This is a genomic window from Bacillus sp. HY001 (genome assembly GCF_007558965.1).
Taxonomy (GTDB): Bacteria; Bacillota; Bacilli; order Bacillales; family Bacillaceae_G; genus Bacillus_A; species Bacillus_A mobilis.
Window position 1 is genome coordinate 1 of record NZ_VLTE01000006.1, and the last position, 57,671, is coordinate 57,671.

The window sequence follows — 57,671 nt, forward strand, 5'->3', positions numbered from 1 at the left end:
AGTTACTTGAATCATAACAATATAGCTACTGTAAAAGAAGTGGACACTGCTATGCAAGCCGATATGAACTACTGGGGCATGCAATCAAACTCTGTGCAGGCTATTCGAAGAGCCTTATTTACAGAAGTAAAAAGCTTTTTTAAGGCATTGGAACAATGGAAGAAAAAACCTGAAACCTTCACAGGTCGTCCTAAGTTTCCGAATTATTCTCGTTCGACTGACAAACGAATTATTGAAATCTATCAAGTTCCAAAAGTGGATGAGAACGGGTATTGGGTGATTCCAATGAGTGTTGCATTCAGAAAAAAATTCGGTTCCATTCAAATACGTATGCCAAAAAACTTAAGAAATAAAAAAATCTCCTACATTGAGATTGTACCGAAGCAAAAAGGTCGGTTCTTTGAGGTGCATTACACATATGAAATGCACGTATCTCAAATGAAGAAACAATCTACGACCACGAGTAATGCTTTGAGTTGCGATTTAGGTGTAGATAGATTAGTAAGTTGCGTAACGAATACAGGGGATGCATTTTTAATGGATGGGAAGAAATTAAAATCTATTAACCAGTACTTCAACAAAAAGATACGTAATTTACAGCAAAAAAATATAGAAAATGGAATTTCAAAACGCGTTGTAACGAACAAAATGGCTGTACTTTGGCATAAACGAGAACGACAAATAAATGGTTACATTTCACAAACTGTAGGCCTGTTGTTCAAAAAGATGAAAGCATTTAACATTGATACGGTTGTCGTAGGGTATAACGCTGGTTGGAAACAAAAATCTGGTATGGGGAAAAAGAATAATCAACAATTTGTTCAAATCCCATTTCATAAACTGATTGTGGCAATTGAGAATAAATGTGTAAAAGAAGGCATCCGATTTTTAAAACAAGAAGAAAGCTATACTTCAAAAGCTAGTTTTCTGGATAAAGATCCGGTTCCAGTTTGGTCTAAGGATGATAGGACCCATTATTACTTTAGTGGCAAACGAATGACGCGTGGTCTGTACCAAAGTAAAGCAGGAACATGTATCCATGCTGATATTAATGGTGCGCTGAATACGTTGGAAAAATCAAGAGTGGTACAATTGGATGAAAATCTTAAAGTAAAAACGCCGATTCTATTAGAAGTGCAAAAACGTAAGGCTGTTGCTTCGCGCATAGCTTAGTGGGTGCGTCAACCATCCATATGTACTCGACTTGTCGGGGCTTGTAGCATACGCCGGATTCATCTGAGTGGCGGCTTCTTCCACAAGGAAGAACTGCTCTTTTTCGAAAGGGTGGTGCAAGTGGGAAAACAATCGTTCGTTGCCAGTACCAACCAAAAACATACTTGAGGTGTTACCATAGGGTGGCATGAATGCTAGAGCGTCAATTGTCTAGCAATAGACGAAAAGACCTAGCATTCGAACTCAAGCCCCCACTGAAACGATTCATCTCAGTGGGGGTAGTTGACGTAAACTAAAATTATGTTTTATTAATAGCACATTTAAAATGGACATGCATATACTATAATGTTTTTTAAGTTATGAAAATTAAAGAGGTGCTAATATATATGAAAAGAAGAACATTTGATATTCCAGTTACATTGCGAAGAGAGTGGTTTTTAATAGAATTAGCCCATTTAACGAAAAAATATGGAATTGAAATTGCAACTAACAAAATGGAAGCTGCACCGTTTTTAAGAGATCAAGTTACGGAATCAAAAATAGGGTCAGGGCTCCAATTCGATAAATATGATGATGAGTATATCGTTGATTTATAAGAAAGAAGCTGCGTATAAAAGGTTATGGTATAAACCTTTTATACGCAGCTTTTTTTGTTAGAAATATGTTGAGAAATTTTTAATGAGTCCAATAGGAAAAGGAATGAATACATGTTGAGAGAATAACGTTTCATAAGAAAGGACAGTTACTATTTTTTACCTATAAAATAAGTAAGAAATAACTAGAGTAAAATAGTGCTTCCTTTCAAAAAAGGGGGAATGTTAATGAGGATTTTGAAAAGGTGTATGTTATTACTTCTCGCATTTTTTATTATGGCTCCGATGGCTGTTAGTACGAAGGTAGCGGCGGCGGAAGTAAAAGAAATTAAAACGGGCTTTCCAGATAAAGATGTATTTACACCTGGAGAATGGTTTTTAGGTCAAAAACCTGCAAATTATGATGAGAATAAACCTCCAATTCTTTTTGTACAAGGAAGGAATGGGAATGCTGATAGTTGGTATGGAAAGACAGTGTATCACGATATAAATGATATGTATGATTATGCTTTGAAAGCAGGCTATCAAACAGTATTTATACAATTATATGATGCTGCTGGAAAAGGCTCAGCTAGTCAGTGGGACAACGGAAAATTGTTAGCACAAAAATTAGAAGAAATATATAATCATTTCGGTAAAAAAGTTAATATTGTAGCACATAGTAAAGGCGGTATCGATACACAGGCTGCGTTAGTAGGATATGGTGCAAATCGATTTGTCGGAAATGTTATTACGCTTGCGACGCCACATCATGGATCAAACTTAGCGGATTTATCCTATAGTTGGTGGGCAGGATGGCTTGCTTCTATTTTAGGTCAAAAAGATGATGGTACGTATTCATTACAAATGGGGGAAATGGCAAAATTTCGTTCAACGATTGATAATAATCCAGCAGCTAAATTAAACCGTTACTATACGGCTACCGGGACTAGCTGGGGACCAGTATTTTCTGCTTTATCTATGGGCGGGTTCTATTTGTCATCATACGGTTCAAATGATGGATTAGTAAATGAATGGAGTGCTAAGTTACCGTATGGAACGCATTTATTTACAGATTCCAGATTTGATCATGATAATATACGAAAAGGATCAGCTGTTTTCGCGCGAATTGAACCATATTTACGTACAGCAAATGTAGCCGTACCAGCTTTAGTAGCATCCAGCACTAGTTCAAATGAAAATATAGAACAATTAAATACAACTTCAAATCAAAATATTTTAGGCGGAGAATTGCCACAAAATCAGTGGATAGAGCAAACCGTTACAGTTGATAAAAAGGCAGAAGGAATCGTTTCTATATTAACGGCTTCTTCTGATGTAGAAGTACAAATGATATCACCAAAAGGAAAAATGTATACAAATAAAGATAGCGTTATAACTACTGGTGAAGGTGAATCTTTCTTTGGTGGTGCGACAATTAGAACATTTAAATTTGATAAAATGGATGTAGGAGAATGGAAAGTTAAAATGATGGCGAAGCAGTCGAAAGATGCATATTTAGTTGTAAGCGATTACAAGAGTGACGCACCATTTGTTCTCCAAATGCCTACAAAAGTTAAAGTGAATAAATCTGAGTATAAACTGAAAAAATCACCTGTAGCACCTGAAATGAAGGGCAATCTTTCCATAACAGTAAGAGTAATTAATAAAGAAGGAAAACTAGTCTCTGAATATAATGAATTACAAAATGTTAATAATACTACATTTACTGGTGCTTTAAAGGACATAAAGCAACCAGGAGTATACAACGTTACGATGGATATAAAAGGGATGAATAAAGAAGGACAACCATACAATCGTACAATTGTTAAGTCGGTTTATGTGGAGAAGTAAGAAGTTTTAATATAAAAAGAATCGAACTTTTGCAGTAGAAGAGTTCGGTTCTTTTTCATGTTTAATAGATTAGCAGAAAAGCATTATTCAATAAAAAAAGATGCTGAAATAGCATCTGAATGTGAAGATGATTATTAACTTAGTTTAATAACTGTTAATTCAACTGCATTGATACCATTATCACAAGTTGCAATACTTTGACGATTAAAACCACTATTATTTTTCAGTTGAAGAGTTGAATTAGCGGTAACTGTAACGATCGTTTCGCCTGCTAGTTGAAGGCATTCGTTATTTGATGAAGTATTCATTTGAAAAGCAAAGTCACCTTGACTATTAGCAAGTGGATTATTATTTAAAAATATAGTCATGACTGGAATATGTGGAAACACAGGATTTACAGTAGTGTTAATCGTTGAAATGAAAGAAACTCTATAATCACCCGCTTGACTAAATTGTATCGTAGTAGGATTTAGTAAGGAAACGCCTCCTGCTATAGGGCCAACGTGATTAAACGGAAAAGGATCTCCAAAAGGAACAGTTATAAACTCTGTTTGCCAAAAAGTGCCGTATGCCGGACAGCTTTTTTTACAGGAACTAGAAGAGGAATTGCAGGAGCATTTTTTATATGAGCTAGAAGAAGATTTACATGAACATTTTTTATTGGAGTTTGAAGAATGATAGTAAGAACCCAATATATTACCTCCTATTATGAATGAAGTGTATACTCATAGTATTTTATGCCTGTCTTATATAAAAGGTGATAGATTTGGAGTATAAAGTGCTAATACGATGAAATATAGTAATAGAATAGTAGCTGTAACAATTTTTGAAGAAAAAAGGTTAATGATTTGATAAAAATACAAGTGGAGCGGGAACACATATTTTACTTTCACATGTAAAAATAAAACCAGTAGTCTCAGTTTCAATGATGTGATCGTTAAAGCGAATGTCTGTTTTTTTAAAATGTTTGCATATTAGAGTTTATGGTTGTTTCCCTTTATTTACGTAGTAGAGCAGGAAGAAGACGAAAAGTATCGAATGAATGTACATATGTAGCATTGTTTGCTTTTGGTGTGAATAGTAGTAAAAGATACGTTGAAATATTTTAAACGGTAACAAAAGAGCGATTAAATAATAGAGGGAGCAACTTACATGGAAAATATATTAAAGGTATCTTCAAAATCAAAACCAAATTCAGTGGCAGGTGCAATTGCAGGTGTACTAAGAACAAGTGGAAATGTAGAAATTCAAGCGATTGGGGCTGGCTCTTTAAATCAGGCAATTAAAGCAATTGCGATCGCAAGAGGGTTTGTTGCTCCAAGTGGCATTGACTTAGCCTTTGTTCCAGCGTTTCAAGAGGTTACTATTAATGATCAAGAAAGAACGGCGATTAAATTAATTATTGGTCCTAGAAAGAAAAGGTAACTGTAGTAACTCACTATTGAAATAACATTTAACATAACAAACAAAAAGTGTCACAAATGCTTATAACCTACGCATTTGTGACACTTTTTTTGTTTTATTTAAATTGAAATGGATAACCTTAAAACTGCTCATTCTTCTCCCAGGATTCCACAATATAATGTGCAATCGTCGGGTTGAATCCTTTCCCAACTAAAAACATAATCGCCGCAACTTCTGTTAAAGCGTGTTTGTGTGATGTATGTTTTGCTTCATTTAAACCGTAATCTACCCAAGGTTTTACGAAATCTAGTACAGGTTTCTTTAAAGGTAAAAACTGTGTACCGACAACTTGTTGAATTTGTTGTTGTGTTGGTTCTGTAATTGGTCCAGGCGGTAAGATTTGTGGCTGTGTGATATCAAATGTTGGTCCTGGTGGTAAGATTTGCGGTTGTGTAATATCGAGTGTTGGTCCTGGTGGTAAAATTTGTGGTTGTGTCGGATCAATTGTTTGTGGTGCCGGTGGTGAAACACGTGCGCCATAGTTTGGTTGATACATTTGCGGCTGATATTGTGGTTGTTGCGGCGGAGTTGCGTATGGATTTTGTTGAAATTGTTGTTCTTGATTTTGTGGTGTTACATATGGATTTTGCTGAAATTGTTGTTCTTGATTTTGTGGTGCTGCATATGGATTTTGTTGATATTGTTGCTCTTGATTTTGTGGTGCTACATATGGATTTTGCTGAAATTGTTGTTCTTGATTTTGTGGTGCTGCGTATGGATTTTGAGGGTAATCATAATTTGGACGTGTGTCGTATGCGTTTTGCTGAAATTGTTGCTCTTGATTTTGCGGTGTTTCGTATGGATTTTGTTCATATTGTTGTTCTTGTTCCCCATATTCCTCATATTGTTCTTCATACCGTTGTTCCTGTTGCTGAGGGTAAAATGGTTGTTGTGGATAAGGCGGTTGATTATTATAGAACATAGTTATTCCTCCTTCATGATGATGCTTACCACTCAGTGTATGGGCGGACAAGAAAATATGTGATGAAAAAATGCGGGCGTGTTACAATAAGTAACTGGGTGAAGATAAAATGACAAAACAAGAAAAGATTCAAAAAACAATTACTTTTGTAAAACATATTTTAGAAAAAGATGCGAGTGGGCATGATTGGTATCATATTGAACGCGTACATAAACTGGCGATTTCTTTATCCGAGCAAGAAGGAGGAAATCGTTTTATAATTGAAATGGCAGCATTACTTCACGATGTGGCAGATGAGAAGTTAAATGAAAGTGAAGAAGCAGGAATGAAAAAAGTTTCTGATTGGTTAGAAGAATTACATGTGGAAGAAGAGGAAAGTAAACATGTTCTTCATATCATTGCCAATATGTCTTATAAAGGTGGTCATGGCGGTAAAGTGGATTCACTTGAAGGAAAGCTTGTTCAAGATGCAGATCGCTTAGACGCTCTTGGAGCAATTGGAATAGCTCGCACATTTGCGTATGGTGGGGCGAAAGGGAGATTAATGTATGATCCAACTATTCCTCCGCGTGAAGTGATGACGAAAGATGAATATAGAAAAAATAACGATCCATCTTTAAATCATTTTTATGAAAAACTTTTGAAACTAAAAGACTTAATGAACACTGACGCAGCAAAACAAGAGGCTGAAGTTCGACATCGTTATATGGAACAGTTTATTGAACAATTTATGAAAGAGTGGAATGCACAAATATGAAAATGTTAACTGTGGAAAACTTATCGAAATCATACGGAGAAAAACCGTTATTTGATGGATTATCATGTAGTATTACAGAAGGACAACGTGTCGGGATTATTGGTGTAAACGGTACTGGTAAATCGACATTATTAAAAATTATTGCAGGGTTAGAAACTCCTGATACAGGGGATATGACGCATTCACGTGGGTATACAATTAGTTATTTATCACAGCAACCAGAGTTTGATGAAAAACTAACAGTATTAGAGCAAGTGTTCCATGGTGATACACCTTTAATTCGTCTTCTTCGTGATTATGAACAATCGTTATTAAATATCGAAAAAGATCCAAGTAATGAAAAAGTACAGGAACAATTATTTGCAGTGCAGCAACGTATGGATGCGATGAGTGCATGGGAAGCAAATGCGAATGCAAAATCGTTATTAACGAAATTAGGAATTACTGATTTTACAGCAACTGTTGGGAATTTATCTGGTGGACAGAAAAAACGTATTGCGATGGCGCAATGTTTTATTGAAACACCGGATCTATTAATTTTAGATGAGCCTACGAACCATCTTGACCATGAGACAGTGGAATGGTTAGAGGAATATTTAGCACGATATAATGGTGCCGTATTACTTGTAACCCATGATCGTTATTTCTTAGATCGTGTGACGAATCGTATTTTTGAATTAGACAATGGTAAACTATATAGTTACGAAGGAAACTATAGTACATTTTTAGAAGCGAAAGCACTTCGTGAAGAACAAGAAATTGCACAAGAATCAAAACGTCAAAACTTATACCGCCGCGAACTAGCATGGATTCGACGTGGTGCAAAAGCTCGTTCGACAAAGCAAAAAGCACGTATTCAACGATTTGATGAGTTAAAAGGTCAAGAAGGACCAGCTGCAAAGCAGTCAGTTGATATTGCGCTTAGCGGGAGTCGCCTTGGCAAAAAAGTACTTGAGTTAAAAGATGTAACGAAAAAATTCGGTGATAAAACGGTATTACACAACTTTAATCATATAGTGAAGCCGGGCGATCGCATCGGGATTATCGGAGCGAATGGAAGCGGGAAATCTTCTCTTTTAAATATGCTTGCAGGTAAGCTATCTCCTGATAGTGGTGAAGTTGAAGTAGGACAAACTGTAAAAGTTGCTTATTATACGCAAGAAAATGAAGAGATGAATTTAAATCAGCGTATGATTGAATACATTAAAGAGATTGCAGAAGTTATTCATACGACAGATGGAAAAGTAATTGGTGCATCTCAAATGCTAGAACGTTTCTTATTCCCGACGCATTCACATGGTACACCGCTTGGTAAACTATCTGGTGGTGAAAGAAGACGTTTATTTTTATTACGTATTTTAATGGGAGAACCAAACGTACTATTACTTGATGAACCTACGAATGATCTAGATACACAAACATTAACAGTACTGGAAGATTATTTAGAAGATTTCCCAGGTGTCGTTTTAACTGTATCGCATGACCGTTACTTCTTAGATAAAGTAGTAGATGAATTATTCATCTTTAGTGGCGGAGGCGAAGTGCGTGAATTCCTAGGTAGTTATACGGACTTTTTAGAAATGGAAAAGATGAAAGAACTTATTGAGAAGGCGGAAGTTCAAAAAGAGAAAAAAGTGGTAGAAGAAGCGCCGAAACAACAACGTAAACGTAAACTTTCATACAATGAGCAGCGTGAATGGGAAACAATTGAAGATACAATTGCCGAACTAGAAGAGAAAATTGAGTCAATTGGAGAAGAACTTGCGAAAGTTGGATCTGATTTCACAAAGGCACAAGAATTATCTGAAGCACAGCAGAAAACAGAAGAAGAGCTAGAAAAAACGATGGAAAGATGGAGCGAACTATCAGACATCGTTGAAGGATTAAAATAAAAACAAGCTGCATATATTGAAAAGTAAAGAGAAAAACTTTACACTATTGGTAGAACCTATTTTAGGAGGGAAAAAATGAGAACATCTAATCCAATGTTGAAAAAAGAGGCATTCCGTAAAGAGGGAGCAAGCGCTTCTGCGATGACAATTGGCGGAACAGTAGGCAAAACGTTTATTATGCTTATCTTGCTACTTGCAACGTCTGTCTATTCATACATACAGATGATAGAGGGTACGATGAAAATGCCAGTTTTAATTGGCTCTTTAATCGTTGCGGCAATCATCGCATTTGCGTCTATGTTCTTCCCGCGTATTTCACCTTTTGGTGCACCAATCTATGCGGCGGTAGAAGGGGTTGTATTAGGTAGTATTTCAGCTGTTTATACAATGAAGTTTGGCGACTCTATCGTTTTAAATGCTGTATTACTAACAATCTCAATTCTATTTGCAATGTTAGTGTTATATGCAACGCGCGTAGTAAAGGTAACGGATAAATTCCGTACAGGCGTGATGGCAGCGACACTTGGAATTATGGTTATGTACTTAGTCGTATTTCTACTAAACATGTTTGGTGTAACGGTTCCGTACATTCACCAAGGTGGTACAATCGGCATTATTATTAGTGCAGTTGTTATCGTAGTTGCTGCATTAAACTTATTACTAGATTTCGATTTAATCGAAAATGGTGTACGTAGTCAAGCTCCAAAATATATGGAGTGGTACACTGCAATGGGACTAATGCTTACATTAGTTTGGTTATACTTAGAAATTCTTCGTTTTGTTTCTTACTTTACGAAAAATGACTAATAAAAAAATCCTGCATGAAAAATGCAGGATTTTTTTATTTTCAAAGATAAATTGAGAATATAGTATCATTGGATGCTGTTAATTTGAAATGAAGGGGATGGAATATGATGAAAGAGAAGAAAGGAATTATGAAAAAACTATTTTCTAAAAGTTTTTTCATAGAACTAGATGATGCTTTAACGTATCCATCAGCAGAAGTTATTACTTCAACAATAGAAAGATATGTGGCTGAATGTAATGAAAAGTTAAAATTCGAGAGTAAAGTTAAACCGATTACTTTTTGCTTAGAAAATGTAATGTACCGCGTTGAGATAAAGATGGCTCGCGGTGGATATTACATTTCATGCAGTGAAGTATAAAGTGAAACTTTAATCAGTGGAGGGGTCTTCATCCCCACTGATTATTAGTTGAACCAATCGGACTTTAATGGGCAGTTGATCCCCCACCTAAATTCTTTGCTTTCGCTGAATTTTGAGGTGGGGGTCTTACTGCCCATTAAAGCGGGATAAATTTTGAAACCTTACATGTTTTAAATATGTAAGGTTTCTTTTTTGTTTATATAAGATATAAAAATAATATTTTTTACTATAAAATATATTATTTTACGCTTTTTACCCTTCACACATTTTTCTTTACAATGAAGAAAAATATGTGAGGTGGTATAACCTATGATGAATCGAGTTGTATTAATCGGTAGATTGACGAAGGAGCCAGAATTATACTACACAAAGCAAGACGTCGCGTATGCACGAGTATGTGTTGCGGTGAATAGAGGTTTTCGAAATAGTTTAGGTGAGCAACAAGTGGACTTTATTAATTGTGTCGTTTGGAGAAAATCGGCTGAGAATGTAACTGAGTATTGTACGAAAGGCTCTCTTGTTGGAATTACTGGACGTATTCATACGAGGAATTACGAAGATGATCAAGGAAAGAGAATATATATAACGGAAGTTATGATTGAGAGCATTACATTTTTGGAGAGAAGGCGGGAGGGGGCATCACAATAAGATGGGACTTTAAACAATTGGTTTGGGAGAATTAGGTGGAAAGGGAAAGTATGATGATGGAAAGAAATCAGCAAAATAAAGCATCGGAGTAGGTTTAGAGAGGTGGAACATGTTACAATACAGCTAAGAACACGCAATAAAGGAGAGTTTTTTACGTGAAGATTAAAGCAATTGAACCGACGCCAAGTCCAAATACAATGAAAGTTATTTTGAACGAAGTATTACCATCAGGAGCGCGTAATAATTATACAAATGAAAATAAAGAACAAGCACCAATGCAAGTGCAAGAAATTTTGAAAATTGAAGGCATTAAAGGTGTATATCATGTAGCCGACTTTTTAGCAGTGGAGCGAAATGCGAAGTTTGACTGGAAAGTTTTATTACAACAAGTTCGTGCTGTTTTCGGCGAAGAAGTAGTGGAAGAAAGTGAAGAACAACAACTTGCTCATTTTGGGGAAGTGAAAGTGTTTGTTCAAATGTTCTTTACAATTCCAATGCAAGTCAAGTTAACTGATGGAACAACAGAAGAACGCGTTGGTTTACCAGATCGTTTTAAAGAATCAATTATGAAAGTACAAATGTCTGCGCCAAACGTTGTAAAAGAACGTAAATGGGTGGAACAAAGTACACGTTACGGTAATTTTGAAGAAATAGGGAAAGAAGTAGTAGAAGAGATTGTTGCTGCTTATTCAGAAGAACGTGTAAATGAAACGGTTAAAGAATTATTAAACCAGGCAGGTGCTGTTGAAGTAACGATTCAAAAGCGTGAGCCATATAAAGTAACAGAAGAGATGATGAAAGATGCTGACTGGAAAAACCGTTTTGCAGCATTAGAACAAATGGATCCTACTGAAGAAGATATGCCAGTGTTGAAGATGGCGTTAGATGATGAAAAAGTTTCGATCCGCCGTTTAGCAACAGCATATTTAGGTATGGTAAAAGGTGATGGAGTATTGCCGTTATTATATAAAGCGCTATTAGATCGTTCAGTAAGTGTTCGCCGTACAGCGGGTGATTGCTTATCAGACGTAGGTGATCCAGCAGCGATGTTCGTTATGATTAAATCTCTGAAAGATTCAAGTAAATTAGTACGCTGGCGTGCAGCGATGTTCTTATTTGAACTTGGAGATGAAAGTGCGATTCCGGCATTAAAAGCAGCGCAAGATGATCCAGAGTTTGAAGTAGCGATGCAAGCGCGTCTAGCATTAGAGCGTATTGAAGGCGGAGAAGAAGCAAAAGGTTCTGTATGGAAACAAATGACGGAGTCTCGTAAAGGGGAATAATGTATGATTGTTTTCTATGATAGTTGGTGCCCGATGTGTACGGCGGTTGCAGAACGTACGAAAAAATTAGATGAAAAGGGTAAGATGAATTTTGTTTCATTTCGAGATGAAGATGTAGTTGAGAAGTATGAACTTTCTCAAGAACTACAAAGTAAGATGGAACAAAGATTGTATATTTTTAAAAATAATAAGTGGTATGACGGAATTCATAGCATACATGTATTAGCAAAGGCTGTTCCATCTTACTGGTTTGCTGTTCCTTTTATAAAACTATCTATCGTACTCGGATTTGGAAGTAAAGTATACGATTATATCGCTAACAATAGAAAACTTGTTCCAGTTGGACATTGCCGTGAAGGGGTTTGTGAAATCCCTACAAAAAAATGAAATCATCGTAATCTTTCTTTTGCACCTAGTAATAGAGCGTGATATGATGAATTTGGAATGAAAGTTGAAGGAGAGATTACAAGATGTCAAATGCTTATGAAGAATACATGCGCCAAATGGTAATCCCAATGCGTCAAGAATTAGTGCGTTCTGGGTTTGAAGAGTTAACTACAGAAGAAGCTGTAACAGAATTTATGGAAAAAGCATCAGGTACAACTTTAGTAGTTGTAAACTCAGTTTGTGGTTGTGCAGCTGGTTTAGCACGTCCATCAGCAGGTCAAGCAGTTGTTCGTGCTGAAAAACAACCTGATCATCTTGTAACTGTATTCGCAGGTCAAGATAAAGATGCTACTGCAAAAATGCGTGAATACTTCGGAGAAATTCCTCCATCTTCACCATCTATGGCATTGTTAAAAGGTAAAGAAGTTGTTCACTTCATTCACCGTCATGAAATTGAAGGTGCAACTATGGACGAAATTATTACGAACTTAGAACAAGCTTTCGAAAAGAATTGCTAAAGAAGGGGGAGAGTAAATCTCCCTCTTTTCTTTATATAGAGGTGAAAAAATGATCGTAACAACAGCAGGAAGAACGAACAAAGAAATGACAGATTATGCAAATAAGGTAGCAGCAGAATTAAATGTTTCTTTCGTTAAACGTAATGACATACCAGTACATAAACTACATGAGCAATATGAACAAGATGTACTTGTTGTAGGAAAAAATCGATTAGCTATTTATCCAAAAGGAACGGAGGAGTCGTTTTTCTTTCATCCAAACTCAGCGATGTTTCGTGTGAAAAGATTAATGCGCGGAGAACACGACCCGTTTGTACAAGCCACGCAATTAGAGAGCGGAATGACAGTGTTAGATTGTACGCTCGGTATGGCATCAGATAGTATTGTAGCTAGTTATATTGTTGGTGAAAGCGGAACAGTAACGGGGCTTGAAGGCAATGAATATATGGCTTATATTATGGAAAATGGTTTAAAAACATGGTCTTCATCCGTTTCTGAAATTGATAAAGCAATGCAACGAATTGATGTGAAGCAAACGGAGCATTACGCATTTTTAAAACAATGTGAAGATAATAGTTATGATGTTGTGTACCTTGATCCGATGTTTGAAGAAACTGTTATAGAATCAGATGGAATAAAAGGATTAAAACACTTCGCTTTGTATCATGATATTACTGACGAAACAATTGCAGAAGCGAGACGTGTGGCGAGAAAGCGTGTCGTTCTGAAAGATCATTTCCGTAGTTCTAGATTTGAAAAACATAATTTTCACGTATACAAAAGAAAAAGTGCTAAGTTTCACTTTGGTGTAATTGACCCTTGCTAATTGTTTGAAAAGATGTATAATAAGCAATAATTAATTAAATATACTGTCTGTGATGAAGAGAGTAGTCTTTTTTAGAAGGAAAGCGAGCTAGGGATGGTGTGAGCCTAGTGCGGAAGGAAAAGATGAAGCGCGCTTCGGAGATGCTTCTTGAACGAATAGTAGAGTAAGCCGAGGTCCCCTGTCCTCGTTATAAACGGGAAAGTGGTTCGTAATGAACAACAAGGGTGGTACCACGGGTTAAAACTCGTCTCTTTTTTAGAGACGAGTTTTTTTGTGTTTTAAAAAATAAGGAGGTTGTAGTATGGATTATAAAACGCAGTTTGCGGAAAGTTTATCCAATATTTTCACGAATGAATTAACGCAAAATCAAATTTTAGAGATAATTGAAACACCGAAACAAGATGAATTCGGTGATGCAGCATTTCCATGTTTTTCACTTGCGAAGCAATATAAAAAATCACCAGCTCTAATCGCACAGGAAGTTGCGGAGAAATTAAGTGATCCATTTTTTACGAAAGTAGAGGCCGTTGGTCCTTATGTAAATGTCTTTTTTAATCGTGAAACTGTAAGTGATGATGTATTAAAAACGGTTTTAGCGGAGAAAGAAGAGTATGGTCAAAATCACTTTGGTTGTGAAAAAACGGTAGTTATCGATTATTCCTCTCCTAATATCGCGAAACCTTTTTCAATGGGGCATTTACGTTCTACAATGATTGGAAATTCACTGAAACATATCGCTGAAAAATGTGGTTATGAAGTTGTAGGAATTAATTATATTGGAGACTGGGGAACACAGTTTGGAAAGTTAATTACCGCCTATAAAAAGTGGGGAAATGAAGAAGTAGTGAAAGAAGATCCAATCCGTGAACTATTTAAGTTATACGTTCAATTCCACGAAGAGGTAAAAGACGACGAAGAGCTAGAAGAAGAAGGACGCGCTTGGTTTAAGAAATTAGAAGAAGGTGATGAAGAAGCTGTTGAGCTTTGGAATTGGTTCCGTCATGAATCTTTAAAAGAATTTTCTCGTATTTATGAACTTCTCGGTGTTGAATTTACTAATTTTCAAGGAGAAGCTTTTTATAATAATTTAATGGAAGATTTTATTGGGATTTTAGAAGAGCATGATTTGCTTGAAGAGTCAGAAGGCGCGTTAGTCGTTAATTTAGAAGAAGAGGGAATGCCGCCTTGCTTAATTAGAAAATCAGATGGTGCGACGATTTACGCAACACGTGACTTAACGGCAGCGTTATATCGTCAAAACACATATGCGTTTGATAAAGCGTTATATGTAGTTGGCCCGGAACAAAGTTTACACTTCAATCAATTTTTTACTGTATTAAAAAAGCTTGGCTACAATTGGGTTGACGGCATGGAACATGTACCGTTTGGTTTCATTTTAAAAGATGGTAAGAAAATGTCGACACGTAAAGGAAGAGTTATTTTACTTGAAGAAGTACTTGAGGAAGCAATTGACCTTGCAAAACAAAATATTGAAGAGAAAAATCCAAACTTAAAACAGAAAGAAGAAGTAGCAAAGCAAGTCGGCGCTGGCGCAGTTATTTTCCATGATTTGAAAAATGAGCGTATGCATAATATTGAATTCTCATTAGAAAATATGCTGAAATTTGAAGGTGAAACAGGACCGTATGTACAGTACACACATGCACGTGCGTGCTCTATTTTAAGAAAAGAAAGTGTAGAATTTGAAACGTGTACCTTTGCATTAAAAGATGATCATAGCTGGAGCGTCGTAAAATTACTGAATAAATTCCCACAAGTAATTGAAGCGGCCTTCAACAAAAATGAGCCATCAATCATTTCAAAATACGTATTAGATGTAGCGCAATCGTTTAATAAATATTACGGTAATGTTCGTATATTAGAAGAGAGCGAAGAGAAAGACAGCAGACTGGCATTAGTGTATGCTGTGACAGTTGTATTAAAAGAGGGATTACGTTTACTTGGGGTGGATGCTCCTGAGGAGATGTAAATAAATATAGTAGCGAACTGAAACCCGGGTTTAGAAGGAACCTGGGTTGTTTTTTTATTAGTATATAATTATTTTGCAAAATCAATTAAAATCTTTTTAGAGAGGGGGATTCATATTGGTTCGAACTATTATTTTACAAATTCCTTGTCATAGAAACTCGGGAAGAAGTTTCCTTAAACTACAAAAATACATACCTTTATGTGCGCGTTGTACAGGCATGCTTTTCGGTATTTTAATGTTTCCAATATATTTTTATATAGCACCTTCATTTCTTTTTGCAATAATACTATCATTCTCTGCTCAAATTCCGTTACTTATTGATGGACTCACCCAAAAATGGAGATGGAGGAGTAGCACAAATTTGCTAAGAGTAACTACCGGTGTAATAAGCGGTAATGGGATGGGGTTATTTATTTCATCTAGTGTTATTTGGATATTATCTTAAGGCGGAGGTATTTACATAGATGTTCTGGATCTACATAATTCTAATTTTTATTTCAGGCGGTAGTGGAATAGGTTTTATTATTCAAAACAAATATACAGAAGCAATAATAGTATTTGTTATTTGCGCACTACTGATTGGGCTACTGTATTATTATCTTAAAAGAGACAAAAGAAAGAGAAAATCAGATTGTGGTGATGTAGACTGTACGGATTGTTTAGATTGTGATTGTACGGGTTAAATTTCTAATTATCTACCGTTCTTCCAAATAAAAAAGCTAGCGTATTGTTAAAAATACACTAGCTTTTTTGCTTTGAAATTTTAAGAATAGTGTAGGAATACGGCGGTTATATATAGAACTTTAGTTTTGTATATAAAAGGGGGCGTTACATTTGGAAACGTATGATTGGAACAGCAAACTAATATATTTAAAAAACACGAGAGATTTATATTACAACGACGATTATGTAAGTTTTTTAGTAAATACAGTTTGGAAGATTACTAAGCCAGTACATATTGTTGATTATGGTTGTGGATATGGTTATTTAGGATTAGTATTAATGCCTTTACTTCCAGAAGGGTCAAAGTATACAGGCATTGATAGTGGAGAAACATTACTAGCTGAAGCAAGAGAGTTGTTTCGTTTACTTCCGTATGAGTCACAATTTCTTGAGGGAGATGCTACAGAAATTGAATTGAACGATACATACGATATAGCAATCTGTCATGCTTTCTTATTGCATATGAGTTCGCCAAAAACGATGCTACAAAAAATGATGCATTCAGTTAAAAGTGGCGGAAAAATAATCTGTTTTGAACCACACTGGATATCAAATATGTCATCATACTCTTTAAATGGAGAGAAACAATCGGAAATTATTAGGCTAGGTGCTTTGCAGCAATTATTTGAAAGTGACACGCAGAGAAGCGGAAAAGATGGAAATGTTGGTATGAAAATACCGATGTTTTTAAGTGAACTAGGCGCAAAAAATATTGAATGTAGAGTAAGTGATAAAGTGAACTTTTTAGATTCTAATATGCAGCATAATGATAAGCAAAGTTTGTATCATTCATTAAAAGAGGAGGGGATTGCAGGGAATCCAGGTGATAAGGAGCAATTTATAGATCGTTTAATGACTAGAGGATTAACATATAATGATGCGCTAGCTCAATATGAAGCTGAACTCCGATTTTTTAAAGTATTTCAAATGCACTCTTCTTTAGTATATGCTCCGAATATGAAAATTACATTTGGTGACATAGAATGTTAAAAGATAGCGATTTATTGAGGGTTGTCATTATTTGTCGGTAAGTCGATATTCACCGTATAATCGCTGATATATTTTGAAAATCGTCGATAAAACGAAAGAATCGCTGATATATTTGAATTATCGCCGATATAATTTCATGTACTGATTCCAGCTTCCAATAGATAAGATCCTCATGTAACGTTATTCCATTTAATTAAACAAAATACAGAGAAAAACAATCATTTTTACTATATTTTGTTATAAATTCGAATAATATTAAATAATACTATCCATTATAGGAGATTTTAGTTGAATACCTACAATATGATGTGTAAAATCTAAGCAAGTAGCAGTGCAAAAAATAATTCGAGGTGAATACATGCTAGATTTTAAGCAGTTAGATGCTTGTTTGAAAGACAAGAGATTTATAGATGGATTACAGGAAATAAATAATGAAATTTCATATATAAAAGAAAAGAATACTTTATCCTATTTGAAGAATTGGCTTGCTAGTGTTCCTTCACATAAGGAGTTTGACATATTAATACGTCTTACTGATGAAGGGCTTATGCACCAATACAGTTCATTCCTCATTCGCTACGCCTATAAAAAATTCCCAAATTTGAGAACGCTCTCTTTATATTGTGATGAGTTAATTGATGAGCGAAAAATACTGGAAGTAGAACAGTTGTTAAAAGACTCATTAGAAGAGGTAAATAAAGAAGAAATAGAAATTGATCTTTTAGCGAAAACATATTTTACGTTAGTACGATGTTTGTTGGAAATGAAACGAAATGAAGAGGCCCTAATCTATATGCAAAAGGCAGAGGAGTACAGTGCACGTGCCGTATTTGATAAATGGGGCTACGTCTATATGCATACAGGTGAATGGGAGAAAGCAGAAGAACAATTTATAGCTGGCATGCAGCATAAAGATTGTGAAGAGCTATCTACCTATTTGTTATCACAGTTATATGCGAATCAAGGAGAACAAAAACGTGCATTACAGCTAATTGATGATGCGATTGTAAAATTCCCGCAAGTACCATATTTTCATTTTGAAAAGGTGAAATATTTATTAGATTTAAGGAAGTATGAAGAGATGTTAGCGGTAATAGATAACATAAATAATCAGCTTCCTTATCATGCGTATAAAACTTACTTTGTTCATTTACGTGCAGAAGCGCTTTACAAAATGAATAAACTTGCAGATTTACAACAGTTATTAAAAGTAGAAAAAAGTTTAAAAGATTCCTTATATCATAATTTAGAAAAAAATCCAGATGGCAAAAAGGTTCATTTACCGATAGTTCCGATTGTACAAAAGGATAATTATTGTGTTCCGACAAGTTTAGAAATGATGTTGCAGTTATGGGGAGAAAAACGTACACAAGATGAAATAGCAGAGTTTATCTTTGATATGACAGGCTCGAAGTTTTCAGATACTGTTTCTTATTTAGAAGAATTAGGTTATGAATATTGTTATTTTAAAGGGAATGAAGAAAATTATAAGAGACTACTGGATGCAGGGATTCCTGTTTTATTAAGTATAGATATTGAGCATGCTTCACATGTGCAAGTATTATCTGGGTATGATGATACGTTACAAGCTTTTTATGTTCAAGATCCGAACTTTATAGAACCCGTTATTGTGGAATATAGTAAGTTACAAGAAAAATATCGTTACACAGGGTGTTTAGCGATTACGTTTGTTCCGAAAGAAAAGAAGGAGCAACTAGCATTTTTAAATGAAGAAGAAAATCATTATTTTAAAACTATTTTTTCTCTTACGGACCATTTAGATGAACATGATAAAGAGGGGATTCATAACTTAGTACAATTTTTAAAAGAGACGAGTGATAATCCGAATACGTGGTTATATACGGTTAAGCATTTAGATGTTGAAGTAGATAATGAGTTTATTATAAGTTGTATTGAAAAGTTAATGGAGAAGTTTCCGAACTCAGATTTTGTTAAATTGCATGGTGCGCAGTGTTTTATTCGCCTTCAAGAATTAGAAAAAGCGGGGCAAATGCTTAAAAGTGTCGAGAAGAAAAATAATCGTGCTTTATATCATCTAATAAACGGAAGATATGCTTTTGAACAGGAAAGTTATATAGAAGCAATTTCAAGTTTTCGTTCCTCGTTACAATTAGATGCAGATCAGCCGATTGCTTGGAGTTTTCTCGCTTTATCATATATGTATATCGACCAATCTGAAAAGGCGTTGCAGTTTTCTCAAGTTGCTTTAGAACGTAGTCCAGAACGATTCACTTTAACGAATCACGGATTAATATTAATAGATTTAGAACGATATGAAGAAGCGTATGAAATTTTTAATGATCTGTTAAAAGAGTATAAAAATGAGGCACATGTATGGTATGAGCGAGCGAGATGTGCGCATCATCTAGGGAAATTACATTTAGCGATAAAAGGGCTTAAAATAGCGATTCATTTAGACAGTAATGCACCTTACATTTATACGAAACTTTCGGAAATATACGAGTCTGATTTGAAGGATGAGGAACGTACGAAAGAAATTTTATTAAAAGGTATTAAGAATTGTGACGATAAGGCACCTTTATACGTAAAACTCGGTGACTATCATTTTCAAAATGATAGCCTGGAAGAAGCAGAAACATTGTATACTCGTGCTTTAGAAGAAAATCATGATGATGTTTATTCTCACTTCGGAATTACGCAAGTTTATATGGCAAGAGAACAATACAAGGAAGCAAAACAATATATACTCGGTATTGAAAAGCAAATTGAAAAGAGCCAAGATTTTCTTATGAATGCGGGAATGGTTTTATGGGATGCTGAGGTTGAACTTGGTGGAAGTGAAGAAGGCTTTAAAGTAGCATTGTCTAAGTTAGAGAATGGTATAAAGCAGAGCGAATATAATGTAGCAAGTGCATTAGATGAATATGTGAATCGAATTAAAGGAACGGTATTTGTACAACGAGGAATAGCATTCTTAAGAACGTTACACAAAGAAAGAAATGAGGTAAGTGAATACGGTTGTTATATAGGTATTTTATATGAATCTATTGGGCAGTACGGCCAAGCGATGAAAAGATATAAAAGGGCGATAGAACAAAAGGAAACGGCATTACCGTATTACCGAATTGGTGAAACACTTATGCTTTTAGGGCAATTGACAGAAGCGAAACAAGCGTATGAAACGTGTTTAGAGCTTGATGAGCATTTCGTAGGGGTACATTTACCGCTTGCGGAAATATATGAAAAAGAAGAAAATCGTTCTAAAGAGCAAAATCATATGGTTCAGGCGATGAAAGAAGAGCCATTGCATATTAATATGGAATATTTGGCACAGCTTTCAATAGAAATGAATCTTCAGGAAGAATTGCTGACTGAACTAGAACAATTAGCGGACGAAGTACCTGAAATATGGCGATTAGATGCGATTGCATATGTGTATGGAGCGATGGATGAAATAGATAAAGAACAGGCATGGATTGAACACGCGCTACAATTAGATGGTGAGCATACAGAAGTTCTATATCATTATGCAAAAGTGTTAGTGAAAAGTAGAAATGAAAAAGCAATTGAAATTGCAATGAAAGTGATACAAAAAGATGTAAATAATGAACGTATATTTGAGGTATACGTAAAAGCGATAGAACAACATAAGAAATTGTCTAACATACGAGATTTTCTTCATACATTAAAAGTGAAAAAGGCAGAAAGAAGTATGCTATTTATGTATGCTGCATCTGCGGTGACGGAAAGATGGATTGAGCGTCAACAAAATGAACAGCCGAAGAAATCCATAATTACGAGAGCTTTTTATCGCATGAAAAACCGTGCGAAAGAAATTTCGATTATTACTACAATCATTGATTTGTATGAAATTTCGTTAAAGTTAAATCAAAAAAATAGTATGGCAGCGCAGCGATTTGCACTATTTTACGGGAATGTGGCGATGTATAAAGAGGCGATAGATGTATTGCAAACATCGTTAGAAAATCAATGGGATTACGATGTAGCGAAGCAACTTGTAAATCTTTTCATAGAGTGTGAGGAAGAAGATATGTTACGGGATGCTTCGGAAGTAACGAAGCAAATGGTTCGAGAGTTACCAGATGATTATGATACGCTTCTTTTACAAGCACAAGTATTCTTTAAAATAGGGGAAGAAAGAAAAGCAGAAAAGATTACCTTACAGTTAACGGAGCAAACACCGTTTGTAAGTAGAGCGTTTCTTGCTTTAGGAGAAATGTATCAAAGTCAAGAAAGGTTTGAAGAGGCGATTCATATATTAGAAAATGCTTCTATACATCATCCGAATGAAACAGCAATTCTTCTTTCTTTAGCGTCTTCATATCATGGTGCCGGACAAACACTAAAGGCAGAAAAAATAACAAATGATGTATTAACAATGGATGTAAGTAATTTGTTAGCAAGATACGATCGTGCTTGTTATTTAGCACAGTTAAACAGAATTGAAGAGGCGAAGGAAGAGCTTGAAACTGTTCTTCGTGAGGATGAATCAGGATTCTTTGCTGAGCTTATTGAAGAAGATGAAGATTTAACTGGAATACGAGAATTTGAAAAGTAATTGTATAACAATCGCGAAAAAGGGCATAAATGAAAATATATTTTGAATTAGTTGACAATTTATTGCCTAATGGCATAAAATAGCTTTTAACAAAGTATACAAATCTGAAGACGAGAAAGAGTAAAATAGTGTACTGTTCCCCAGAGAGCCGGTATGTTGCTGAAAGCCGGTGTTCAGACGTTATTTGAAAATCATCTCCGAGGAGTCGAGGCTGAAAATAAGTAAGCCCGGACGGATGTCTACCGTTACAAAGAACACGTATGACAGTACGTTGCTAAGTGCTATTAGTTAAGAGCTAATAGAATTAGGGTGGTAACGCGGGTAAACCCGTCCCTACTTTATAGGGACGGGTTTTTTGTGTGCTTTAAAACATTCAAAGGAGTGATTGTAGATGAAGAAAGTAGATGTAAAAGAGTCAGCTGTAGGGAGAGAAACACGTATTCGTAAGCAGTGGAACGAGCAAAGTATTTTCGAGCAATCAATTCAGAATCGAGAAGGCGCACAATCTTTTGTGTTTTATGAAGGACCACCAACGGCGAATGGATTACCGCATGTAGGTCATGCACTTGGACGGACAATTAAAGATGTAGTAGCAAGATATAAAACGATGGCTGGTTATAAAGTGTTAAGAAAAGCGGGATGGGATACACACGGTTTACCTGTAGAATTAGGTGTTGAGAAGCAACTCGGTATTTCTGGTAAACATGAAATCGAAGAGTATGGAATTGAGCCATTTATCCAGAAGTGTAAAGAGAGTGTATTCACATATGAGAAACAGTGGCGTGAATTCACGGAAAGCATCGGTTATTGGGTAGATATGGATGATCCATACGTTACGTTAGAGAATCCATATATCGAAAGTGTATGGCATATTTTGGGGACGATTCATGAAAAGGGCTTATTGTATAAGGGACATAGAGTTTCACCATATTGCCCAAGTTGTCAAACTTCACTAAGTTCACATGAGGTTGCACAAGGGTATAAAACAGTAAAAGATTTAAGTGCAACAGTTAAGTTTAAAGTGAAAGATAGTGAAAATGAGTATTTCCTAGGTTGGACAACGACACCTTGGACACTTCCAGCAAATGTTGCGCTCGCTGTACATCCAAATATGGAATACGTGAAAGCGAAACAAGAAGGTCATGTATACATTGTTGCGAAAGAACGTGTACAAGATGTATTAAAAGAAAACTATGAAGTACTATCTGTCCATAAAGGTGAAGAATTAGTAAACACATCTTATGTGCCGCCATTTTCAATGAAAGAAGTTACAAATGGCTACCACGTTATCGCAGCAGATTTTGTCACGGCAGATAGTGGTACAGGACTTGTTCATATCGCTCCAGCATATGGAGAGGACGATTATAGAGTCGTTCAAAGCGCAGGATTGTCATTCTTACATGTTGTAGATGAGAAAGGTGAGTATACAGAAGCAGTACCATTTTTGAAAGGGAAATTTGTAAAAGATTGTGACGTGGATATCGTTCGTTATTTAGCGAAGGAAGGCTTACTATATCATAAAGAAAAGTATGAACATAGCTACCCACATTGCTGGCGCTGTGATTCACCACTTCTTTATTATGCAGGAGAGAGTTGGTTAATCCGAACAACTGCAATTAAAGATACATTTTTACAAAATAACGATTCTGTTACTTGGTATCCAGATCATATGAAACATGGACGCTTTGGTAAGTTTTTAGAAAATATGGTGGACTGGAATATTAGTCGAAATAGATATTGGGGAACACCATTAAACGTATGGGAATGTGAAAGGTGCGATCATCAATTCGCACCGAAAAGCATTGCTGATTTAAGAAAGCATAGTACGAAAGAAACACCGGAAGATTTAGAATTGCATAAGCCATATGTAGATGAAGTGCAAGTATGCTGCGAAAAATGCGGAAGTACAATGAATCGTACACCAGAAGTAATTGATGTTTGGTTTGATAGTGGTTCCATGCCATTTGCGCAATATCATTATCCATTTGAAAATAAAGAGTTATTTGAAGAACAGTTTCCAGCAGATGTAATTGCAGAAGGCATTGATCAAACACGCGGATGGTTTTATAGTTTATTAGCAGTATCAGCACTATACACAGGAAAAGTACCGTATAAACGCGTTCTATCACTTGGGCATGTATTAGATGAAGAAGGACAGAAAATGTCTAAGAGTAAAGGGAATGCACTAGATCCAGTTGATTTAGTAAATCAGTTTGGTGCAGATGCTTTAAGATGGGCGCTACTCGTTGATAGTGCTCCGTGGAATGCGAAGCGTTTTTCTGAAAGAACAGTACTAGAAGCAAAATCTAAATTTGTGGATACATTAGTCAATGTGTATAGCTTCTACGTTTTATATGCAAATTTAGATGAGTATAATCCGAAAGAAACGTATGATGTAAAGCGGACGAAATTAGATGAATGGGTATTATCAAGATTGCATAGCACAACGAAAAAAGTGAGAACAGCACTTGATGATTATCAATTTACGAATGCAGCTCGTGAAATCGCGGCACTTGTAGATGAAGTAAGTAACTGGTACGTAAGACGATCACGTAATCGTTTCTGGGAATCTGGTATGAATGCCGAAAAAGCAGCTGCGTATGAGACACTTCATGAAGTGCTTGTGACAATTAGTAAATTAATTGCACCATTTACACCGTTTGTCGCTGAAGATATTCATTTGAATTTAACTGGAAGTAGCGTTCATTTAGAGGATTATCCAATTGTGAATGAATCACTACTTCAGCCGAAATTAGAAGCAGGAATGGATGCAGTTTTACAAGTTGTTGAACTTGGAAGAAGTAATCGTAATCAGCATTCTTTAAAAGTAAAACAGCCATTAGCGGAACTTGTATTACTAGCACATAATGAGAATGATATGGATTGGGAATCGTATCGTGATATCGTCATGGATGAACTAAATGTCAAAGCGTTCCATGTTGAACTCGATGAAACGAAATATACGTCCTATCAATTAAAGCTGAACTTTAAAACAGCTGGGCCGAAGTTTGGTAAAAATGTGAACGCAGTAAATACATGGCTAAAACAATTATCAAAAGAAGAAGTAGAGCACTTTGTATCTACAGAAAGAGCAGTTTACGAAGCTGCACCAGGAGAAGAAGTAGTTGTAACAGCTGAAGATGTAGTAGTCGAGAAAGTCGCGAGATCAGGATTTTCTAATACGACTAACGGACAATATACAGTTATGTTAGATACGAATGTCACGGAAGAATTGTTACAAGAAGGAGTAGCGCGTGAATTCATTCGAGCAGTTCAAGAATATCGTAAACAGTTAAATTTACCGGTTAATTTACGAGTAGATGTTATTCTTGATACAGAGGAGGAACTACAACGAACATTAACGAACCATAAAGATTTATTGGAAGAAAATTTACTCGTTAAGCAATTTACATTTGATCACTTAACGAATGAAGACGATGAACTATCTTTAGGTGAAGCGAAAGTTCGAATTAAATTAAGCGCGGCTCATTAAAGCAAAAAGGAAGTTGGAATCATTCCAACTTCCTTTTTGTATGATTAGAATTTCCTCATAATCCATGCGATAGGACCTCTAGCAAATGTCTTTCTTCATAGCGCACTAAATGAAATACTGTAGAAATATATTTCTACAGTATTTTTCTCGTTTTATACATAAATATTGAGAAAATTTCACTCACCCTAAATGGAAAGGTAATAGAATTGTTTATAGAGAATTACTCGTAGATTCAATTTTTATCCCCCCATTTTGTGGGGAATGATTGCCTAGTGGTAATGGGATAAGGTTGGGCTACTTTATTAGGGGGAGTGGTTCTATGTTTAATAAAAAAATGGTGGCAATGGCAATGACTGTGCCATTAGTAATGGGGACGATTTCTACGGTTTCAGCATTGGAAAAACAACAACAAGTAAAGCTAGAAGCTTATTCACCGCAGAAAAAAGCAACTGAATACTTAAAAGAAAATGCAGCGCAGTATGGATTGAAAACTGACCTCTCAGACTTGCAATATATTTCTACAACAGAAACGTCAGTAGCTTCATATGTTAGGTTCCAACAAGTTGTTAACGGTGCGCCTGTATTTTCAAAACAAATTACAGTTACACTTAACGGAGAGGAAAAGGGAGTACTTGCTGTTTCTGATTATCAATCCGTTAAAGGTGTGAAGGAAGTAACGACAAAAATTAGTGAAAAAGATGCAATACAAAAATCAATGGCGTATGTTGGAGAAGCAAGTGAGCAAAACTTATGGGCTCCTACAGAGAAAGAATTCGGATATATTGTGGAAGAAGGAATTGCTCGTCCAGTATATAAAGTTGTAGTCCATTCTAATAACCCGTTTGGTGCATGGGAAACATTTATTGATGCTGAAAACGGAAAGTTAATTAAAAAGGTTGATATAAACCGAAAAGCAGAAGGGACAGGAAAAGTATTTTTACCTAATCCGGTCGTATCTAGTGGTAGTAAAGTAGGCTTAAAAGATAATAACGATGCAGATTCAACTGCGCTAACGAACCAATTGAAGACTGTTACGTTAAAAGGTTTAGATGGGACAGGATTTTTAATTGGAGAGTATGTAACGATTTCTTCAAAAGCAAAAACAAAATCTACAAACTTACAATTTAACTATACACGCGCAAATGATAGCTTTGAAGACGTGATGTCGTATTATCATATCGATACATTACAGCGTTACATTCAAGGGTTAGGTTTTAAAAATATTAATAATCGCTCTATTAAAGTGAATGTGAATGGAACGACGGCGGATAACTCATTTTATTCTCCGACAACGAAAGCATTAACTTTTGGTACTGGCGGAGTAGATGATGCAGAAGATGCTGGTATTATCGCTCATGAGTACGGGCACTCGATTCAAGATAACCAAGTACCTGGCTTTGGTAGTTCTGCAGAAGGCGGAGCGATGGGAGAAGGATTTGGTGACTTTTTAGGTGCTACGTATGAAGATGCAGTATCGACAACAGGATACGGAAAAGCATGTGTTGGAGAATGGGATGCGGCTGCTTATTCTAGTTCAGATCCGACGTGCTTGCGCCGATTAGATAATAATAAAGTGTATCCAAAAGATATAAAGAATGAAGTACACGATGATGGTGAAATTTGGGCTCAAGGTCAATATGAGATGGCACAAGCTTTTGGACGTGATGTTGCAACGAAAATTATTTTACAATCACACTGGTCATTAACACCAAACTCTAAATTCAATGATGGAGCAAAGGCAATTAAGCAAGCGGATGCTCTTTTATATGGCGGACAACATGCTGCTGATATCGATCGTATTTGGGCAGCAAGAGGAATTAGTACGAATTAATATAAAAAGTCGTGGCATTTATAAGCCACGACTTTTTAATTTGCTTATGAACTGGTACTAGTAAAGGTAGCTAAATGAATGGTAGTGTGAATGTATCCACATTCTATTTATTTTTTTCGTCTTTAAAAACAAAATGCTCTTTAAATTTTCTAGACTCAACTTTTTGACCGTTTCTCATGGAGTGGAAAGGGTGTTCTTGCCAAGTAATGATTACATCAACTACATCTGCTTTTGTAGCAACTGGAAAATTAGCATGTTTAAATCCAGTTTTTCCACTTGCTAAACGACTTTCCTTTAGGGAAAAGAGTTCATATTTCGTTTTTGTTTTTGGCTCGTTGCGGAATACTTCGACTTGTACGTTATATACTTCACTGTTTCCAACATTTTTTACTGAAAATTGATATGTATTAAATTCATCTTTTTTAGCTTGAAGCGTCTTTTTGCTTATTTTTTTCGGTTCATCAATATTCACTTGCCATTGATCAGAGTTTTGGGAGATCGGTAAAGATTTTGGTGAATAGGCGTATGTTTCATTCACTACAATTAGACATAACAAAAGAAGAAAGAAACTAATCGCTTTTTTCATAAGAACACCTCGCTATAAAATTTTTATTAATATGCGTAAATGAAATAAAAATTATGTAATAAAATGGAAAAGGTGATAATTTGATTCAAATGAATTTGAAAAAACTTGAAGAGGTAGTAGGTGGTGAAGGATTACAAGAATCGTTTCATCATATAGAGATACATGGTGTCTGCATAGATTCCAAAAGCATTAAAGAAGGAAATTTATTTGTTCCAATCATTAGGGTGAAAGATGGACATGATTATGTGAAAGAGGCAATTGATAATGGAGCTGTCGCTTCCTTATGGAAAAAGTCTTATGGTACTCCGCCAAAAGGGATGCCAATTATATTTGTAGATGACACTTTGTTTGCTTTGCAACAATTGGCACAATTTTATCGAACAGAGCTAAATGTAAAAGTAATTGGAATTACTGGTAGTAATGGAAAGACAACGGTAAAAGATATAATAAGCACGATTTTAAGTACAACTCATCGTGTGCATAAAACAAAAGGGAATTTTAATAGTCAAATCGGTTTACCATTAACAATTTTAGAGATGAAACGAGATACAGAGTTTTTAATACTTGAAATGGGGATGAGTGAAAAAGGACAAATTAGAAACTTATCGATAATAGCAAAGCCAGATGTAGCGATCATTACAATGATTGGCCAGTCTCACTTAGAAACACTTGGATCAAGAGAAGAGATCGCGAAGGCTAAATTAGAAATTATTGATGGATTAAAAGATGAAGGATTATGTTTGTATAATGGCGATGAACCATTGCTTTTGAAAAATAAGAATCTATCGAGTATAAATTGTAAGGCATTTGGTGAAAAGTATACAAATGATTTGTTTCCAACAAACGTGGGATTAGATGAATATGGTGTTCATTTTAAAGTAAATAATTCAAAAATACAGTACGATGTTCCCTTGCATGGAAAACATAATATTTTAAATACGATTGTCGGAATCGCCGTAGGTCAATATTATAATGTCCCTACAGAAAAAATACAGGAAGCATTACGGCAATTACATATTACTCATATGCGCTTTCAATTTTTAACTGCCAAAACAGGTTTTACAATTATTAACGATGCGTGGAATGCTAGTCCCTCTTCAATGAAGGCTGCAATTGACACGTTACAGAAATTAAATGCCTATAAGAAAAAAATGATAGTATTTGGGGATATGTTGGAGTTAGGGACGAAAGCTGAAACATATCATAGAGAAATTGGTAAAATGCTAAATCAAGAGAGCATTCAATATGTATTCACTTATGGAGAGTTAGCTGAAATTGTAGCGGAAGAAGCGAGAAAGAAATATGATACAGGAAAAGTACAGTCATTTAATAGTAAAGCCAAGGTAGCAGAGGAAGTATTAAAAGTAATAACAGAAAATGATGTTGTATTATTGAAAGGCTCACGTGGAATGGCTTTAGAGGAGATTGTACAAAATTGGATATGAAAAATGAAAATATATTTAAAAAGGCTTGCGTTTTATAAAACAAAGAGATAGAATACTCTGTAAATATAAAAAGTGATGATCAGGAAAAGTACATGATGCAAAGGTCTACAGAGAGCAATCGGTTGCTGAGAAGATTGCGATACCGCATGATGGAAAGACACCTGTGAGTGTTGCTTTGAACGTGATAATTAGTAAAAGCAAACGGTACCTACCGTTATCAGGTCTAAGATGGTCATTATGACAATTTGGGTGGTACCGCGGAAAAATCCGTCCCTATTTATAGGGGCGGATTTTTGTATTCTTTGAAAGGAGGTGAGTGACCGTGGATGATGACGATGATAACAACAATAACGTAAATAAAAATAAAATTACTGGAGGGAAAAATAATGGAGTCAATAATGAAGCGTTCACTCACAAAAGAATGTAAGGAGCAAAGTGGAAAGGTTGTATTACTTCAAGGATGGGTAAAAAAGATTCGTCATCTAGGTAATGTTAGTTTTTTATTAATAAGGGATCGATCGGGAGTTATGCAATGTGTCTTAGAAAATGAGTTAGCTGGATTTAAAGTAGATGTGGAAAGTGTCGTGCAAGTAGTTGGTCAAATAGTAGAGACTTCGAAAACAGAATTAGGGGTGGAAGTGCTTGCTCATGAAGTGAAAATATTAAATGGTGCAGAACCACTTCCATTTGAAATAAATAAAAAGAAATTGCAAGTTGGCTTAGATCAACTACTAAATGAGCGGGTATTATCATTAAGACATGAGAGAACCGCGGCGATATTTAAAGTGAAATCTACACTTGTTCAGAGCTTTAGTGAATTTCTTATAGAGAACGATTTCACACGTATATTTACTCCGAAAATTGTTTCACAAGGGGCAGAAGGAGGAGCGAATGTTTTTAAAGTTCCATACTTTCAAAAAGAAGCTTATTTAGCACAATCACCACAGTTTTATAAACAGATGATGGTAGCTGGAGGGTTAGAACGTGTTTTTGAAGTTGCACCTGTTTACAGGGCGGAACATCATAATTCTTCCCGTCATTTGAATGAATATATATCGTTAGACGTAGAACTTGGATTTATTCATGATTTTTATGAAGTGATGCAATTAGAAACGGATGTTTTACGATATATGTTTCAACAAGTAGCAAAAAATTGTGAAAAAGAACTACAACTATTACAAATAGAAGTACCTGTTATTACAGAAATACCAAAAATTACATTGTTACAAGCGCAAGAAATTTTAAAAAGTAAATACCGGAAAGAATCGCCAATTGGGGATTTAGATACAGAAGGTGAAAAGCTACTAGGCAAATATGTGAAGGAAACATATAAGAGTGAGTTAGTTTTCATTACACATTATCCGAAAGAAGCTAGACCGATGTATACGATGCCGAATAATGAAAATCCATCTATTACTGATTCGTTCGACTTACTATATAAAGGGCTAGAAATAACTTCAGGCGCACAGCGAATTCATGATTATGAAATGTTACTTGCTTCTTTTAAAGAAAAAGGATTACATCCAGATAAATTTCAATCTTATTTAAATACATTCCGATACGGTTGTCCTCCGCACGGTGGTTTTGGAATTGGATTAGAGAGAGTTGTATACAAACTATTAGAATTAACAAATGTACGAGAGGCGAGTGCTTTTCCAAGGGACTGTACAAGACTTATCCCATAATAATAGGGGAAGGAAATGTATCCGTTGTGCTATTTTATAGTACAACGGATTTTTTAGTTCATAAAACTCAGCACTTTCTCACCAAATTTTAATGTAAGCTTAATTGTTCTCTCTTTTTTCACCTTTAGTATAAGCCTTAGAAACGAAAGAGATATACAAGGTGAAGGGAGAAATATTACATGCGTATTTTAGTTGTACCATCAGGATTTAAAGAAAGTTTAGGGGCGAAGGAAGCTGCTGATGTAATGAAAGAAGGGATTTTAAAAGTTATGCCGTTAGCTACTGTAGAGACTTTACCAATGGTGGATGGTGGGGAAGGTTTTACAGAGGCAATTATAAATATTACTGGTGGAAAAATGTATAAAGTACAAGTAACGGGACCTGTTGGAGAGGAGATACAATCTTATTTTGGTATTTTTAAAACGAGAAATGGTGAGTGTACGGCTGTTATTGAAATGGCCGCTGCAGCTGGGCTACGCCTTGTACCGAGAGATTTACGTGATCCTAGAAAAACGACTACTCATGGTGTTGGGCAGTTAATAGAATTAGCTTTAAATAAAGGGGTAGATCGTATATTAATAGGATGTGGCGATTCAGGAACATCTGATGGAGGAGCAGGTATGGCTGAGGTGTTAGGTGTAAAGTTCTTAAATGAAGCTGGAAAGGAAATACAAATTCATGGTGGAACCTCTTTATTACAAGTTTCAAAAATAGACACATCACAAGTAGATCCTAGATTAAGGCATGTTCAAATTGATGTTGCCTGTAATTGGTTTAATCAATTATGCGGCGAACAGGGAGTAGCGCGAGTGTTCGGTCCGCAAAAAGGTGCTAACGAAGCACAAGTAATAGAACTAGAAAAAGCACTGGAGCGTTATGCTTCTGTTATAAAAAAAGATATAGGTATAGATGTACATCATACACCAGGTAGTGGTGCATCTGGCGGGCTTGGTGCTGGACTACAAGCTTTAATTGGTGCAACGTTACATCCGAGATACGATATTATTATGAAGTATATGGATTTAAATAAACAATTGTTATCGTGTGATCTTGTTTTTACTGCGGAAGGCAGTATAGATTTTCAAACGCCACGAGGGAAAATTCCAGCTGAGGTGGCTAAATGTGCAAAAAAATATGGATTACCAGTAATTGCATTAGTAGGGACAGTCGGTAAAGGTGCACGTATTAATTACGATTATGGCATTGATGCATATACAAGTATATTACCGATGCCATCTTCATTAGAAAATGCATTTTCTAATGCGGAGAAATGGCTTCGTGATTGTACAGAGAGTACGATGCGTACAGTTTTAGTCGGTTATCAAATCGCTTCTCGGTTAAATAAAAGTGGGTACGTATCATGATTGAAAAAAATGTAGTGGAATTACATGTAAGCAGTACGGATGATCCGAAAATTAAGCCATCTTGGGTTCTGCCCGTAGCACTTATATTACTGGTAGAAATAGTTCTTTTGCTTCCATCGTCATTAACGATGGAAGCGAAATGGAGTTTGTTTGGATTTTGCTGTGCAATTATTTTATGGACTACAACAACGATAAATTCAGCCTATATCGCACTAGGGTCCGTCTTATTTTTAATTATTTCAGGAACAGCAAAGCAAGATCTTTTATTCGATTCGTTAGCTTCAGATGTTATTTGGCTTATGATCGGTTCCTTTATTTTAGGAAGGGCACTTCAAGTTACCGGTTTAGCTGAGAAAATGACGTACTTTGTTGTAAATCGTGCTCGGAATATAGCGGGCTTGTGCGGGATTTTGACAATGATTATTCAAATACTCGCCTTTTTTATTCCATCGACATCTGGACGCGCAGCGGTTGTATTACCTGTTTTTCAAGCTATATCAAAAGAAATTGGGAGTAGAAGAATTACGAAAGCATTAGCAATTTTAATGCCTACAGTTATTTTAGTTTCAACAAGTTCTACAATTATTGGCGCAGGTTCCCATTTAATTGCCCTAGATATGTTAAAGGAATTTAATAATAAGGATATTACATTTGTAGAGTGGTTAATATGGGGATTTCCATTTGGAGTCATAATGAGCTTTATAAGTTGTCGTGTAATATTATTTTTATTTTTAGACAAAGAGGAAGTAAAAACAAAACTGAAACAGAAAAAAGTTGAGTTTGAATTATCGCGAAATGAAAAGTATACAATCAGTATTTTAATAGCGATGGTAGCTTTTTGGTTAACAGAGTCGTTACACGGTTTGGAAATTGCCACTGTAACGATAATCGGAGTGTTTTTATTAACTTTACCAAAACTCGGCGTGATGCAGTGGAAAGAAAGTTTAAAAGGTGTCTCGTGGAACTTAATTTTATTTGTTGGAGCAGCAATTGCATTAGGGAAATCTTTAATGGAGAGTGGTGCAGCGCAATGGATTATGCAAAAGTTATTTTTAGTAACAGAACTTATTAATAAGCAATCCATTTTTATCGTGTTACTCGTAATTGTTATTCTTTCAGTCACATCACATTTATATATTACATCTCACACAACGAGAGCGGTAATTTTTATTCCGCCATTACTATATTTTGCGAATAGTCTACAGCTTAATGAAGTAGCTGTACTATTTTTAGGGATTGTTGGCATGAACTATTGTTTAACCTTTCCAGTCAGTTCTAAAGCATTACTTTTATTCCAAGAAAGTGATAGAGAAACGTTTCAGCCGCAAGATTTATTAAAGTTAAGTAGCTATTTAAGTGTTATATATATGTTTGTAATGGTTGTATTTTACTATGCATATTGGCAGTGGGTTGGATTGTCTCTCTAAAAATCAGGAATATAATTCATTCCTGATTTTTTTCATTAAGTCGAAAAGAATATTGGGTATTATTTCTTTTGGAGGAAAGTATTACTTGTTATACTAAAATGGTGCAAATATATATTATAGGAGGCTTTTATGGGAGAAAGGATTTTAATCGTCGAGGATGAAGAAAAAATTGCTCGTGTTGTGCAGTTGGAATTAGAGTTTGAAGGATATGAAAGTGAAATTGCAAAAACAGGTACAGAGGCAATGGAAAAGTTTGGCGATGGTAACTGGGATTTAATATTACTTGATGTAATGCTTCCAAATATAAGTGGGTTAGAAGTTCTTCGAAGAATACGTTTGAAAAATGCTGTAATACCTATTATTTTATTAACTGCTCGTGACTCAGTTGTTGACAAGGTTAGTGGTTTAGATCAAGGAGCAAGTGACTATATCACAAAGCCATTTCAAATAGAAGAACTTTTAGCGAGGATTCGTGCATGTTTAAGAATTTCAAACGTAATAAAAGAAGAAGAGAATAGTAGTTATCAAATTGCAGATTTATATTTAGACGAGAAAACACGAGAAGTGAAGAGAGGGAATCATGTAGTGGAATTAACACCACGTGAATTTGATTTATTACTCTTTTTAATGAAGCATGAAAACCAAGTGTTAAATCGAGAACAAATCGTAACGAATGTTTGGGGATTTGATTATTATGGTGATACAAATGTTGTCGATGTGTATATTCGATATTTACGCAAAAAAGTAGATTGTAATGTGGACGTACCACTTATTCACACTGTTAGAGGTGTTGGGTATGTTTTAAAGGTGTAATATATGAAAATTAAAAATAAAATATATTTATTTTCTACAGTATGGTTACTACTTATATTGTTACTTATTAATAGTTCTATATACTTTTTATTTTATAAAGTTACAACGAACGGAGAGTTAGAACGTTTAAAACGTGAGGCAGTACATATTATAGAAGGAATGAATGTAGAATCAGCAAAAAAAATAGACGCAGTAAATTTGTTGCAACCATACTTACCTTCAAACGGTATGATTAGAGTTATTAATGAAAATTCAAAGGTAATGATTAGACAAGAAGTGGACAGTACAAAACCAATCCCAGCAGTAAATACGAAATTTGAAAGAAAAGAATCAGCGGGAATTTATGAGAAAAATGGAGGGAAATTCGCTTATATAAAAATACCAATCATTTGGAATGATGGGAAGATCGTTTCGTTAGAAATGACAGAACGTTTAGATAGTTTGCAAGGGAATTTAAATATGTTAAAAAATGTATTGGTAATTGCATCGCTTTTCGTTTTAATTCCGTCTTTTTTTGCGGGAAGAATGTTAAGTAAACTCATTTTAAAACCTGTAAACTCTTTAATACAAACAATGGAGCATATACAAGATAGAGGGATATTCAAAAAAATACCACTTGAGAAAAAATCAAAAGATGAATTGTACAAAATGGGAACGACATTTAATAAAATGATAGATTTATTACATCAAAACTTTGAAAAGCAACAGCAGTTCGTTTCAGATGCTTCACATGAATTGAGAACACCGTTAACTGTTATTGAAAGTTATGCAAAATTATTAAAAAGATGGGGAATGAAAAAACAAGATGTTTTAGAGGAATCTGTAGAAGCGATATACTCCGAGGCAATAAGAATGAAAGGCATGACAAATCAAATGTTACTGCTTGCCAACAGTAGTGCAGAGTGGAAGTTGGAAACGAAAGAATCAGATGTAGTTCGTTTATGCAAGATGACTGCGGAACAACTAGAAAAAACATATAATCGGGATTTTCGAGTTATTACAGAGGAAGAAAAGATTGTTGTAAATATTGATGAACAAAAAATAAAACAAGTATTAGTAGTATTATTGGATAACGCAATGAAATACAGTAAGGATTCAATCGATTTAATAGTAGGAATAAACAAGGAAAGAGTCTTTTTTTCTATTCAAGATTACGGTATGGGAATTCCTAAGGAGGATATACAGAAAGTGTTTGATCGCTTTTTTCGGGTGGATAAAGCGAGGAGTAGGGAAACAGGAGGAACAGGTCTAGGCTTGTCGATTGCGAAACAAATTATTGATGCTCATGAAGGAAATATACAACTGGAAAGTGAAGAGGGAAAATGGACGAAAGTTACAGTATATTTGCCTCGGTTTTTATAAAGAGATAGGAGTTTAAAAATGAAAAAGAAATGGAAGGTTGCATTGTTACTTTGTTTTGTTCTTGTAAGTGTAGCTTTTGTATCACAACGTATTGTCTCTAAGCAAGGAGAAAACATATTATCTGAAAAACAAATTCAGAATATTGTGTCGGAACAGTATCCTGGAAAAATAAAAAATATAAAATTAGTAAACAAAGGAGAACAAGATATATATAAGGTACATCTTTTAAATGAAAAAGGTTCATATGAAATAATAGTAGATGCTCAAAGTGGTAACATAAAACGTGCAAAAGAAATATCATTAAAAAGTAATACAATAACGAAAGAAAAAGCGGAAGAAATAGCACTTCAGAAAGTACAGGGGATAATCAAACAAACTATATTAGAAAAAAGAAATGAGATAGAAGTGTTTGTTATAACGGTAGAAACAAATGCTACTGATAGTACGATAGTTGAGATCGAAAAAACTACCGGAAAAATTCAATTGTTACAGAAACAAACGACAAAAGTTACAGAAGAGCAAGCAAAAGAGATTGCAGTGCAGCAAGTACAAGGGAATGTGAAAGGGATAAGACTAGAGAAAAAGAACGAAAAAAATGTATATGTAATAGAGATAGAGAAAAGTGCAAATGAGAATGTAATGGTAGAAATTGAAGAAGCGACGGGTGCTTTTATTGGTACTTCACAAATACAAAAAGTCGTTACAGAAGAGCAGGCGAAAGAAGTTGCGTTACAAAAAGTACCAGGCGGATTTATCGAGAAGGTAAGTGTAGTCAATATAAATGGTACGTCTACCTACCAAATTATAATAAAAAAACAAACAGAAACGGTTGATGTAAGAATACATACAATAACAGGTGAAGTCATTTCTACTACAGTGGTAAATAACGTTATTCAGCAAAAGGAGTCATCACAACAACGAGATGACGATGATCAAGAAGAAGGTACTGATGATCACGGTGATGATGATGACGAAGGATAATGAAAAATAAAAAAGGTTTCTCATCAAATTTTAATATAGCTCTTGACAGTTATACATATAACCGATATACTTCATATTAATTTCAAAAGAAAATATATTCTAAATATTAAAATGTGTTGAATAGGAGTAGTAAGGTCGTATATTTGTACAGAGAGCTATGGGTTGGTGTGACATAGTCAAATGACATCCTGAACTCGCCTAGGAGCAGTAAGGTGGAACGGAATCACATTCTTAGTAAATCTTAACGGTTAACCTTCGATATTAGGTTTGTAATCAAACGATTACTACTAAGGTGGATTCATAATGGAATCAATAAGGGTGGTACCGCGTTAAGTAAATGGCTTAGCGTCTCTTTATATAGAGATGCTAGGCCATTTTTTTATTTTATGGAAATAGAAATGGAGGGTTTATTTGGATTAGTTTATAAAATTTAATTATTCATATAAAGTAATTTAACTAGGAGGAAAATAAGATGAAACAGACAGAGCAATGGACTTCGAAATTAGGTTTTATAATGGCTGCAGCAGGATCCGCAATTGGACTTGGCGCAATATGGAAGTTTCCTTATATCGCTGGGAAAAGCGGGGGAGGAGCATTCTTTTTAATCTTTATATTATTTACTGTATTAATTGGGCTACCGCTACTTATAGCTGAATTTATGATTGGTCGCAGTACACAGAAACAAGCGGTTGGAGCATTTAAAAGTATCGCACCTAATACAGGATGGCACTGGATTGGACGTCTTGGCGTTGGAACTTGTTTTATACTACTTTCGTTTTATAGTGTTGTAGGTGGATGGGTATTAATTTATTTATTCAGAGGAGTAACTGGACAACTGATTACTCCGGGACAGAATTACAATGCATTATTTACTGAAACAATTGGAAATCCCGCTTGGGCGATTATAGGACATTTCGCTTTTATGCTTATTACGATTTGGGTTGTATCAAAGGGAGTACAAAATGGAATTGAAAAAGCAAGTAAATATATGTTGCCAGCATTGTTTGTTTTATTTGTTGCTCTTATTATTCGTTCATTAACACTTGATAATGCAATACAAGGTGTGAAGTTTTTCTTACAACCAGACTTCTCAAAGATTACTTCAGAAAGTATTTTATTCGCAATGGGTCAATCATTCTTTGCGATTAGTATCGGGATTTCGATTATGGTCACGTATAGTTCCTATTTAAATAAAAAAGAAAGTTTACCAAAATCAGCAATAACAATTGTTGGATTGAATTTATTTGTTTCATTATTTGCAGGTCTTGCTATTTTCCCAGCTGTATTTTCATTAGGAATGGAACCAACAGAAGGACCTGGATTACTATTTATCGTATTACCATCTGTATTTAGTCAAATTCCATTCGGTGGATTTTTCTTAACAGTATTTCTTGCACTATTTACATTTGCGACATTAACATCGGCATTTTCTTTACTAGAGACAGTTGTTTCAGCGTTTGCAAATGGTGAACAAGAAAAGAGAACGAAATTATCATGGATGATTGGTTTCGGTATTTTCTTAGTAGGTATACCTTCAGCGCTATCATTTGGAGTATGGAGTGATATTACGATTTTCGGAAAGAATATTTTTGATGCAGTAGACTTCTTATCTAGTAATATATTAATGCCACTTGGAGCGCTATTTATTAGTATTTTCGTTTCATTCAAAATGGAAAAGAAGGTGCTAGAAGCAGAGTTTTTTGTAGGTGGTAATTATGGAAAGAAAGTATTTATTTGTTGGGCTTTCTTACTTCGATTTGTAGCACCGCTCGCAATCATCATCGTCTTTTTAAATGTAATAGGGATTATTTAGGGTGAAATGTTATAATATTCAGTAAAAAAAGAAGGTGACGATCATAAAGGCGAATTTGATAGAAGCAGGGAAATACATGAATATTAGAGGCAAAAAGCTATACGTTGAAACGCATGGAAACCCTAAAAATAAACCAGTCCTATACTTGCATGGTGGACCAGGAGAAAGTTGCTATGATTTTTCATTTCATCAAGCGGAAAGATTAAAAGATTCGTTATTTGTAATTATGATAGATCAAAGAGGTGTATGTCGCTCAGAAGAAATTACTGAAGACGAAGCTTTTAGATTACATGATTTGATTGAAGACTGTGAGGAACTAAAAAAAGTATTACAAATTGAGAAGTGGTCTGTAATTGGACACTCTTTCGGTGGATATGTAGCTTTGTTATATGCATCGAGATATCCAAGTTCAATAGAGAAAATCATATTTGAAGGGCCAACTTTCGATTTTGCATTAACAAGTAGAGCCTTGTTACAAAAGACAGGGAACTTATTAAAAAAGTATGGGAAAGAAAAAGTAGCAGAAGAGTCTATCGCTTATTCATCTAGCAATGCCAGTTCAGAAGAGTTGCTGGAAGACTATATAAGATTAAGCAATGAATTAGAAGAAAAAAGAATGGAGATTTACAATTATAAGGAAGATGAGACGGACGAGAGTTTATATAGTGATGAAGAGTGGGAAGAATTTTCAAATCGCTCCAAAATTCATTTTGATAGATTAAAAGTAGAAGGAGCATTTCATACTTCATTATTACAAAAAATAAAAGATGTACAAAATCCAATGTTATTAATTGTAGGAAAACACGATGCAGTAACGTGTGAAAAACAAATTGAAATATTTAATAAAGATGCTCAAAACGGAGGTTATATTGTATTCGAAGAGAGTGGTCATACACCGCATTATGAGGAAGCAGATCGATATGCAGAATTAGTCATTCAGTTTTTGAAATAAAGTAGAAAGGGAGCTTCGTATAATGCGAAGCTCCCATTTTTATATTTTGGGATAAGTAATTGTAATGTTAGGCCATTTGTTTTGCCAATTCTTTTTAGTAACCCTAGCATTGTACATATGTAATCGTTCTTTGGTTTCAAGAAAATGATCTGTTGGCCTCACTCGTAAGGAAAGAACATCTCCAATACCGCACGGAGCTGTTAATATAACTTTGTTTTTTTCGTCTAATGTAACCCCTAAAGCCGTTGCAGTTTCAGGAAATTTAGAAATAGCATCAACAGAGGAAGAATATGGTGGCATATTATTCACTACATGCATACGAGCTTGATTTTTTACAGACCAAGGGATCGTAGAATCAATATTCTTTAATTTCGTTTCTAATGATTGTTCGTATATCTCATCTTTATGTAGACTATCATAATAAATCACATCAACATCAGGCATAGCTGTTTTAGCTTCATAGTTATGTAAAGTGTCCCAAATTTTAGAGCGGACAAATCCGGCGCAAATCCACCAATCAGGTAAATTTAGTGATTTTGCCATTTGTAATACGTTCATCATCCATTCGTCGTTTTCAATTAAGTGAATTATATCTTGCTCTGTTTGTATAGTCATTTGTTATCCCACCTACTATTTTTATAGAGGACTAATTCATCAGTTTAATAATCCATGTGATCCAGTAAGCACCTGGTATGAATAATAGTTGTGCTAATAATGTACCGAAAAGTCTAGAAATCATTAGCCAACCATACATTTTACTCATTGCTTCTGCACCTTCTTCTGATTGAAGAGCTCGCTCTGTTAAAAGAGCGATACGTGGATCAAGCAGCACAGTTAATAAAATAGTAGCGAAACCATTAATAAGGCCAGAAGCTGTAGTAGCTTTTGTTGCGTAATCTGGAAGTAAAAAGGAAGCGTATAGAGCTGAAAGGACACCAGCTGTATAAATTGCAGTAGCAAACATATTAATAAGCATAATACGTTTTGGAATACCACCGATACGCAGTCTATGAATCATTTCTAATTTTGGAAAGCGTACGTATTTTCTTGTGTACTTTAATTTTTGAATGTTATTTGTTTTCATCATTCGAATGAAAGAACCATCTGTTTCAAAGTTTTGAATGACATATCCAAATAATTTGGTCAGAGTTGGATACAGTATAATCGCAAGTAAAGTACCGACAGAGGCGGATAATAGAACAAGCCGTATAGTATGTTCTAAATTAATGGAAGCGTCTCGTTTTGCCTCATCGACAATCCCGCCGATTAAAAAGGCTTGTAGCATGTTAGATGTTCTTGATATAAGTAACACCATGCCTACGACAGACAAAGCAACAGCAATTCTCTTTAAACGCACTCCAGCTAATCGAATACTATAAGAGCTCGTTTCAACCGCGTGAATAACAATTGTGAAAACCATTATAACAATTAACGTTATTGACATTAGATTCACCAGTTTCTATTAAAATAATTGTAACTTTTTTACTTTATCATATCTATTACACTTTGTAACTGAAAGTATGTGACATAGAAGAAATAATTTTTCGAAAAGATAAATAATGGTAGTATAGTAAAAGGTGGGCATGAAAAGCCTTCCATATAATATGTAAAGTAAATAGGAGCGGGGGATTAAACTTGTATACAACATTTCTATTTGATTTAGATGGAACATTGACGGATCCGAAAGAAGGAATTGTAAATTCAGTATTGTATGCATTAAAGAAGCTTGGAATTGAAGAATTACATGTAAGCGAGTTAGATTCATTTATTGGTCCACCCATCCAGCAATCATTTGTAGAGAGATACAATATGAATGAAGGAGAAGTTGAACGAGCTGTTTTTTATTTTAGAGAGTATATACAGCAGCGTGGATTGTTAGAAAATAATGTTTACGATGGTATTCCAAATCTCTTAAAACAATTAAAAGATACAGGAAATCGTTTATTTATAGCCACTTCAAAACCTACTATATTTGCTGAACAAGTTATAGAACATTTTCAACTAACGAAGTATTTCGAAGATATCATTGGAAGTAATTTAGATGGTACGAGAATAAAAAAAGAAGAAATTATTTCTCATATTTTACAAACAAATAAAGAACTTAATAAAGAAGACATTGTTATGATTGGAGATAGAAAGCACGATATAATCGGTGCGAATCATAATGGAATTCCTTCAATTGGCGTTTTATACGGTTATGGTAGTAAAACAGAATTGACTGAAGTTGGTGCGACTCATATAGTAAAGGATGTAAAAGAACTACATCATTTTTGTTTAGAAAATAGTTTAGTAAAGAAGTAAATATAGAGACTAAAAATCCCTTTATAACGTATGATGATCAAATCGTATTTGTTTAAAGGGATTTTTCATATGTAATCGAATATGTATAATTAGACATTTTTAGCATGAAAAATTTGTATGAATAAGAGGAGGGATGTCAGAATCAAAAGATTAGTAGAAATTTATCTATAAAAGTTTGAATTTTCTGTTTAAAGGAGGGGTATAATTGGAGCTAGTTATTATATTATTAGCACTTAGTTTACTAATGTTTGTAGCATATAAAGGGTTTTCTGTTATTTTATTTGCACCGATATTTGCATTATTTGCGGTATTTTTGACAGAGCCTAGTTTTGTATTACCTTTCTTTTCGAATATTTTTATGGAGAAAATGGTAGGTTTTATTAAACTATATTTCCCTGTATTTTTACTTGGGGCAATATTTGGGAAAGTAGTAGAAATGTCAGGAATTGCAGACTCGATTGCAAAGACAATTATAGAGTTAGTTGGTGAAAAACGTACGATTTTAGCGATTGTATTAATGGGTGCGATCTTAACGTATAGTGGCGTTAGTGTGTACGTAGTAGTGTTTGCTGTATATCCGTTCGCAGCTAAGCTGTTTCGACAAGCGAATATTCCGAAGCGTTTAATCCCTGGAACGATTGTACTTGGAGCGGTCACGTTTACAATGGATGCGCTACCTGGATCACCACAAATTCAAAACGTGATTCCTACAACGTTTTTTAAAACAGACATTTATGCTGCGCCGATACTTGGTATTGTAGGGGCAATTTTTGTACTCACGTTAGGATTATTATATTTAGAGAGTAGACGTAAGAAGGCGAAGGCAGCAGGAGAAGGGTATTTTGGTTTTAACGATGGGGATACTGAAATGGCAGCTTCTTTGCAAGTGCAAGTAGAACAAAAAGATATGCCATTACTGAAAAGCATTGAAATTACAAGAGTTCAGCAAGTGATTGCTTTTATACCACTTATTTTAGTAGGTGTAATGAATAAAGTTTTCACTATTATGATACCGAAGTGGTATCCAAATGGTTTTGATTTTTCTGCAATTGGTATGAAAGCATTTGGAAAAGTAGAATTAAGTGCAGTAGTTGGAATTTGGTCAGTAGAATTGGCACTTATTATAGGTATTGTAACAACGTTATTATTATATTGGAAACGAGTAGTAACAGGGTTTCAAGCTGGATTGAATACAAGTATTGGTGGAGCGTTACTTGCAACGATGAATACAGGAGCTGAGTTTGGATTCGGTGGTGTCATCGCAGCACTTCCAGGATTTGCGATTATGAGAGATGGTATTTCTGCCACATTCACAAATCCTCTAGTGAATGGAGCAGTAACGACGAATATTTTAGCTGGAATTACAGGTTCTGCATCCGGAGGAATGGGGATCGTTTTAAGTGCAATGGGAGATAAGTTTATTGCAGCGGCCAATCAATTTGATATTCCATTAGAAGTAATGCACCGCATCGTATCAATGGCATCAGGAGGAATGGATACATTACCACATAACGGAGCAATTATTACTATTCTTACAGTAACAGGTTTAACACATAAACAGTCATATAAAGATATTTTTGCTATTACAATTTTGAAAACGCTTGCTGTATTTTTAGTTATTGCATTCTATACAGTAACAGGAATTTATTAAGTCGATATTTTATAAATTAAAACATTAATTAGGGTAAGAAGGGGTGGAGTACTTGCAAGAAGTTGCTGAGTTTCGTATGCCGAAGTCTGTATTATATGGAAGAAATTCGCTTGAAAAGCTGGGGGAACAATCTAAGAAGTTGGGGAAAAGAGCGTTTATAGTTACGGATACAATTATGGAGGATTTAGGATATGTTGAGAGGTGTATACAACAATTAAGTACGAAAGGTATAACTGTTATTACATATAATAAAGTAAATGCTGAGCCTACCAATATACACGTGTTAGAAGCGTTAACTCTTTGTAAAGAAGGACAGTGTGATTTTATTATCGGTATTGGTGGTGGAAGTTGTATCGATGCTGCGAAAGCAGTTGCGGTGTTATATACAAATGGTGGAGAAGTGGAAGATTACGTCCAAAAGAATATGGAAATAGACAATGATCCGCTACCACTTATTGCAATCCCAACAACTTCTGGTACTGGATCGGAAGTAACAAGTGTAGCAGTAATTACGAATAAACGAACAGATGTAAAAATGATGATGAAGCATCCAAATTTCACCCCACAAGTAGCGATTATTGACCCAATTTTAACACGTTCGGTACCACCGCATATTACAGCAGCAACAGGGATAGATGCATTATGTCATGCAGTCGAAGCATATATTTCTAAAGTTTCACAATCACTTACCGATGTACTTGCACTTTCCGCAATTGAAAGTATTATGAAATATTTACGTATTGCATATGAAGATGGAGAGAATATGGAGGCAAGAGAAGCGATGATGATTGCGTCCTTACAAGCTGGAATCGCATTTTCAAATGCATCTGTTACTCTAGTTCATGGAATGTCCAGGCCAGTAGGAGCGTTATTTCATGTGCCACACGGAATATCGAATGCAATACTATTACCTACAGTTTTAGAATATACAAAAGTTAATGCAGTAAAAAGACTAGCGAAAATTGGACGTTGTTTAAATAAAGATTTGTATTCCTATTGTGATGAAGAAGTAGCAGACTACACGCTGAGGGAAATAAAAAAACTTTGTTTTGATCTCCGAATTCCAAACTTAAAAGAATACGGAATTGGTGAAGTTGAATTTGAAAAAGCTATTTCTAAAATGGCATCAGATGCAATTGAAAGTGGAAGTCCAGCAAATAATCCACGTGTGCCATCATATGATGAAATTAAACAGTTGTATCGAGAGTGTTTTCATTATCAATATGAAGATTCTATAAAAACATTAGATAATTAATTTCAGAATATTCTTATAAAATTTCCTTGGAAATAGTTAAAACAAGACTTTATATTACAAACGTAAAGTCTTGTTTTATTATGTATAATATACATAATAAAATGTTGTGATTAGTTTTAAAAAACAGTATAAGGTGGGTGTTGTGTAATGAAAACAATAGGTTTAATTGGTGGCATGAGCTGGGAATCAACTTCTGAATATTATCGAATCATAAATGAAGAAATAAAAGAGAGATTAGGAGGATTACATTCAGCAAAATGTATGATTAATAGTGTGGACTTTGAAGAGATTGAACGATTCCAGTCTAGCGGAGATTGGGATGGAGCAGGAGAAATATTAGGAAATGCAGCATATTCGTTACAGAGAGGAGGAGCAGATTTTATTATTATTTGCACAAATACAATGCATAAAGTAGTTGAGAAAATAAAGGAGAATATTCATATTCCAGTCTTACATATCGCTGATGCAACTGCAAAAGAAATGAAAAGGAAAGATATTCAAAAGGTTGGTTTACTTGGAACTAAATATACAATGGAGCAAGACTTTTATAAATTACGCATAGAAGAAAATCATATAAAAGTAATGGTTCCATCAAAAAAGGATAGAGAAAAGATAAACGAAGTCATATATACAGAATTGTGTTTAGGAAAGATAACATCTTCATCTAGGGAGTATTATAAAAGAGTTATAGAAGAGCTAGTACAAGAAGGGGCACAAGGAATTATATTAGGTTGTACAGAAATAGGATTATTAATAAAGCAGGAAGACGTATCTATTCCGATATTTGACACAGCTCATATACATGCAGTTGAAGCTGTTAATTTCGCTTTACAAAATAGATTATAATTATATTATGTAACCTAATTCGCGTTTGTGGAAAACATTCAGAAAATATTTTATAATGTAAGTGGTTACATTTAAGGGGGAATGCGTATGTTTTCAGTTCAACCAATCGCATTTGTACATAATGAAAGAAAGGAAATAAAAGATGATGAGTGGGGAGAAGTAAGATCTTATATTACTTTAACTGAAATGTATACAGAGGAAAGTATACAAGGGATTGAAGATTTTTCTCACATTGAAGTTGTTTTTTACTTTCATAAAGTAACTGATGAACAAATTCAATATTTTGCTAGACATCCTAGAAATAATAATGATTATCCTAAAGTAGGCATTTTTGCACAACGCGGGAAAAATCGCCCGAATCGTATAGGAGCAACAATTGTAAAGGTGATCAAAAGAGAAGGCAAATCAATTATTGTTGAGGGGTTAGATGCTATTGATGGCACCCCTATATTGGATATAAAGCCGATAATGAAAGAGTTTATGCCGAAAGAAGAAATTGTACAGCCTAAATGGGCAACAGATATAATGAGACAGTATTGGAAGGGGAATGGAATAAAATGAGAATATATGAGGCAACAATTGCAGATTTAGATGGACTAGCATCAGTTTTTAATAACTATCGTATGTTTTATAGACAAGATTCCGATTTAGAAGGAGCAAAAGTATTTTTACGAAATCGAATCGAGAGAAAAGAATCCGTTATTTTCGTAGCAGTTGAAGACGGTGAATATATTGGTTTCACACAATTATATCCATCATTTTCTTCCATTTCGATGAAAGAATTATGGATATTAAATGATCTGTTTGTACAAGCCACTAAGCGCGGAGCAGGAACAGGTAAAAAATTACTAGAAGCTGCTAAAGAATTTGCCTTAGAAAATGGTGCAAAAGGTGTAAAATTACAAACGGAAATCGATAATTTATCAGCGCAGCGATTATACGCTGAAAATGGTTATTTGAGAGATAATCGTTATTTCCATTATGAATTAACATTTTAAAGAAATATAAGATTAAAAGAGACGTTTTTATTGTGAAAACGTCTCTTTTAATTTGTATTATAGTTGATTTAAAACCCAATTTGTAGCATCTTCAAAGTTTTCTGCAATGTAGTTTGGTTCAATATGTGCCCATTTGTCTCGGTACGTATGTAAAGCATCATATCCAGCGCCTGTTCGAACTAATATCGTCGTTGCATGTACTGTTGCTCCTGCAACGATATCAGTCCAGCGATCACCAATTACAGCGCATTTTGTTAAATCAAGCCCATGTTTTTCGGCTGCTTGTAGCAGCATACCTGTACTTGGTTTGCGGCATTCACAACCATCACCGTGTTTATGAGGACATACGTAAATATCATCAAAGCCGAACCCTTTTAATTCTTTTGCAAAATCAGCAACAGTCGCTATCCCATCCGCGATACCTGGCTGGTTTGTGAAAGAGAAAATTTTTATATTTTGAGCTTTTAGTTTTTGCAGAGCTGCTTTTGTAAAAGGAAATAATGTAAAAGAACCTGGATAATGTATTGTAGTGTCACCACCGATTGTACCGTCACGATCAATAAAAATAGCTTCGATGTTTGTCATATTTTTTAGTCCTTTCCATTTATAGATAGTTTAAAAATGTTTTACAAATCGATATCCATTCACTTCATATCCTAATTTTTTGTAAAAGGGATGTGCTTCTACTCTATTTGTTCCACTAACTAGCCATGTACCAATGCAATTATGTTTTTTTGCTAATTGTTCTGCATAATCCATTAATGCTTGTCCAATGCCTTTCCTCCGTATTGTAGAATCAACGCTAATAATTGAAATTTCCCCATAACGAGTTATATCTTCTAAATTTTCACGTATACGAAACCCAAGTAATCCGTATATAGTGTCTTCTTCTTCATAAACATATAAAAAATCAAAGGGACTCATTTGTACGAATTGTAATCGGTTGTTCATATCTTCATAGGAAATAGAGGAACCTTTTAATTCTTTCGTTAAAGAACAAAGTGCATCTATATCGTCTATCGTAGCTTCACGTATATGAAAGGACATATTATCCACTCCAATAAAATGTAATCAAACGTTAAGTATTCTACTAAAAGATATTTATTCCTGCTATGAAAATGAATATTTTATAATGATATATAGATAGTTATATGTTATTCTTTTCCTTGATTGTATTGGAAATGGAAAGAAGGGGAATGTATGTTAGACGTGAATATCCGTTCTGCCGGATATGATATAGGGGAAAAGACAATTCATGATATTGCCTTTTCGATTGAAAAAGGTGAATTAGTTGCACTTATTGGTGCGAATGGTGCTGGGAAGAGTACGACGATTAAAACAATGCTCGGTTTACTTGTAAATATGAATGGTGAAATATCATTCGGTGAAAAAAAGAACCCTTATGCATATGTGCCGGAGCATCCGACATATTATGATTATTTAACGCTCTGGGAACATATTGAACTATTAATGGCTGCTCGTGAGAATGAGGGAGGAAGCTGGGAAAGGAAAGCTGAAGAATTATTGCTTATGTTTCGAATGGATAAACATAAACATGAGTATTTATCAAAGTTTTCAAAAGGAATGAAACAAAAATCGATGCTTATTTTGGCGTTTTTAACTGAACCAGATTTTTATATCATTGATGAACCTTTTATCGGCTTAGATCCAGTAGCTACGAAAGAGTTTTTAAGTTATTTATATAAAGAGAAAGAACGCGGCGCAGGAATCTTACTTTGTACGCATGTATTAGATACAGCTGAAAGAATTTGTGAGAGATTTTTACTCATTTCACAAGGTACATTAGTCGCAGATGGACATTTAGAATCTATTCAAAAGTTAGCTGAAATGCCAGGTAGTTCATTGTTAGACTGTTTTGATGTAATCGTTAGGCGTGAACAGCATGATTAAACAACAATTTTATAAAAGATTGCGCCATGAAATGGGGCGTAAATGGAAGTCCATACGTTCTATAACTGATTGGACAGTTGCATTATATATTATTATTCCAGCACTTATATTTATAGGAATTTATTATCGTTCACTATGGATAGAAGAATTATCGATGGGGGAGACCGTTTATTTCGGATTAGGTCTACTTGTATTTTATGTGATTACATATTCAAGAGGAGTTCGCTCATTTTTTGAACAAGCGGATAGTTTGTTTTTAATTTCATACCCCGCTCATATGCAAAAGTTAATGCAGTACGGTATGACATATACGTTTATTCGAATAGCGATTACGAATGTAGTGGTAGTAGTTGCTATGTTACCAGTGTTGATGAAAAGTATCGGAGTGACGAAGATACAAGTCGTATTATTTTGGTTATTCTTTACAGTATTTCGATTTATGTTGTCGTTATTAACGAGATTTATTCATGTACGAGTGGGGAAACGATGGCTACTCTGGATTATAAAAAATGTAATATCTTCTATAAGTCTATCCTTTTTTGGATTGAGTCTGTTTCTTATTTATAAAAATCCATTTTATGCTATACCAAGTATCGGTCTAGCAGTTTTTCTAATTATCGTATTGATAAAAGAAAAACGAAATTATAAAAATTGCTTTTTTAAAGAAATTGAGAAAGAGAAAGAAGAGAGTATGCGTTGGACGAGTGGGATTATGCAAGTTGGTGGTCATACAGCTAAACCGAGTAGTTCAAATAAAAAACCGTGGATGTTTCCGCGTTCTAAAAAGTTATTAGGGAAGAAAAAAGATTCTCGTATTGTTGAATCCTTTTTAAAAGAATTTTTCCGTACAAGTAGTGCACGAATATTTTATATTCAAATTGTTTGTATAAGTACTGTTAGTATTATCATGAGTCCGAGGTGGATTGCAGCTATTATTCTTGCATTTGCTTTAGTTGGAATTTCTCGTTATGCGCGCGATTATTGGAATGAATTTACGAAAAAAATGTTTCTTCATTTATATTGTGATGAAGGAAAATTACTATTGTTAAGATGGAAGGCAGATCGCTATTTATTACTTCCAGTACTACTTTTGTATGGAATAGTGATCCTTTCTCATTTTTATTTATTACCAGCTGTAATTGCCGGGGTTATTTTTATAGTATGGATTGGTTGGATTGTATTTTTACCGTAAAAAAAGAGCCTAAAAACGGCTCTTTTTTTAATCTGTTACACATTGATAAAGAAAATATACTAAAACGAGTATGCTTGCGGCGGAATACATGACATCTAAAGTCATCTGATTGCCTCCTCATTGTTGTTGTATTTATATTGTATGAAATCTTACAATTTCATATTCAAGTGAAAAATATGTGAACGTTAACAAAATTGTAAAGTGCAAAAATTACAATCATTTTGTATAATAGAAGGAACAACCGTTATATAAAACATAATGAGTGAAAGGGGAGGGAACATACATGCCAAATTGGTTTAGAAAAACCTTAGTCGCATTAATTACCGTATTTACATTTGGTCTAGTGACGCCTCCTTCCATATTACTTGATAATGCCAAAGCTGCGGACAAGCCTACGAGCACAGCTGGGCAACAAAATTTGGAGAGTACGTCCTATACATATGAAGAAACGAATGATAGGTTAACCACAGATACTTTTATTACGTATGCAATGCAAGAAGCAGAGAAGCAGTCGATGCAAAAGTTTGGCACTAAAATTGGTCCAGTAATTGAAGATGAGTTTAAAGATGTAATATTACCGAAAATTGAAGAGGCAATTGCTGAGCTTGCAAGTGATGTACCAGAAGAGTTATTACAATCATTAGCGATTTCTCAAAGGCCAGCTGGCGGAAATAATGAAAAGATTTTTCATGTGTATGACACGAAATCAGGAGATGACTTATTACGATTTCATGTAAGAAGGGATCATCCACCGCAAGATGGTTATTATTTTAATTTCCACTATCACCGTTTTGATGATGGGTACTCTGGACACCATGAGTTAGGAAATATTTATTGGAATACGAATGTACCACCAAAATGGCTTTCTTAAAAAGAACAAGAGAAAAATCTTGTTCTTTTTTATTTTTGTAGAAGGGTAAGACAACTATGTTGTTGAATAAGATAGGTTTAGAAAAAAGAAGCAAAGGGAGTATGGGAATGCAAAAGTATATTGTTTTTGACTTTGATGGCACATTAGTAGATTCACAAAATATATTTGTACCAATTTATAATCAGCTTGCTGAAAAGCACGGATATAAAATGGTAAGGGAAGAAGAAATTGAGTATTTACGTAAATTAACGATGACAGAGAGATGTAAACAACTCGATGTACCATTGTATAAACTACCGATATTAGCATTAGAGTTTTATAAATTGTATCAACCTGCTATAAAAGATCTTATTTTGTTCCATGGGATGAAGGATGTATTAGATGAACTACATAAAAAAGGATACGGAATTGCAGTCATATCATCGAATTCAGAAGAGCATATTCGGGCATTTTTACACAATAATGATATAGAAAATATTCAAGAAGTGTATTGTTCAAAAAATTTGTTCGGTAAAGATAAAATGATAAAAAGGTTTTTAAAATCCAAAAAGATAACAGAGAAAGATATGTTATACGTTGGTGACGAACAGAGAGATGTAGCAGCATGTAAAAAGGCCGGGGTGAACGTAATTTGGGTATCTTGGGGGTATGATGTTATTGAAACAGTGAAAAAAGATGCACCAGATTATATGGTCAATACACCGATGGAAATTGTGCAAGTAGTACAAGGGGCGTATTCTTAATAGGAATATACTTCGAGCAGGTATTCATCATATTGAATTTGGGGTAGCAAATTAGAGGAGACCATTTCTTTTTATGATATGTTATTTCCCATAATTGGATGAAGAAAGGTAAATGTAGTATCATATAGTACGGGAGAAAGTGAAATATATTTTAAGGAAGTAGTCGAAGAAATTGTAAGGACGTTATGGCCTAGATAACAAGCTATTCATAGAGAAGTAGCGAATAGACCAAATGTAGAAATGTAAGGGGAATAAAAATGAAAACTATTACAGCATGGCAAAACAATATACAAATAGTAAAAGATGCAGTTAATATTGAAGAAATTTCTAAAGGTTTCTCTCCTGATAAGAAATATATAGTTACGACAATTGATAATGAAAAATATTTGTTACGGATTGGCGATATACAAGAGTATGAAAGAAGGAAAATAGAATTTCAAATTTTAAATGAAATGGTAAAACGTAACGTACAGGCACAAAGGCCGATTGAAATAGGTACATTGGAAGAAGAAGGTGTATATAGTATTTTCTCATATATAGAAGGGGAAGATGCGAAGAAGCTATTGCCTATGTATTCACCAAAAGAACAATATGAGATTGGTATAAAGGCAGGAAAAGATTTAGCAAAAATGCATACATATGAAGCTCCTAAGGATATTCTTCCATGGTATGAAAGAGCAATGAAAAAACACCAAAAATATGTAGAGGCATATAAAACATGTGGAATAAAAATAAAAAATGATGATAAAATCATAAAGTTTATAGATGAAAATGAAAAATATTTAAAGAACCGCCCAAATCGATTTCAACACGATGATTTTCATTTAGAAAATATAATTGTGAGAGATGGGAAATATGTAGGTGTTGTTGATTTTAATGGCTATGACTGGGGCGACCCACTTCATGATTTCGTAAAGATTGCACTATTTGCAAGAGATATTAGTATTCCTTATTCAATCGGACAAATAGAAGGCTACTTTAATGGGAAAATACCAGAGGAGTTCTGGAATTTATATGCGGTATATGTTGGCATGACGGTTTTCTCATCAGTTGTCTGGTCATTACGAGCAGCACCACATATGTTAGATGATACGTTAGAACGCCTTACTATCGTTTTAGAGGATCATAAAAACTTTGAGTTATTAAAGCCAATTTGGTTTCAACCAGAAAAGATTGATATGAAATAGAAAAGGTAGGTGTGATTCACATCTACCTTTATTTTTTACCATTCTTCGTTTTGAAGCAGTTGTAATGCTAACTTTAAATCTACATCTTCTTGTATATGTTCCGGGGGCCACGGGATATGTATATGTGGTTGTATACCAATTCCAGACATTCCTTCGCCTTTATCTATAAAGAGAAACTTGACGTTTCCATTATAATAAAAAAGGGGGTGGGTTATTGAAAGACAGGCAAGGTAAATATGAAGAAATAAAATTACGTGATAGAATTCCAGGAATGGTTGAATATATAGAGGACACAATGTTACCTACTGATTTTCACTATTATATTCCTCCTCACTGGCATAGAAGTATTGAAATTAGCTTAGTAGTAAATGGAGAAGTGTTTTTGTATGTGAATGGGCAAAAAAAGAAAGTATCTGCTGGCGAATTTATTTTTGTAAATAGTGGAGATGTTCATGAATTTGAAAAAGTAGAGAATACAAGTTGTGCAGTAATGATGTTAATTATTTCGTATGAATTTCTTAAAGAGGTAAATGAAGATTTTGATAAATATAGATTCAATATAGTGGAATCCACCGTTCAGAAAACGAATCTTAGGCAAATATTTTATGAATTAAAAGAGTTAGTCATACATTCGGATGAATTAAGTTACATAAAAATTAATAGTTTAATTTATGAAATTGTTTATATTTTATTGCGGTATTGCAAAGTTGGAGAGAATATAGATAATAATTTCCAATTTGGAAATAGACAGAAGGAAATGATTACGTATATTTACAAACATTATAATGAAGAGTTGAAACTGAAAGATGTGGCTAAAGATTTTTTTGTAAGTGAAGAACATTTTTCACGCATGTTCAAAAAATCGTTTGGATCAAATTTCACCACTTTTTTAACGAGGTATAGGCTTTATAAGGCTTATGAAGATATTATTAGAAGTACAAGTTCTGTACAAGATATAGCAGTAAAACACGGATTTCCAAATATAAAATCGTTTATTTCACAGTTTAAAGATAAATATGGATATACACCATTACAGTATAGGAAGAAATTCATATCAAAAAATGACAATAATTTAATCAAATATGAACAACAATAAAAAAACGTTCTATGTTACATTTTGTACATGGAACGTTTTTAATTTAATAATAACAGATGAAGTAAGTTTTAAAGGGGATTTATATAATCCTTAAAAATGAAAACGCTTAAAATAAGAGAGGATGAATACTGGATGACTAGAAAGTATGACTTAACCCTTTTAGAAAAAATACAAGAAAAACAAGAAAAGATTAACTTACAGGGAGCAAAAATAATAGTAAAAAACATACCAGATTGTGATGAAAAAGGTGCTATGGATCCACGTCTTTATAAAGATATGAAGGTTCAAATGAATGTAATGAGATTTATGCCTAAAAATATGATGAAAATGGATGCTTCTGAAAAATCAGTAAAGAATATGCGGAAACAATTTAATGCGATTAAAAGTGTTCCCATTGTCACTCAAGATATTAATATTATGCATCAAACTGTGAAAGCTGAAGATGGATTTGATATTCCGATAAGAATTTATAATAGTAGTTCAAAACGAGAGAATGCACCAATTCTATACTTTATTCATGGTGGCGGATTTATGGCAGGATCACCAGATGTGGTTGAAGAGCTTGTGAAATTGATAGTTGAGAAAACAGATATACTAGCCGTTTCTGTTGATTATCGATTAGCTCCGGAAAATCCTTTTCCAACTGGGCATACAGACTGTTATACCACTTTAAAGTGGATTTATGAGAATGCTGACATATTGGGCGGCGATAAGAATAATATCTTTGTTGCGGGTGATAGTGCTGGAGGTAACTTAACACAATATTGTACGACTAAAGATAGGGAAGAGGGTAGAAATCTTGTTAAAGGACAGCTACTTCTATATCCAACACTTAATATGTGTGACTTTGAAGATGAATTTTATTCTTGGAGTATAGATAAATATGAAATTGCTCCAAAGTATAAAAAAGGATTAGAAAAAATGCTTAAAATTATGCATTCAATGGTTGGAGGTATGTCAGAAGTACTTGGCACGAAAGAAATTAATTCTAAGTATTTAAGCCCATATGTTGATGTATCACCAAATTATCCAAGTACATTTATTACAGTAGGAGAGCATGATTTCCTAATGATAGAATGTTTAGCTTATGCAGCTAAATTAACTAACAGGGGGGTTGATACTGAAACAGTCCTTTATCGAGGTTTGGGACATGCTTATGGAGATAACGTAGGTGTTTATCCACAAAGTGAAGATTTAGCAATTGAAATGGGGAATTTTATATTAAAGCATAGTGGAAAATAGAGGGAAATGAAAGCTTCCCTCTATTAAATTAACTATTTAATTTTAGTGAATGTAAGAGGTTGAGTACTTAGCATTGCAGGTACATGCAATTGAAGAGATGGGAATTCGCCACTCACATTCATTTCATATGCAAATAATAGATTCATTTTTGTTTGGAACAAGTCAATTGTTGCGGAGAATACATCGTAATGATGATGCCCTACTTGAATATCCATCTCCATAAATTGTACATATAACGAATCATCTCGTTTGTTTACTTGTAATGACCCGTAAGCAGGATGTTCAAACGTACCAGTGTAGTCCTCTAACTTGTGAGAAGGTGTAGTCCCTTTCATTTGTTCAGGGATGGATTCGGTTGCTTCTTTCATCATTTCCTTCATTTTTTCACTATCTTCTACAGCACGTTTATGCCAGTCGATGGACTCTAATCCGAGTAGCTCGTCGTAAATTTGGTTTGCTAGATAAATAGGAAGTAATGTACCTCCAGCATTCGTTAATATAACAAGACCTGCATTTTCATTTGGCATAAATGAAACAAACGCTGAAAATCCATCGATATTACCGCCATGATGAATCATTTTATAACCACGATAAGCGCTAATAAACCAACCAAGCCCATAACTATTTAATGGAGATTCAGGAAGTGATAAAGCTGGTTGATCTGGAATTGAGTTATGTGGTGTAAACAATTGTTGTAATAATTCAGAGGAGATTAGTTCATGATCTCCAAATTTCCCTTTGTTTAAGTGAAGAAGTACCCAATTTGCCATATCTTCAATTGTAGAATTAATACATCCAGCAGCGCCAACTGTATCAATATTACGGAATGGAACTTCTTTTATTTCACCCTCATTTTCAACGTAAGGTAAAGCGTAATTATCTGTATTTTGTGAGTCTGTAACAGAGAAGTTTGTTTGATCCATATTTAAAGGCTCTAAAATATGTTCTGTAACATATTGTTCCCATGTTTGATTCGTAATGTTTTCTACAATATAACTAATTGTCGCATACATTAAGTTGTTATAAAGAAATGCTGTACGGAACGGAGCATCAAGTGATAAATGTTTTATTTTTTCTACTATATCTTTTCGAGTTAAAGAAGAGCTGTACCAAAGAGCATCATGACGACTTACTCCAGTGCGATGAGAAGCTAAGTCTCGTCCTGTAATTTGTGAGCTAGCAAGTAGTTCTGATAAAGAGAAGTTAGGTATATAAGTCTGGACAGGAGTATCCCAATTAAACTTTGTTTGCTGAGCTAATAAACTTAATGAAAGTGTGCCAAAAGCTTTTGTTGAGGAACCAATTGCGAACCGAGTACTCGGTGTAACAGCCTCTTTTGTCTCTATATTACGATAGCCGAAACCTTCTGAAATAATAACTTCACCGTCTTTTATAACAGCTACAGCACAACCAGGAACATGTAAATCCTTCATCATTTTTTCAACCGTTGTTTGTAAAGAAGTCATAACAGGAGTTTCAATTTTAGACATACTTCTAACCTCCAAATATAAATTTTGTTCTACCGCACTATACTTTCGGTAATAGAAAATAAAAACCTTTATAAATGTGGAAAGTTAATAATTTTGTAAGAATGAATGAAATTATTATTTATTTAGAATTTTATTTTTATTATAATTAATTTAAATTAAGATTTAGAAAAGATGGTGAAGAAGTGTGCTAACAATAAAGAGGGTGCTGTGCGATAATAAAAAAAATCCGATAGGTTTAGATTCAAAAGTTGTGAAAATGAGTTGGCAGCTGGAATCGAGTAACCGAAATGTAAAACAACTTGCTTATCAATTGCAAGTTGCGAAGGATAGAGATTTTGAGATTATTATGTTTGATTCGCAAAAAGTAGAAACAGATCAAAGTTTACATATACCAATCAATTCATTTTCATACAGAGCAGAGAAGCGTTATTATTACCGGGTAAAGGTATGGGATAATTACGGAGAAGAATCATCTTGGTCTAAAGTAGCATTTTGGGAGACTGGGTTACAAGAGCAAGATAGCTGGAAGGGAAACTGGATTGCTGCGAAAAAAGAGCGAACGCAGATTATGTCTTTTAATAAAAATATTTCTATTAAAAAAGTAGTTAAAACAGCACGTTTATATATCACAAGTTTAGGGTTATATGAGTCTTCTATAAATGGCGAGCGTATTGGAGATTGTTATTTTACTCCTGGTTGGACAAGTTATGATAAGAGAGTATTGTATCAAACGTATGATATAACACATTTATTAAAGATTGGGCAAAATGATATTTCTGTACTGGTAGGTAATGGCTGGTATAAAGGGCCGATTACCGTACATCATGTACGTAATTATTATGGGAGAAGACGAGCAATAATTGCTCAATTACATATAACGTATGTAGATGGAACGAAAGAAAAAATTGTAACGGATGAAACATGGAAGGTAACTTCAAGCCCAATTTTGTACTCAGAAATTTATGAAGGTGAAGTATACGATGCTAGGCTAGAAGAAAGTGGGCAAGAGCTAGAAGATGTTGAAGTACTTGAGCATTCTAAACAAATAATTGTTGCGCAGGAAAATAAATCAATTCGTAAAATGAAAATTATAAAACCGATTTCTATTTCAAAACTACCGAATCACGAATGGCTCATTGATATGGGGCGAAATATGGTAGGTTGGGTTCGATTTACAGTCCGTCATGTTTATATTGGCCAAAAGATAGAATTGCATCATGCTGAAATATTGAATAAAGATGGTAATTTTTACGCTGGAAATCTCCGAAAGGCAAAACAAAAAATAGTGTATATAGCAAAAGGAGAGCAAGAGGAAACGTTTGAGCCTCATTTTACATATCAAGGCTTTAGATATGTGAAAATAATTGGATTAACTCAGCCGCCTCAAATAGCAGATTTTGAAGGAATTGT

At 34.6% G+C, this 57,671-nt stretch carries 51 protein-coding genes, 2 pseudogenes and 4 other annotated features (1 of these 57 running past the window's edge); of the genes and pseudogenes, 44 read left to right on the plus strand and 9 right to left on the minus strand.

Annotated features, from left to right (window positions below; translation table 11 throughout):
* From FOT98_RS06210 to FOT98_RS06225, 3 genes are all read left to right on the plus strand, one after another.
* Positions 1-1,173, plus strand: a 1,173-nt coding sequence (locus FOT98_RS06210) for an RNA-guided endonuclease TnpB family protein (protein WP_144290979.1), incomplete at its 5' end; no start/stop codon positions are given.
* Positions 1,174-1,559: 386 nt separating this feature from the next.
* Entirely contained in the window at positions 1,560-1,769 is a 210-nt protein-coding gene (locus FOT98_RS06220) for a hypothetical protein (RefSeq protein WP_063262719.1), read from the plus strand.
* 273 nt (positions 1,770-2,042) lie between these two features.
* Positions 2,043-3,599 (plus strand): esterase/lipase family protein, encoded by a 1,557-nt coding sequence (locus tag FOT98_RS06225; RefSeq protein ID WP_390842184.1) that lies wholly within the window; start codon positions 2,043-2,045, stop codon positions 3,597-3,599.
* 134 nt (positions 3,600-3,733) lie between these two features.
* Here FOT98_RS06225 and FOT98_RS06230 read toward each other — a convergent pair whose 3' ends face one another.
* A complete protein-coding gene (locus FOT98_RS06230; protein WP_063262721.1) occupies positions 3,734-4,291 on the minus strand; it encodes a hypothetical protein in 558 nt (185 codons plus the stop codon).
* Positions 4,292-4,751: 460 nt separating this feature from the next.
* On the opposite strand from FOT98_RS06230, the gene spoVS reads away from it, so the two are divergent.
* Positions 4,752-5,024, plus strand: coding sequence for a stage V sporulation protein SpoVS (gene spoVS / locus FOT98_RS06235; protein ID WP_061678591.1), 273 nt, complete (start codon positions 4,752-4,754; stop codon positions 5,022-5,024).
* Between the two features lie 118 nt (positions 5,025-5,142).
* Here spoVS and FOT98_RS06240 read toward each other — a convergent pair whose 3' ends face one another.
* Positions 5,143-5,985 (minus strand): hypothetical protein, encoded by an 843-nt coding sequence (locus tag FOT98_RS06240; protein WP_088029771.1) that lies wholly within the window; start codon positions 5,983-5,985, stop codon positions 5,143-5,145.
* 109 nt (positions 5,986-6,094) lie between these two features.
* Between FOT98_RS06240 and FOT98_RS06245 the strand changes: the two genes are divergently transcribed.
* From FOT98_RS06245 to FOT98_RS06320, 16 genes are all read left to right on the plus strand, one after another.
* The gene (locus tag FOT98_RS06245) at positions 6,095-6,742 is read left to right on the plus strand and encodes an HD domain-containing protein (protein WP_061679546.1); all 648 of its coding nucleotides are present in this window, start codon (positions 6,095-6,097) and stop codon (positions 6,740-6,742) included.
* Positions 6,739-8,634 (plus strand): ABC-F family ATP-binding cassette domain-containing protein, encoded by a 1,896-nt coding sequence (locus tag FOT98_RS06250; RefSeq protein ID WP_063262723.1) that lies wholly within the window; start codon positions 6,739-6,741, stop codon positions 8,632-8,634. The genes FOT98_RS06245 and FOT98_RS06250 overlap by 4 nt, the downstream gene beginning before the upstream one ends.
* Before the next feature lie 75 nt (positions 8,635-8,709).
* The gene (locus tag FOT98_RS06255) at positions 8,710-9,441 is read left to right on the plus strand and encodes a Bax inhibitor-1/YccA family protein (RefSeq protein WP_063262724.1); all 732 of its coding nucleotides are present in this window, start codon (positions 8,710-8,712) and stop codon (positions 9,439-9,441) included.
* Between the two features lie 104 nt (positions 9,442-9,545).
* Positions 9,546-9,800, plus strand: a complete 255-nt coding sequence (locus tag FOT98_RS06260; RefSeq protein WP_063262725.1) for a DUF4318 domain-containing protein — start codon at positions 9,546-9,548, stop codon at positions 9,798-9,800.
* A 309-nt stretch (positions 9,801-10,109) separates the two neighbouring features.
* Positions 10,110-10,448, plus strand: coding sequence for a single-stranded DNA-binding protein (locus FOT98_RS06265; protein WP_063262726.1), 339 nt, complete (start codon positions 10,110-10,112; stop codon positions 10,446-10,448).
* A 155-nt stretch (positions 10,449-10,603) separates the two neighbouring features.
* A complete protein-coding gene (locus FOT98_RS06270) occupies positions 10,604-11,731 on the plus strand; it encodes a conserved virulence factor C family protein (RefSeq protein ID WP_063262727.1) in 1,128 nt (375 codons plus the stop codon).
* Between the two features lie 3 nt (positions 11,732-11,734).
* The gene (locus FOT98_RS06275) at positions 11,735-12,118 is read left to right on the plus strand and encodes a thiol-disulfide oxidoreductase DCC family protein (RefSeq protein WP_063262728.1); all 384 of its coding nucleotides are present in this window, start codon (positions 11,735-11,737) and stop codon (positions 12,116-12,118) included.
* Between the two features lie 83 nt (positions 12,119-12,201).
* The gene (locus tag FOT98_RS06280) at positions 12,202-12,636 is read left to right on the plus strand and encodes a BrxA/BrxB family bacilliredoxin (RefSeq protein ID WP_061679552.1); all 435 of its coding nucleotides are present in this window, start codon (positions 12,202-12,204) and stop codon (positions 12,634-12,636) included.
* A gap of 49 nt (positions 12,637-12,685) precedes the next feature.
* Positions 12,686-13,462: a class I SAM-dependent methyltransferase gene (locus tag FOT98_RS06285; protein WP_063262729.1), complete on the plus strand. Its 777-nt coding sequence runs from the start codon at positions 12,686-12,688 to the stop codon at positions 13,460-13,462.
* A 40-nt stretch (positions 13,463-13,502) separates the two neighbouring features.
* Positions 13,503-13,717: a binding site (T-box leader), on the plus strand.
* Positions 13,718-13,763: 46 nt separating this feature from the next.
* Positions 13,764-15,452: an arginine--tRNA ligase gene (argS, locus tag FOT98_RS06290; protein ID WP_063262730.1), complete on the plus strand. Its 1,689-nt coding sequence runs from the start codon at positions 13,764-13,766 to the stop codon at positions 15,450-15,452.
* Between the two features lie 115 nt (positions 15,453-15,567).
* The gene (locus FOT98_RS06295; RefSeq protein ID WP_063262731.1) at positions 15,568-15,897 is read left to right on the plus strand and encodes a DUF2085 domain-containing protein; all 330 of its coding nucleotides are present in this window, start codon (positions 15,568-15,570) and stop codon (positions 15,895-15,897) included.
* A 19-nt stretch (positions 15,898-15,916) separates the two neighbouring features.
* A complete protein-coding gene (locus tag FOT98_RS06300; protein WP_063262732.1) occupies positions 15,917-16,135 on the plus strand; it encodes a hypothetical protein in 219 nt (72 codons plus the stop codon).
* A gap of 151 nt (positions 16,136-16,286) precedes the next feature.
* The gene (locus FOT98_RS06305) at positions 16,287-17,165 is read left to right on the plus strand and encodes a class I SAM-dependent methyltransferase (RefSeq protein WP_063262733.1); all 879 of its coding nucleotides are present in this window, start codon (positions 16,287-16,289) and stop codon (positions 17,163-17,165) included.
* 358 nt (positions 17,166-17,523) lie between these two features.
* The gene (locus tag FOT98_RS06310; RefSeq protein WP_063262734.1) at positions 17,524-21,726 is read left to right on the plus strand and encodes a bacteriocin-processing peptidase family protein; all 4,203 of its coding nucleotides are present in this window, start codon (positions 17,524-17,526) and stop codon (positions 21,724-21,726) included.
* 98 nt (positions 21,727-21,824) lie between these two features.
* Positions 21,825-22,064, plus strand: a binding site (T-box leader).
* A gap of 53 nt (positions 22,065-22,117) precedes the next feature.
* Positions 22,118-25,219, plus strand: a complete 3,102-nt coding sequence (gene ileS, locus FOT98_RS06315) for an isoleucine--tRNA ligase (RefSeq protein ID WP_063262735.1) — start codon at positions 22,118-22,120, stop codon at positions 25,217-25,219.
* Positions 25,220-25,538: 319 nt separating this feature from the next.
* The gene (locus FOT98_RS06320) at positions 25,539-27,050 is read left to right on the plus strand and encodes a M36 family metallopeptidase (RefSeq protein ID WP_063262736.1); all 1,512 of its coding nucleotides are present in this window, start codon (positions 25,539-25,541) and stop codon (positions 27,048-27,050) included.
* Positions 27,051-27,153: 103 nt separating this feature from the next.
* Here FOT98_RS06320 and FOT98_RS06325 read toward each other — a convergent pair whose 3' ends face one another.
* Positions 27,154-27,636, minus strand: coding sequence for a hypothetical protein (locus tag FOT98_RS06325; RefSeq protein ID WP_063262737.1), 483 nt, complete (start codon positions 27,634-27,636; stop codon positions 27,154-27,156).
* An 89-nt stretch (positions 27,637-27,725) separates the two neighbouring features.
* Here FOT98_RS06325 and FOT98_RS06330 point away from each other — a divergent pair, with 89 nt between their 5' ends.
* The 9 genes from FOT98_RS06330 to FOT98_RS06370 all read left to right on the plus strand — a co-directional run bounded on the left by FOT98_RS06330 (position 27,726) and on the right by FOT98_RS06370 (position 39,478).
* Positions 27,726-29,081 (plus strand): UDP-N-acetylmuramoyl-tripeptide--D-alanyl-D-alanine ligase, encoded by a 1,356-nt coding sequence (locus tag FOT98_RS06330; protein ID WP_063262808.1) that lies wholly within the window; start codon positions 27,726-27,728, stop codon positions 29,079-29,081.
* Positions 29,082-29,147: 66 nt separating this feature from the next.
* Positions 29,148-29,359: a binding site (T-box leader), on the plus strand.
* Positions 29,360-29,467: 108 nt separating this feature from the next.
* Positions 29,468-30,766 (plus strand): aspartate--tRNA(Asn) ligase, encoded by a 1,299-nt coding sequence (gene aspS / locus FOT98_RS06335; RefSeq protein WP_063262738.1) that lies wholly within the window; start codon positions 29,468-29,470, stop codon positions 30,764-30,766.
* Between the two features lie 179 nt (positions 30,767-30,945).
* Positions 30,946-32,130, plus strand: a complete 1,185-nt coding sequence (locus FOT98_RS06340) for a glycerate kinase family protein (protein ID WP_063262739.1) — start codon at positions 30,946-30,948, stop codon at positions 32,128-32,130.
* On the plus strand, positions 32,127-33,557 hold the full coding sequence (locus tag FOT98_RS06345; protein WP_063262740.1) for an SLC13 family permease: 1,431 nt from the start codon (positions 32,127-32,129) through the stop codon (positions 33,555-33,557). Before FOT98_RS06340 ends, FOT98_RS06345 begins: the two co-directional genes overlap by 4 nt.
* Before the next feature lie 129 nt (positions 33,558-33,686).
* On the plus strand, positions 33,687-34,370 hold the full coding sequence (locus tag FOT98_RS06350; RefSeq protein WP_063262741.1) for a response regulator transcription factor: 684 nt from the start codon (positions 33,687-33,689) through the stop codon (positions 34,368-34,370).
* A 3-nt stretch (positions 34,371-34,373) separates the two neighbouring features.
* Positions 34,374-35,732: a sensor histidine kinase gene (locus FOT98_RS06355; protein ID WP_063262742.1), complete on the plus strand. Its 1,359-nt coding sequence runs from the start codon at positions 34,374-34,376 to the stop codon at positions 35,730-35,732.
* Positions 35,733-35,750: 18 nt separating this feature from the next.
* The gene (locus FOT98_RS06360; protein WP_063262743.1) at positions 35,751-36,713 is read left to right on the plus strand and encodes a PepSY domain-containing protein; all 963 of its coding nucleotides are present in this window, start codon (positions 35,751-35,753) and stop codon (positions 36,711-36,713) included.
* A 107-nt stretch (positions 36,714-36,820) separates the two neighbouring features.
* Positions 36,821-37,069: a binding site (T-box leader), on the plus strand.
* A 116-nt stretch (positions 37,070-37,185) separates the two neighbouring features.
* Positions 37,186-38,526, plus strand: coding sequence for a sodium-dependent transporter (locus tag FOT98_RS06365; RefSeq protein ID WP_063262744.1), 1,341 nt, complete (start codon positions 37,186-37,188; stop codon positions 38,524-38,526).
* Positions 38,527-38,602: 76 nt separating this feature from the next.
* Positions 38,603-39,478: an alpha/beta fold hydrolase gene (locus tag FOT98_RS06370; protein ID WP_063262745.1), complete on the plus strand. Its 876-nt coding sequence runs from the start codon at positions 38,603-38,605 to the stop codon at positions 39,476-39,478.
* A gap of 39 nt (positions 39,479-39,517) precedes the next feature.
* On the opposite strand, the gene FOT98_RS06375 is transcribed toward FOT98_RS06370, so the two are convergent.
* Together FOT98_RS06375 and FOT98_RS06380 are read right to left on the minus strand one after the other, a co-directional pair.
* Positions 39,518-40,093 (minus strand): nucleotidyltransferase family protein, encoded by a 576-nt coding sequence (locus FOT98_RS06375; RefSeq protein WP_144290980.1) that lies wholly within the window; start codon positions 40,091-40,093, stop codon positions 39,518-39,520.
* Positions 40,094-40,124: 31 nt separating this feature from the next.
* Entirely contained in the window at positions 40,125-40,922 is a 798-nt protein-coding gene (locus FOT98_RS06380; protein ID WP_063262747.1) for a lipid II flippase Amj family protein, read from the minus strand.
* A 191-nt stretch (positions 40,923-41,113) separates the two neighbouring features.
* Here FOT98_RS06380 and FOT98_RS06385 point away from each other — a divergent pair, with 191 nt between their 5' ends.
* The 6 genes from FOT98_RS06385 to FOT98_RS06410 all read left to right on the plus strand — a co-directional run bounded on the left by FOT98_RS06385 (position 41,114) and on the right by FOT98_RS06410 (position 46,529).
* A complete protein-coding gene (locus tag FOT98_RS06385) occupies positions 41,114-41,779 on the plus strand; it encodes an HAD family hydrolase (RefSeq protein ID WP_063262748.1) in 666 nt (221 codons plus the stop codon).
* Between the two features lie 205 nt (positions 41,780-41,984).
* Entirely contained in the window at positions 41,985-43,430 is a 1,446-nt protein-coding gene (locus FOT98_RS06390; RefSeq protein ID WP_063262749.1) for a GntP family permease, read from the plus strand.
* Between the two features lie 52 nt (positions 43,431-43,482).
* Positions 43,483-44,685: an alcohol dehydrogenase EutG gene (gene eutG, locus FOT98_RS06395; protein WP_061679518.1), complete on the plus strand. Its 1,203-nt coding sequence runs from the start codon at positions 43,483-43,485 to the stop codon at positions 44,683-44,685.
* 147 nt (positions 44,686-44,832) lie between these two features.
* Positions 44,833-45,531, plus strand: a complete 699-nt coding sequence (locus tag FOT98_RS06400) for an aspartate/glutamate racemase family protein (RefSeq protein WP_063262750.1) — start codon at positions 44,833-44,835, stop codon at positions 45,529-45,531.
* An 87-nt stretch (positions 45,532-45,618) separates the two neighbouring features.
* Entirely contained in the window at positions 45,619-46,092 is a 474-nt protein-coding gene (locus FOT98_RS06405) for an SAM-dependent methyltransferase (protein WP_063262751.1), read from the plus strand.
* Entirely contained in the window at positions 46,089-46,529 is a 441-nt protein-coding gene (locus FOT98_RS06410; protein ID WP_061679521.1) for a GNAT family N-acetyltransferase, read from the plus strand. Before FOT98_RS06405 ends, FOT98_RS06410 begins: the two co-directional genes overlap by 4 nt.
* 57 nt (positions 46,530-46,586) lie before the next feature.
* On the opposite strand, the gene FOT98_RS06415 is transcribed toward FOT98_RS06410, so the two are convergent.
* Positions 46,587-47,114, minus strand: a complete 528-nt coding sequence (locus tag FOT98_RS06415; protein ID WP_063262752.1) for an HAD-IIIA family hydrolase — start codon at positions 47,112-47,114, stop codon at positions 46,587-46,589.
* A 30-nt stretch (positions 47,115-47,144) separates the two neighbouring features.
* Positions 47,145-47,576, minus strand: a complete 432-nt coding sequence (locus tag FOT98_RS06420; RefSeq protein WP_063262753.1) for a GNAT family N-acetyltransferase — start codon at positions 47,574-47,576, stop codon at positions 47,145-47,147.
* 153 nt (positions 47,577-47,729) lie between these two features.
* On the opposite strand from FOT98_RS06420, the gene FOT98_RS06425 reads away from it, so the two are divergent.
* The 6 genes and pseudogenes from FOT98_RS06425 (at position 47,730) to FOT98_RS06445 (ending at position 52,433) form a co-directional block, all read left to right on the plus strand.
* Positions 47,730-48,440 (plus strand): ABC transporter ATP-binding protein, encoded by a 711-nt coding sequence (locus tag FOT98_RS06425; protein ID WP_063262754.1) that lies wholly within the window; start codon positions 47,730-47,732, stop codon positions 48,438-48,440.
* Entirely contained in the window at positions 48,433-49,632 is a 1,200-nt protein-coding gene (locus FOT98_RS06430) for an ABC transporter permease (protein WP_063262755.1), read from the plus strand. The genes FOT98_RS06425 and FOT98_RS06430 overlap by 8 nt, the downstream gene beginning before the upstream one ends.
* A gap of 283 nt (positions 49,633-49,915) precedes the next feature.
* Positions 49,916-50,503: a YpjP family protein gene (locus FOT98_RS06435; RefSeq protein ID WP_063262756.1), complete on the plus strand. Its 588-nt coding sequence runs from the start codon at positions 49,916-49,918 to the stop codon at positions 50,501-50,503.
* A 107-nt stretch (positions 50,504-50,610) separates the two neighbouring features.
* Positions 50,611-51,246 (plus strand): HAD family hydrolase, encoded by a 636-nt coding sequence (locus FOT98_RS06440; protein WP_063262809.1) that lies wholly within the window; start codon positions 50,611-50,613, stop codon positions 51,244-51,246.
* A pseudogene (locus FOT98_RS32870) lies at positions 51,239-51,441 on the plus strand (VOC family protein); the annotation flags it as partial. The gene FOT98_RS06440 and the pseudogene FOT98_RS32870, both read left to right, overlap by 8 nt.
* 62 nt (positions 51,442-51,503) lie before the next feature.
* The gene (locus FOT98_RS06445; RefSeq protein WP_063262757.1) at positions 51,504-52,433 is read left to right on the plus strand and encodes an aminoglycoside phosphotransferase family protein; all 930 of its coding nucleotides are present in this window, start codon (positions 51,504-51,506) and stop codon (positions 52,431-52,433) included.
* A gap of 35 nt (positions 52,434-52,468) precedes the next feature.
* On the opposite strand, the pseudogene FOT98_RS06450 reads toward FOT98_RS06445, so the two are convergent.
* A pseudogene (locus tag FOT98_RS06450) lies at positions 52,469-52,603 on the minus strand (S41 family peptidase); the annotation flags it as partial.
* 44 nt (positions 52,604-52,647) lie between these two features.
* Here FOT98_RS06450 and FOT98_RS06455 point away from each other — a divergent pair.
* Together FOT98_RS06455 and FOT98_RS06460 are read left to right on the plus strand one after the other, a co-directional pair.
* Positions 52,648-53,529 carry an AraC family transcriptional regulator gene (locus FOT98_RS06455; protein ID WP_063262758.1) on the plus strand — a complete coding sequence of 294 codons (882 nt, stop codon included), beginning with the start codon at positions 52,648-52,650 and terminating at the stop codon, positions 53,527-53,529.
* Positions 53,530-53,661: 132 nt separating this feature from the next.
* On the plus strand, positions 53,662-54,771 hold the full coding sequence (locus FOT98_RS06460; RefSeq protein ID WP_063262759.1) for an alpha/beta hydrolase: 1,110 nt from the start codon (positions 53,662-53,664) through the stop codon (positions 54,769-54,771).
* 32 nt (positions 54,772-54,803) lie between these two features.
* Here FOT98_RS06460 and FOT98_RS06465 read toward each other — a convergent pair whose 3' ends face one another.
* A complete protein-coding gene (locus FOT98_RS06465; RefSeq protein ID WP_063262760.1) occupies positions 54,804-56,261 on the minus strand; it encodes a serine hydrolase in 1,458 nt (485 codons plus the stop codon).
* Between the two features lie 184 nt (positions 56,262-56,445).
* Here FOT98_RS06465 and FOT98_RS06470 point away from each other — a divergent pair, with 184 nt between their 5' ends.
* A protein-coding gene (locus FOT98_RS06470) for an alpha-L-rhamnosidase (RefSeq protein WP_063262761.1) crosses the window boundary here: on the plus strand, positions 56,446-57,671 show its beginning. The gene runs 1,357 nt beyond the window's last position; only the first 1,226 of its 2,583 coding nucleotides appear in the window; it begins with the start codon at positions 56,446-56,448; the stop codon falls past the right edge of the window.

What these genes read in the sequence shown, in the direction of transcription:
- FOT98_RS06320 (WP_063262736.1), top strand. Translation starts at nt 25,539, where the DNA reads ATGTTTAATAAAAAAATGGTGGCAATGGCAATGACTGTGCCATTAGTA.
- FOT98_RS06220 (WP_063262719.1), top strand. Translation starts at nt 1,560, where the DNA reads ATGAAAAGAAGAACATTTGATATTCCAGTTACATTGCGAAGAGAGTGG.
- FOT98_RS06445 (WP_063262757.1), top strand. Translation starts at nt 51,504, where the DNA reads ATGAAAACTATTACAGCATGGCAAAACAATATACAAATAGTAAAAGAT.
- FOT98_RS06440 (WP_063262809.1), top strand. Translation starts at nt 50,611, where the DNA reads ATGCAAAAGTATATTGTTTTTGACTTTGATGGCACATTAGTAGATTCA.
- FOT98_RS06255 (WP_063262724.1), top strand. Translation starts at nt 8,710, where the DNA reads ATGAGAACATCTAATCCAATGTTGAAAAAAGAGGCATTCCGTAAAGAG.
- FOT98_RS06360 (WP_063262743.1), top strand. Translation starts at nt 35,751, where the DNA reads ATGAAAAAGAAATGGAAGGTTGCATTGTTACTTTGTTTTGTTCTTGTA.
- FOT98_RS06330 (WP_063262808.1), top strand. Translation starts at nt 27,726, where the DNA reads ATGAATTTGAAAAAACTTGAAGAGGTAGTAGGTGGTGAAGGATTACAA.
- FOT98_RS06285 (WP_063262729.1), top strand. Translation starts at nt 12,686, where the DNA reads ATGATCGTAACAACAGCAGGAAGAACGAACAAAGAAATGACAGATTAT.
- FOT98_RS06265 (WP_063262726.1), top strand. Translation starts at nt 10,110, where the DNA reads ATGATGAATCGAGTTGTATTAATCGGTAGATTGACGAAGGAGCCAGAA.
- FOT98_RS06355 (WP_063262742.1), top strand. Translation starts at nt 34,374, where the DNA reads ATGAAAATTAAAAATAAAATATATTTATTTTCTACAGTATGGTTACTA.
- FOT98_RS06345 (WP_063262740.1), top strand. Translation starts at nt 32,127, where the DNA reads ATGATTGAAAAAAATGTAGTGGAATTACATGTAAGCAGTACGGATGAT.
- FOT98_RS06300 (WP_063262732.1), top strand. Translation starts at nt 15,917, where the DNA reads ATGTTCTGGATCTACATAATTCTAATTTTTATTTCAGGCGGTAGTGGA.
- FOT98_RS06245 (WP_061679546.1), top strand. Translation starts at nt 6,095, where the DNA reads ATGACAAAACAAGAAAAGATTCAAAAAACAATTACTTTTGTAAAACAT.
- FOT98_RS06340 (WP_063262739.1), top strand. Translation starts at nt 30,946, where the DNA reads ATGCGTATTTTAGTTGTACCATCAGGATTTAAAGAAAGTTTAGGGGCG.
- aspS (WP_063262738.1), top strand. Translation starts at nt 29,468, where the DNA reads ATGGAGTCAATAATGAAGCGTTCACTCACAAAAGAATGTAAGGAGCAA.
- argS (WP_063262730.1), top strand. Translation starts at nt 13,764, where the DNA reads ATGGATTATAAAACGCAGTTTGCGGAAAGTTTATCCAATATTTTCACG.
- FOT98_RS06405 (WP_063262751.1), top strand. Translation starts at nt 45,619, where the DNA reads ATGTTTTCAGTTCAACCAATCGCATTTGTACATAATGAAAGAAAGGAA.
- FOT98_RS06465 (WP_063262760.1), bottom strand. Translation starts at nt 56,261, where the DNA reads ATGTCTAAAATTGAAACTCCTGTTATGACTTCTTTACAAACAACGGTT.
- FOT98_RS06430 (WP_063262755.1), top strand. Translation starts at nt 48,433, where the DNA reads ATGATTAAACAACAATTTTATAAAAGATTGCGCCATGAAATGGGGCGT.
- FOT98_RS06425 (WP_063262754.1), top strand. Translation starts at nt 47,730, where the DNA reads ATGTTAGACGTGAATATCCGTTCTGCCGGATATGATATAGGGGAAAAG.
- FOT98_RS06380 (WP_063262747.1), bottom strand. Translation starts at nt 40,922, where the DNA reads ATGTCAATAACGTTAATTGTTATAATGGTTTTCACAATTGTTATTCAC.
- FOT98_RS06310 (WP_063262734.1), top strand. Translation starts at nt 17,524, where the DNA reads ATGCTAGATTTTAAGCAGTTAGATGCTTGTTTGAAAGACAAGAGATTT.
- FOT98_RS06365 (WP_063262744.1), top strand. Translation starts at nt 37,186, where the DNA reads ATGAAACAGACAGAGCAATGGACTTCGAAATTAGGTTTTATAATGGCT.
- FOT98_RS06275 (WP_063262728.1), top strand. Translation starts at nt 11,735, where the DNA reads ATGATTGTTTTCTATGATAGTTGGTGCCCGATGTGTACGGCGGTTGCA.
- FOT98_RS06410 (WP_061679521.1), top strand. Translation starts at nt 46,089, where the DNA reads ATGAGAATATATGAGGCAACAATTGCAGATTTAGATGGACTAGCATCA.
- FOT98_RS06225 (WP_390842184.1), top strand. Translation starts at nt 2,043, where the DNA reads ATGGCTCCGATGGCTGTTAGTACGAAGGTAGCGGCGGCGGAAGTAAAA.
- FOT98_RS06375 (WP_144290980.1), bottom strand. Translation starts at nt 40,093, where the DNA reads ATGACTATACAAACAGAGCAAGATATAATTCACTTAATTGAAAACGAC.
- FOT98_RS06350 (WP_063262741.1), top strand. Translation starts at nt 33,687, where the DNA reads ATGGGAGAAAGGATTTTAATCGTCGAGGATGAAGAAAAAATTGCTCGT.
- FOT98_RS06280 (WP_061679552.1), top strand. Translation starts at nt 12,202, where the DNA reads ATGTCAAATGCTTATGAAGAATACATGCGCCAAATGGTAATCCCAATG.
- FOT98_RS06415 (WP_063262752.1), bottom strand. Translation starts at nt 47,114, where the DNA reads ATGACAAACATCGAAGCTATTTTTATTGATCGTGACGGTACAATCGGT.
- ileS (WP_063262735.1), top strand. Translation starts at nt 22,118, where the DNA reads ATGAAGAAAGTAGATGTAAAAGAGTCAGCTGTAGGGAGAGAAACACGT.
- FOT98_RS06240 (WP_088029771.1), bottom strand. Translation starts at nt 5,985, where the DNA reads ATGTTCTATAATAATCAACCGCCTTATCCACAACAACCATTTTACCCT.
- FOT98_RS06325 (WP_063262737.1), bottom strand. Translation starts at nt 27,636, where the DNA reads ATGAAAAAAGCGATTAGTTTCTTTCTTCTTTTGTTATGTCTAATTGTA.
- FOT98_RS06260 (WP_063262725.1), top strand. Translation starts at nt 9,546, where the DNA reads ATGATGAAAGAGAAGAAAGGAATTATGAAAAAACTATTTTCTAAAAGT.
- FOT98_RS06460 (WP_063262759.1), top strand. Translation starts at nt 53,662, where the DNA reads ATGACTAGAAAGTATGACTTAACCCTTTTAGAAAAAATACAAGAAAAA.
- FOT98_RS06435 (WP_063262756.1), top strand. Translation starts at nt 49,916, where the DNA reads ATGCCAAATTGGTTTAGAAAAACCTTAGTCGCATTAATTACCGTATTT.
- FOT98_RS06250 (WP_063262723.1), top strand. Translation starts at nt 6,739, where the DNA reads ATGAAAATGTTAACTGTGGAAAACTTATCGAAATCATACGGAGAAAAA.
- FOT98_RS06370 (WP_063262745.1), top strand. Translation starts at nt 38,603, where the DNA reads ATGAATATTAGAGGCAAAAAGCTATACGTTGAAACGCATGGAAACCCT.
- spoVS (WP_061678591.1), top strand. Translation starts at nt 4,752, where the DNA reads ATGGAAAATATATTAAAGGTATCTTCAAAATCAAAACCAAATTCAGTG.
- FOT98_RS06400 (WP_063262750.1), top strand. Translation starts at nt 44,833, where the DNA reads ATGAAAACAATAGGTTTAATTGGTGGCATGAGCTGGGAATCAACTTCT.
- FOT98_RS06420 (WP_063262753.1), bottom strand. Translation starts at nt 47,576, where the DNA reads ATGTCCTTTCATATACGTGAAGCTACGATAGACGATATAGATGCACTT.